The organism is Pseudomonas sp. TNT2022 ID1044, assembly GCF_028656895.1.
GTDB classification, from domain to species: domain Bacteria; phylum Pseudomonadota; class Gammaproteobacteria; order Pseudomonadales; family Pseudomonadaceae; genus Aquipseudomonas; species Aquipseudomonas reinekei.
Map to the genome: position 1 here is coordinate 170,842 of NZ_JAMDHB010000010.1, position 54,975 is coordinate 225,816.

Consider the following 54,975-nt stretch of genomic DNA (forward strand, 5'->3'; position numbering starts at 1 on the left):
GCTTTCAGGGCCTCGGCGCAGGTTACGCCGTTGTCCTGGCTGGGGAAGGGCAAGTGATACACCGGCCCGGGCAGCACGCCGACTTTCTGTTTGTAGGGCGCGACCTTGCCGTTGAGATTGAGGGTGGCCAGGGTGCGACCGTGGAAGGCGCCATCAAAGGCAATCACCGCGCTGCGGCCGGTGGCGCCACGGACGATCTTCAGCGCGTTCTCAGCGGCTTCGGCACCACTGTTGGTGAGCATGCCGCTGACCGGGTAATCGACCGGGATAAAGGCGCTGAGGCGCTCCATCAAGTCGATGTAGGGCCTGTGAGGCGCGGCATTGAATGCGTAGTGGGTCAGGCGGGTGGCTTGTTCGCGAATGGCCTCGACGATGCGCGGATGGCAATGGCCGAGGTTGAGCACGCCGATGCCACCGACAAAATCGATGTAGCGTTTGCCGTCGGTGTCCCAGACCTCGGCGTTTTTGCCGTGGCTGAGCGTGACGGGGTGGACGATGTTGATCGACTGGCTAATGGATTCACTGCGCATGGATGATCGACTCAGAAGAAGGGAGGCTTCTTTTATCTAAGCCGCGAGCAGCGGTACCGGGCAAACGAAATAAAGTGGCCGGATCAATCTTAAAAGTCAGGACATGGCACCCAACCCTGTAGGAGCCGGCAAGCCGGCTCCTACAAAGATTAGCGGCGAGTCAGGGGCTGCCGGGTGAATTTCACCCCGGCCAGACCCTGGGCAATCAGCGCGCGGATGTTGCCGTGATCGCTGCCTTCGGGCGTCGCCAGCACCGAGCGGTAATGCTCGCCGAATGCCAGCAGTGCTTCTTCATCGCTCAGGCCTTCCAGCAAAGCCAAGCCCAACGTCTTGCACGAACCTTCGTTCTGCCCGGCCGCGTTTTCCACGCCGCCATTGTTGAAGGCCTGAGGCTGGTAGTCGTAACCGGCAGCGATAAACGCCAGGGTGTCGGCGAAAGCGTGTTCACCGCTCTTGAGGCTGGCGCGCAGGGTGTTCAAATCACTCATTGGGTTTTCCTTTGGCGAACGCCGCTTGCTGTTCGGCGCTGGCTTCTTGCTGAAATTGGGCTTTCCATTGGGCATACGGCATGCCGTAAACCACTTCACGGGCGTCATCGAGGCTGACGTCGATCTGGCGTTCGTCGGCAGCGGCCTTGTACCACTTGGACAGGCAGTTGCGGCAGAAACCCGAGAGGTTCATCAGGTCAATGTTCTGCACATCCTTGCGGCTGTCCAGATGGGCCACCAGCCGGCGAAAGGCCGCGGCTTCGAGTTCGAGGCGTTGTTGATCGTTCATGGCGGTCTCTGCGAGACAGCTTCAAGCGACAAGCTTCAAGCTGCAAGTTGGGTTGCGGTGGCTGCCAGTTTACAGCCTGACGCTTGTGGCTTGTAGCTAGCGGCTCGCTGCAAGCGTAATCGACACCGACTCGGCGAATCGCAACGCGTGGGGTTTGTCGACTTCGACTTCGGCATACAGCACTGAAGCGTTGGCCATGACCAGATCGAGAATTTCCTGGGTCAGGCGTTCGAGCAGGGCAAAGCGATTGCCCTCCACGTGGGCGATGATCGCTTTGGTGATGGTGCGGTAGTTCAGCGCGTGATCGATGTCGTTGTCACGTACCGCTTCCTGGGCTGCATAGAGGATGGTCAGGTTGATCAACACATCCTGCTTGTTGAGGATTTCATCTTCGTTGATGCCGATGAAAGTGCGCAAACACAGGTCCTTGACCCGGATGCGTGCCATGCCTGGTTGAAGTTGTGGCATTACTACTTGCTCCGTCCAATCAATTGCAGGAACTCCTGACGGGTGTTGCTCGACTCGCGAAAGGCGCCGAGCATCACCGAGGTGTTCATGGTCGAATTCTGTTTCTCGACGCCGCGCATCATCATGCACATGTGCTGCGCCTCGATGACCACCGCGACGCCTGCCGCGCCGGTCACGGCTTGCACCGCGTCGGCGATTTGCCGGGTGAGGTTTTCCTGGATTTGCAGACGACGGGCGAACATGTCCACCAGCCGTGCAATCTTCGACAGGCCCAGCACCTTGCCCGTTGGAATATAAGCCACATGCGCCTTGCCAATGAAGGGCAGCATGTGATGTTCGCACAGTGAATAGAGCTCGATGTTGTCGACGATCACCATTTCATCGTTGTCGGACGCAAACAATGCGCCGTTGACGATTTGCTCGACACTCTGTTCATAACCATGACACAGGTACTGCATGGCTTTGGCCGCGCGCATCGGCGTGTCGCGCAAGCCTTCGCGGTCGGGATTTTCACCGAGGCCGATGAGGATCTCTCGAAAATTCTGAGGCAGGGATAACGTCATGGATGATCCTCGCGGGACACTTATTTGATGTGCCTTCCGCCATTGACGGTCAGGGTCGTGCCGGTGACATAAGGGTTGTCGAGCAAGTATCGCAGGCTCTGGTAGATCACTTCGCTGCCGGGTTCGATGCCCATCGCGGACTTGGCCAGTGCCTTGGCGCGGTAGGCCGCGTCGTCGTCAGGGTTGAACAGTAGCAGGGCGGGCGCTATCGCGTTGACCTTGATCTGCGGCGCGTACTTTGCGGCGAAGGACAGGGTCAGGTTTTCGAGCCCGGCTTTGCTGGCGCTGTAGCCGATGTGCTTGCTGCTGCCCTTGCGCGTCACGTCGTCGCTGATGTGCACGATGTCGGCGGGGCTCGAACGCTCGAGCAAGTCAGCGCAATGCAGGTTGATCAGGTAGGGCGCCAGCATGTGCACGCTGAACATGCGGGTGAAGGCGGCTGCGTCGGTGTCCGGGGTTTCGGCCAGCCATTCGGAGGCATTGTGGACAATTGCCCGCAGGCTGTCGGTATGGGTTTTCAGTTCGCTGATGAAGGCAAGGATTCCGGCCTCGCTGGCGAAGTCCGCGAACACCGCCGTCGCTCCCAGGTCGCGCAGGACCTGCACGCCGGGGCGTTCAGTGCGGTAGCTGACGATCACCTGATGACCGTCTTCGAGCAATCGCTGCGCACAATGCAGGCCGACACGCTGGCCGGCACCGGTAATGAGGATAGGGGCTGCGGAAGAGGTCATGAACGGCTCGCGTCGCGGTGAGAGCAAAACTATACCAGCGACGAGCCGTGCGATGCCTGCGATCTTTTAGCGGTTTTGTGTGGAGGGCTCGGTGGACAATCGTCGCGTCGGCGTGCTGTTGAGCCAGTTGGCCAGCAGTCGGGTCGACAGCGGAATAAAGAAATAAACCATCAACGGCGTCAGGCACAGGGTGCTGACAATGACCCGAGGCAGCAGGCTCATCTCATTCAACAGCGGCCCCAGGGCAAAGTTGAACAAAAGAGAAACCGGAAAAAACGCCAGCCAGATCGCCACCGCCTGTTTCCAGCGAGGCGGACGTTGTCCTGCCGCGCCGAACCAGCCCTCGATGCCACTGACCCGATGTTCTGTCGGGTGGGCGAACAAGTCGCTACCACGTGCCAGCCAGGCGGTGCGCGAGACCGAATGTTCCCAGGCGTGCAGGGTCTGTTCGTCGACAAAGCGGAAAATAATCTGGAATTCGTCATCTTCAGGCGGCGGAGCGAGCACGCCTGAGCCGAGATAACCGGGGAAGTCGGTGGCCAGTTGTTCGCCTTCGTGAAGCCAGGTGATGAGGTCCTGATAGCGCCCATTGGCAACGCGGCGCGCAACCATCAGCGTGACGGGGGAGGTCGACATTTTGTATCTCCGTATTTCGATTGCGACGCTCCGGATAGGAGTTTCGCCAGACGCAGCGCCGGGGTGATGGGCTGCGTCTCGGGACAAGCAAAGATTATTCCTGATTCTGCTCGAAGCGTCTGTGACAATTTTTGCTGCGTGCGGTATTGAATTTTTACGGAATCTTTATGGGGTGCGGGAGTTAGAATGGGCGCTCGAACGATACAAGGATGTTGATCCAGATGCCCGAAATCACTGACATCGCGTCGGATGCCAGCCAGTCCGTCGCACTTGAGCAGGATGAGCTTTTCCCCATTCGCGAGGTGTCACGCATGACCGGCGTCAACCCGGTGACCCTGCGTGCCTGGGAGCGCCGCTATGGGCTGATTGTGCCGACGCGCACCCAAAGTGGGCATCGTCTGTATTCGATGACCGATGTTGAGCGCGTTCGCAGCATTCTCGACTGGATCGAACGCGGCGTGGCGGTCAGCAAGATCGGCAAGATCCTGGCCAAGGCTGCGCCGCTTCAGGCTTTGTCGCACCTCATTCCCAATGACCTTGTGCAGGCCGACTACGCGCAATGGCAGCAACAGGTCGAGGCCGCTGTCGTGGCTTTCGACGAGGCGCGGCTGGATCAGGTCTACGGACAGATTTTTTCCACGTACTCGCAGCCGGTCGTGTTTCAGGACATCTTGCTGCCGCTCTGGAAACAGTTATTGCAACGCCAGGACACTTTTGGCCGGACCAGCGAGTGGCTTTTCCTTGATGGTTTTCTACGTTCGAGGGTGTTGCAGCGTTTACTGCTGATTCGCGATAAACAGCCAAGGCGAGTCATCGTCAGCGCCCTCGCGGGACAATGCCGTGAGCTTGAGCTGCTGATTGCTGCGCTGTTTCTTGGCTCCGGGCAAACGGGAGTGCGCGTGTTGACCATTGGCCAACCGTTTGATGAGTTGACCCTGGTGTGCGAGCGAATCAAGCCGCAGGCACTGGTGCTGTTCTCCAATTACGTACCCACAACCGAGCTGCCGCGGCGTTTGAATCGCTTGGCGATGAGCCTGGATTGTCCGGTGCTGTTGGCAGGCGATGCGTCGGATCTGGCGCAGGAAAGCCTGGCCGGATCGTCGATTGGCTGCCTGGGTAATGAGGGAACGGTAATGCGCCAGCGCCTGAATCAATTCCTGGCCGGCGGTCTGGATACCTGAACGTCAGAGATGCAGGGAGGGGTGGGTCAGGCGGTGCTGCTGCAGGATGTACTGGCGCAGACGCTCGGTTTCATCCTTGTCGTCCTGGCTCAGCTGATAGGCATAAAAGCCTTGTTCGGTTTCCTTCTCGAGCGTGCCACGCAAGGCGATCCGCTCATAGCCTGAGGGGCTGAACCACAGGGCGAAATGCTTCGGCGCCTTGGTTTTGTTGCGAACTTCCAGCAGTACACCCTTGAACGACACTTCATGCACCCACATCGTGCCGGGCTGGCCCTTGGCATTTTCAAGCGCTACCGGCTCGTCGAGCACCAGCCGCCACGGGCGGATCAAAGGACCGTCCTCGTAAATGCTGGGAACGCCGAGTCGCAGGTGCATTGCGTGAAACTCGTCTTCCACCAGGTGCAGGGGGAAGGTCATCTGCTGATTTTCGAAGTTGGCCTGGATGGTGACTTGCTCATGCGCGGCCAGGCGCGTAAGCAGGTCACGGATCTGCGAACCACCGTTGACGAGCAGACTCGACGTCGCATCCCGCACATTGAGTTGCGGGTTATGTTGCATGGTCTGGATAAAATCCAGTTCATCCTGGGTCAGGAGCGCGTCGCGTTGCATAGCAGACTCGAAAGATATAGTTACAAAGTCATTGGTGATTGTAGTTAATGACAATTAATTCGCTGATTTGTTTGCGCCGTTCGTCGCCTTCATTGCAGCAAGTTCGGCCTGGACTTGCGCCAATTGCGCTTCAAGCTGTGCAACCCGCTGTTGCGCCTTGACCTGAACGGTCACGTCTTTCTGCACGCCAATGAAGTAAACCTGCCCGTCATTCGGATTTTTCACCGTGGAAATCGACAGCTCGTTCCAGAAGGGCGTGCCGTCCTTGCGGTAGTTTCTGATGATTTCCCGGCAGGAGCCTTCGCTGCTCAAGGCGTCGCGGATCAGCGGGAGGGCCTGTTGGTCTCGGTCTCCGGACTGAAGAAAACGGCAATCCTGATAAAGGATTTCTTCGCTGGTGTATCCGGTCAGGCGTTCGAATGCGGGGTTAACGTAAATCAGGATCTTGTCTTGCTCGCCTTCCTTCTCGGCAATCACGATGCCGTCGTTGGAGGCGTTGATGGCCAGTTGCAGCAGCTTTGCGTTGATCATCGGAGAAACCCTTCCTTGTTGGTTGTCTGCGGCATTCTAAAAGAACAATGCACACCGTGCTGTTAATATCCCGCTCTTTCACTCAGCTTCAGGATCAGATTGATGAAAGTCGCCATCATTTCCGGCTCGGTCTACGGCACGGCTGAAGACGTCGCCCGTCACGCCGCGAACATTTTGAACGCCGCCGGTTTCGAAACTTCGTACAACCCGCGTGCAAGCCTTGCCGATATCCAGGCCTTCGGTCCGCAGGCTTTACTGGCCGTGACGTCGACCACAGGCATGGGTGAATTGCCGGACAATCTTCAACCGTTGTATTTCGCGATTCGCGACCAGTTGCCAGCCGCATGGCGTGGCTTGCCGGGCGCGGTCATCGGGCTGGGTGATGCGAGCTATGGCGATACCTTTTGCGGCGGTGGCGAATTGATGCGCGAACTTTTCGGTGAGTTGGGGGTTCGCGAAGTCCTGCCGATGCTGCGTCTGGACGCCAGTGAAAGTGTGACTCCGGAAACCGATGCCGAGCCCTGGCTGGCAGAACTGATCAGCACATTGCGCGGTTAATCGACAGTTTCAACGTTTGCTTCAAGGGCTCGTCACTGATCTGTCGAGGCTGCCTCAAAGGGGCGCCTCGGCTTACCTGGCGGCGGTACTTTGACAAGGATCCAGACTCTTTGAGCCACTGACTCGTTCGGCCATCAAGCTGGCTGCCAATGCAACTACGGGAACCCCGAAGGCTGACTAGACTCGGTAGTCATTGGAAACACTCCACAATAATAAAGCCGAGGTTCCTTGCCGTGAGCGTAGCCCCCGTCCAATCCTCACACAGCGTCAAAGACCTGGTCAGCGCAGCGGAATGGCAGGCCCGTGTCGACCTCGCTGCCTGTTATCGTCTGGTGGCCCTGCACGGCTGGGACGATCTGATTTTTACCCACATCTCCGCCAAAGTGCCTGGCACCGAAGACTTCCTGATCAACCCGTTCGGCTTGATGTTTCACGAGATCACCGCGTCGAGCCTGGTCAAGGTCGATCAGGCCGGTAACAAGCTGATGGACAGTCCCTACGAGATCAATCCCGCCGGCTACACCATCCACAGTGCCGTGCACGAAGTCCGCCACGATGTGGTCTGCGTGTTGCACACCCATACGGCGTCGGGTGTGGCGGTCTCGGCGCAGAAGCAAGGGATTTTGCCCATCAGCCAGCAGTCGCTGTTTGTCCTGTCGAGCCTCGCGTATCACGCCTATGAAGGCGTTGCGCTGAATCACGAGGAGAAGGCGCGATTGCAAGCCGACCTCGGCGAGAGCAATTTCCTGATGCTGCACAACCACGGTCTGTTGACCTGCGGCAGCACCATCGCCGATACCTTCCTGATGATGTTTACCTTTCAGCGCGCCTGCGACATTCAGGTCATGGCGCAGAACGGTGGTGCCGAGTTGATCGCCATCGAACCGCAGATTCTTGCCGGTGCCAAGGCGATGATCGCCGGGGTCACCAAAAGCTCCCAAGGAATGGGCGGAGCGCTGGCCTGGCCGGCGCTGCTGCGCAAACTCGATCAACAAGACCCGGGTTATAAACTCTAATGCCACTCACCGAGATCCCTCTGAGTGTCTGGCGCAAACGCGGCCAGACGTTCGAGTTCCATGGTCAGACCATCCATTACTGGACGGCAGGGCAGGGTGAGCCGCTGTTGCTCATCCACGGCTTCCCGACTGCCAGTTGGGACTGGCATTACCTCTGGCAACCGTTGTCTCAGCGCTACCGGGTGATTGCCTGCGACATGCTCGGCTTCGGCGACTCGGCCAAACCGGTGAACCACGAATACAGCCTGCTGGAGCAGGCCGATCTGCAGCAGGCGTTGCTGGCCCATTTGCATGTCGAGCAACCCGTGCACGTATTCGCCCATGATTATGGCGACAGCGTGGCCCAGGAACTGCTGGCCCGGCATTACGAAGCGCGCATCAACCTCGCCAGTTGTGTGTTCCTCAATGGCGGCTTGTTTCCAGAAACCCACCGTCCGGTCTTGATGCAAAAACTGCTGCTCAGCCCCTTGGGCTGGATGATTGGTCGCGCCTTCAGTCGCGATGGCCTGGTAAAAAGCTTCCGCCAGATTTTCGGCCCCCAGACCCGTCCCAGCGAAAGCGAGATGGATGATTTCTGGAGCCTGGTCGAAAGCAATCGCGGGCCACGGATCATGCACAAGTTGATCACCTACATTCCTGAGCGATGTGTGCAGCGCGATCGCTGGGTCAGTGCCATGCAGCGAAGTGACGTGCCGCTGCGGGTGATCGATGGCGCAGTCGATCCGATTTCCGGCGAGCACATGGTCACGCGTTATCGCGAGCTGATACCCGATGCGGACACCGTGCTGTTGACCGACATTGGTCACTACCCCCAGATCGAAGCACCGTGCCAGGTGCTCAAGCATTACCTGGCGTTTCGCGACCGGTTGGTGTTGCCGCCACTCAAAGTGGCGTGTTCCTGAAGGCTGGGGCTCATCATCCCCCAGCCTTATCGCACACCATTCAGCCTCCCCCCTGTTCATTGTGAGCCACAGCCCCGTGCCCGACACTCCAAGGCAATGTCCCTGGCCTGCTGGAGTTTCCCCACATGAATGAATCTGTGCGCTTCGAAGATAAAGTTGTGATCATCACCGGTGCAGGTGGCGGCCTGGGACGGGCGCATGCACTGCTGTTCGCCAAACAGGGCGCGAAAGTCCTGGTCAACGACCTCGGCGGCTCGGCCCAGGGCGAAGGCGCCAACGCTTCGGCGGCCGACCGCGTGGTGGCGGAAATCCGCGAGGCCGGCGGCACCGCCGAGGCCAACCACGACTCGGTCACCGACGGCGACAAACTGGTTCAGCACGCCCTCGATGCCTTCGGTCGGGTCGATGTGGTGGTCAACAATGCCGGTATTTTGCGTGACAAGACGTTCCACAAAATGGACGACGCTGACTGGGACCTGGTTTACCGCGTCCACGTCGAAGGCGCCTACAAAGTCACCCGCGCCGCCTGGCCGCACATGCGCGAGCAAAACTACGGCCGGGTGATCTTCACCGCGTCCACTTCGGGCATCTACGGCAACTTTGGCCAGTCCAACTACGGCATGGCCAAACTCGGCCTCTACGGCCTGACCCGCACCCTGGCCATCGAAGGCCGCAAGAACAACATCCTGGTCAACGCCATCGCCCCCACCGGCGGCACCCGCATGACCGAAGGCCTGATCCCGCCACAAGTGTTCGAACAACTCAAACCCGAACTCGTCAGCCCGTTGGTGGTGTACCTGGCCAGCGAAAACTGCCAGGAAACCTCCGGCCTGTTTGAAGTCGGTGGCGGCTGGATGGGCAAAGTCCGCTGGGAACGCAGCCTAGGTGCCGGGTTCGATCCACGAGTCGGATTCTCCCCGGAAGATGTCGCGGCGCATTGGCAGCAGATCTGTGATTTCGAAGGGGCTGCGCATCCGAAGGACAATATTGAGGCGTTGAAGGAGATGATGGGGAATTTGCAGAAGTATTCGTTGTAAGGGGAAGTGCGACACCCCAAGCCGTTAGTGGCGGCTTGGGGTATCAATTTTACTCGGCGTAACGTTTTTCTATGACGAACTGTGGTGCTTTCCAATTAGGGCCTTTCACAGGGACAGGGCCTTCACCATTAGCGAGTACGCCCTCCTGGAAAAGTTGTGCATAAATTTGCACCAGTTCCCCATTGGCAATTACTTCAAAACGATATCGGCTGAACATTCTATCCAGCGATGGGTATCCGAGGCTTACGCCGAACGCGGTCACGATATCCGCAATGGGTTCGTTTTTTACGATTTGCTCAATAGTGTTCATTGGGCGCCTCCTTTAAGAAGTTTTTCGTAGATTCGCTCGATTTGTTTATCCCCAGCGTCGATTGCGTCTGCGGAGTACAGCAGTGAGTCGCTGGCGCCAAGCTTAAAGTCTTCCAGTGTGGCTGTATGAGCGTTGTTCCATTCCGGGGAACCTTCTTCTGGCATAAAAGCATCACTCAATCCCATGGTTCTGAATCTTTCCAGTTCGCGGATTTCATGAGTGTAATAGCGGCGATCCGTATCAGTGAGAGCCATTTCGCCTTTCAGTATTTTTTCAAGTCGGCTGATCATAATGTCGTTGGCATCTGACTGATCGAGTCGCGCAGTATGCAGCTTTACCAAGTCAATTCCTTGCCGTGTAACAGTTGCTGTTCTCCAGTCCAACTCAAGTATCGGCCCGCCTGATTTTTCTGGATTGAATTTTCGACCACTGTACCTTCCCACTGCGGTGGCCCCCTCGTAGGGGGTGCTGAACACCACATACTGAGGCGGGATACCCGACTCGATCGGGAACACATAGATGAAACCACCAAAGCTGTAGAGATCCAGCGCGGGGGAGATATCGATCCGTCCTTCGAGGACTGTGAGTGTCGTGCCCTCGTAGGCGACAACATTTTGCTCGTGTACCGGCAGCGCTGTGGATGCACTTCCCGGCCTGACAATCGGCGTCCACGTCATGCCAATGCCTGACGCTCCGGGATGATGGGCGCTGTAAACGTTTAGAACTGGATCATAGGTGGTGAGCCGAACCGGTACTTTGTCGGGCACCGTGGTGCCATTTGCAGCGGCAACAACGAACTCCGTGGTGTTCTCTGTAGTTTTGGAGCCCAGCGCAACCGTCAGTTCGATTTCCCCATTGGCCTCGGCAATGGCATACAAGCCATCGGCGTCGTATGTCGTGAGATCCGAGAGTGGGACGCTCAAAGCGTGCGGTTCTTGCTTATCCCGTAGCGCGTAATAAACCAGCGCTGCGACACCAACAACAATCACAGCACCTGAGGCTGTTCCGACGACTGCTGCCAGAGCCGAAACTGCGGCAACTGCTGCCGAGCGCAGAGCCGTCCTGATCGCAAGAGTGGTTGCTGCTTCAACCACCAGCGTTCCTGCTCCAACGGTAAGCACTGGGCCACTTGCTGCCGCCGAACCCGATACGGGAAAGGGCCGAATACCGGCGACCTCGTTCAGCGACGCCATAGCTTTGAGTTTTGCTTCCTCCTCGGCTTGTCGTTGAGCCTCAGCTTCGGCTTGAAGGCGATCCTGCTCGGCTTGCGCGTCGATACGTGCTTGCTCGGCAGCAACGCGTTGCGCCTCTTGCTGCGCCGCTAAACGCGCCTGTTCGGCAGCCCTTTGTTCTTGCAGCAGAGCACCGGCAAGAAGGTTCTGTATGTGTATTTGTTGATTATTTAAAAGCTGAACTTGCTCTGCCAGCAGCTGTGCTGAATAAGCAGCTTTATAGGAAGCAACCCATTTTGAGTAAGCGGGTCCATACGGCGTGACAGCCCTGTCCAGAGCTTGAGCTCTGGCAAAATAATCACTAATCGTTAAATTGATGGGGGTGTGCCCGTAGAAACTATTAGCCAACACTGTAGTGGAGTGAAGTTCAGTAGTTCTTTGCTGGATTAACACGTTTCTAACATTTAATTCATGCTGATAGGCCTGCGCCGGTGAAACAGTTGGCGCCGGGTATTGTGCTCTCACATTGGCGAGATCAATCTCCGTGGACCTTGGCAAATCCTGGGATCTAGCAGCGTATTCATTCTTGACAGCCGTCTCTATCGCTTTGATGTTGTCTCGTGTTTCGCGTCTTAGCCCTTCGGCGTTTGTTATGCCCGATCCCATACCTCCTGGACGCGTTGGCGGAACTCGAAAGCCGCCACCAATAGCGTCCTTTCCTGGTTTAGGTTGTTTTCCTATATAAGTTGCTGGCAGCTCAATACGGCCATGTTCTCCGACAACATGAGTTGCCGGTATATGATGCGGGGGACCTTGTTTTTCTGACATCGCTTTATCTTCCATGAGCTTTATTAATCTATGGTGCCGAATCAGATTAAGTCATGGGGGCTGAAACTGGGTCCGAGAAGGTCGTAGGGGATTTCTTTTCAAAATGTGCGAAGTTTTGCACTGTTTTATATGTTGAGGGATTGTTCCTAACTTCGTATAAGAACGTTCTCTAATATTTTTATCAGAACTTGTCAGAAGGAAAGTTGAAAATCATCAGGAAAAACGTGCCCATAAAAAAGGCCGCTGCAAACGCAGCGGCCAAAGCAAGACGTTGGATCCAGGAGCTACAAATCAACGTCGGTGTACACGGGGCGATGGTTCGAAACGTTCAAATCATCTGAAATCTGTTGCGAGCTACGGGGCGGGATCGCTTGTCGTTGCTTCGCGCTTTCCGGCTGTTTTGCGTGAAAGCCCGGCAAGAATAAGTCTTCGCCGGCAACGGAAAAACAGCGATTACGGACATGCACCGTTACCGAGTGCGTAACAGTTAGCCTGCTTGCAGCGTAGTCGATGAATTCGACTGATGCCGCCACATCGCGTCCATTTATACCCCGCGCAATCTCACGTTCCACACCGCCAGTCATCCTTTAGAGGTACACCACGAATACCTCCTTGGTGCGCTTATCGCACTTGGCGGGCGGCAGTAGGGTGAGGCCTTCTGTCACTCACCGGGGAAGACGCATGACAAAAACAACAATGCGCGCCATCTTCACACCGCAGGCTCTGGCCGCTGCGGTTGCCTTGGGCTGCTGTGCCCAGGCGCAGGCTGTTTCATTCAACATCGGGGAAATCGAAGGCACGTTCGACTCTTCGCTGTCGGTCGGCGCGAGTTGGGGCATGCGCGATGCAGACGATGCCCTGGTGGGCACGGTCAATGGCGGTAGCGGGCAGGCGTCGACCGGTGATGACGGGCGGCAGAATTTCAAGAAGGGCGATACCTTCTCGAAGATCTTCAAGGGCATTCACGACCTTGAATTGAAGTACGGTGATACCGGCGTGTTCGTCCGCGGCAAGTACTGGTACGACTTCGAGCTCAAGGACGAAGACCGGCCGTTCAAGCCGATCAGCGATCACAATCGCAAAGAGGGTTCCAAGTCTTCCGGTGCGCAGATCCTCGACGCCTTCGTCTATCACAACTATTCCATCGCCGACCTGCCAGGGACCGTTCGTGCCGGTAAACAGGTCGTGAGCTGGGGCGAAAGTACCTTCATCGGTAACTCGATCAACAGCATCAACCCGGTCGACGTTTCCGCGTTCCGCCGACCTGGTGCCGAGATCAAGGAAGGGCTGATTCCGGTCAACATGTTGTTTGCCTCCCAGGGCCTGACGGACAAGTTGACCGTCGAAGGCTTCTATCAACTGGAGTGGGACCAGACCGTTGTCGACAACTGCGGCACTTTCTTCGGGGTCGACGTGGTGGCGGACGGGTGTGACAAGGGGTACACGGTTGCCAACCCGGCCATTGCGCCGTTGCAACCGGTTGCTGCCGCGTTTGGCCAGGGCTTCGAGGTGACCAGCGAAGGCGTAGTCGTCCCCCGTGGTGGCGACCGCGATGCCCGGGATTCGGGGCAGTGGGGGACTGCGCTGCGTTGGCTGGGAGACGATACCGAGTACGGTCTGTATTTCATGAACTACCACAGCCGTACGCCGACGGTCGGCACCACCACTGCCGGCCTCAGTACGCTGGCAAGCATTCCGGGAATCATCACCACGGCCAACCGCATTGCGCCGGGTAGCGGTGCGGGTCTGGCGCAAAGTGTGATGCTCGGGCGTGGTCAGTATTACCTCGAATACCCCGAAGACATTCGCCTCTACGGTGCGAGTTTTTCCACGACGTTGCCCACCGGTACGGCGTGGACCGGCGAGATCAGCTATCGCCCCAACGCGCCGGTGCAGATCAACACCAACGACCTGACGCTGGCGTTGCTCAACCCCATCGCCGGGGGCGCGGCTTCACCGATTGCGACCTCGCCGGGCGCTGACAACAAAGGCTATCGCCGCAAGGAAGTGACGCAAATCCAGAGCACCCTGACGCACTTCATCGATCAGATCGCCGGTGCAGATCGCCTGACCTTGGTGGGCGAAGCGGCGGTGGTGCATGTCGGTGGCCTGGAGTCGCGCAGCGACCTGCGCTACGGCCGCGACTCGGTGTACGGCCAGTATGGTTTCGGTGGCGACACCGACGGTTTCGTGACCTCGACCTCGTGGGGTTATCGGGCCCGGGCGATCCTCGATTACAACAACGTGATCGCCGGGATCAACTTCAAACCCAACCTGTCGTGGTCCCACGACGTCGCCGGTTACGGCCCCAACGGGTTGTTCAACGAAGGTGCCAAGGCCGTCAGCCTCGGTGTTGATGCGGACTACCGCAACACCTACACCGCAAGCCTCAGTTACACGGACTTTTTCGGTGGTGACTACAACGTGCTCGAAGACCGCGACTTCGTTGCGTTGAGCTTTGGCGTGAACTTCTGATCTGGCTGAAAGGATGAATTCAATGCGCAAGATGATTCTGCAATTCGGTTCCGCACTGGCCCTGAGTCTGCTGGCCGTCAACGTGATGGCCGCGGTATCGGCGGAAGAAGCCAACAAGCTCGGCACCACGCTCACGCCGCTCGGTGCCGAGAAGGCCGGCAATGCTGACGGCTCGATTCCGCCGTGGACCGGTGGTATTCCGAAAAATGCCGGTGCGGTGGACAGCAAGGGTTTCCTGGCCGATCCGTTCGGCAAGGAAAAGCCGCTGTTCATCATTACCGCGGCCACCGTCGACCAGTACAAGGACAAGTTGTCTGACGGGCAGGTCGCGATGTTCAAGCGCTACCCCGAAACCTACAAAATCCCGGTCTACCCGAGCCACCGCACCGCGGCCCTGCCGCCGGAAGTCTATGAAGCGGCCAAACGCAGCGCGTTGAACGTGACACCGACCAACGATGGCAACGGTCTGGCCAATTTCACCGGAAATCGCTACTACGCTTTTCCGATTCCGAAGAACGGGGTCGAGGTGATCTGGAACCACATCACCCGTTATCACGGCGGTAACCTGCGTCGCACCATTACCCAGGCAACGCCGCAGTCCAACGGCGATTTCACCGTCATCCGATTCAAGGACGAAGTGGCCGTTCCATCGCTGCTGGGTGATTTGAAACCGGGCAGCGATGAGAACGTACTCAACTATTTCAAACAGGAAGTGACCGCGCCGGCACGGTTGGCAGGCAACGTGTTGCTGGTTCACGAGACGCTCGACCAGGTCCAGGAACCGCGCAAGGCCTGGATCTACAACGCCGGCCAGCGACGTGTGCGGCGCGCGCCACAAGTGGCGTATGACGGTGTGGGGACTTCGTCCGATGGGCTGCGCACCACCGACAACTTCGACATGTTTTCCGGCGCGCCGGATCGCTATGACTGGAAGCTGGTCGGCAAGAAGGAAATGTACATCCCGTACAACAGCTACAAACTCGACTCGCCTGACCTTAAATACACAGACGTGATCAAGGCCGGCCACATCAACCAGGACCTGACCCGCTATGAGCTGCACCGGGTCTGGGAGGTGGTGGCCACGGTCAAGCCTAACGAACGGCATGTCTACGCCAAACGCCATATGTACATCGACGAAGACACCTGGCAAGTGGCGCTGGCGGACCACTACGACGGTCGCGGCCAGTTGTGGCGAGTGGCCGAAGGGCATGCGCAGTTCTACTACGATCATCAGGTGCCGGCCTATACCGTCGAAGCGCTGTATGACTTGATTGCCGGTCGCTACATTGCTTTGGGGATGAAGAACGAGGAGAAGCGCAGCTTCGAATTCAACATCGCGGCAAAAGCTGGGGACTACACACCGGCAGCGCTCAGGAGTACAGGTGTGAGGTAATCTTCCTACAGCCTCCTACACAAAAAGGTGACCTCGCAGTCACCTTTTTTATGGCTGCAAATCAGTGTGCTGAATACTTCTTCAATAAGCGCTCGGGAGGGGGCTAGGGTGGCGCCATAACTATAAAAGGCGCACTACTATGACTGCCATGACGTTGTGTCTGGACCGTCCTGGATTTCTGCCTCGCTTGTCCTCCCATCACCTGACTCGTGAGCGTTTGGTCGAGCCGTTGCTGGCTTCGACGGCTCGAGTGAAGTTGCTCTGCGCACCCGCCGGCAGCGGCAAGAGTGCGCTGCTCACCGAGTGCCTGTTGCGCGCGCCGGTGGACTGTCGGCTGTGTTGGTTGCCGATGGCCGGGGAGTCCCTGGATGTCGGCGCTTTTCAGCAACGCCTGGCGCAAGCGCTGGGTTTGGGTTCGTTGGACGAGCCTGAGTTGCTGGATTACCTGACCCATTTACAGACGCCGACCTGGTTGTTCATTGACGATTATTGCCGGGTTTCCAACCCGGAACTCGATCGCTTTCTGGATCGGTTACTGGCGGTCAGAAGCCCCGGGTTGAATTGGTGGCTGGCCTCGCGCCGACGTCCACAATGCAACTGGCCCCGGCTGATGCTCGACGATGAGTTGTACGAGTGCGAGGCGCGTGCGCTGGCGTTCACCGAGTGTGAAGTCCAGCATTTTCTGAGCCATGTCGAGCCGGTACTCGCCACCCATACCGCCCGCAGAATTATCCAGCGCAGTGGCGGCTGGTGTGCCGGTGTACGTATTGCCTTGCTTGGCGGCTGCCAGTGGGCCGCCGAGCAGGACAAACAGGAACGCTCGGCGACACTGCTCGACTATCTGCACCACGAACTGTTCAGCACGCTGGCGCCGGAACTGATTGAAGCGTGGCAGGTACTGGCGCATTTTCCGCGATTCAATGCCAGTCTCTGTGAGCATCTTTTCGGTGCCGGCGAAGGTGCGCAGTGGCTGCATGCCCTGCAGGACATGGGTTGTTTTATCGAACCGTGGGAGGACTCCGCCGAATGGCTGCGGGTGTTTGTGCCTCTGGCCAGGGCCATGGGGGACGAGCGCGGTTCGGCGGGGCGGGCCTGGCATCGGCGCGCATGCCAGTGGTTTTGCGCCGAGGAGGACTGGCAGGGGGCGTTCGAACACGCGCTGCTGGCGCAAGAGTTCGAGGTCGCCGTCAGTCTGCTGCAGCACTTCAGCCTTGAGCATTTATTCCGTCGAGAAAACGTGCGCTTGTTGTTGAATCTGCATGAGCGTCAGGGCGAAGGGTTGACCCTCGGCTCACCGCAGTTGGTCGGTCTGATCACGGCGGCGTTGTTGTTCGCCGGACGCTTCGACCAGGCGGCCGAGTGCATTGCGCAACTGGCCCGGTTCGCACCGCAACCGAGCGCCACGCTGCAGCGGCAACTGCTGGCACGCTGGCAGGCACAACAAGGTTGGCTTTTGCATCTGTTGGGGCGCGTGGACGCGGCACGTGCGCACTTTATCGATGCATTGGATGAATTGTCTCCGGATGCCTGGCCTGCGCGTCTATTGTGCCTGTCCGGGTTGACCCAACAGGCCTTGCTCAACGCCGAACTTGACGCTGCGCAGGCCTTCAATCGTGAGGCGTTGTGCCTGGCCCGTGCGCAGGGTTCGTTGCTGTTTGAAGGCCTGCTTGAACTGGATCATGCACAATTGCTGGAGCTGCGAGGCGCTCCCCGACGAGCCGAAAGTTTGTTGGCCGATATCCATGAAATGTTGAGTCGACAGGCTGATCGCCCGACGCCGTTGCTGGGAAGAATTGCCTTGCAGCGCGGGCGGCTGGCGCTTTGTCAGGGGCAGGATGCAGTGGCCGCCGAATTCTTCCAGTCCGGTTTACAGGACTGTCTGCACTGTCAGGACAAGCGTGCGCTGTATGGTTTTCTCGGGCAGGCGCAACTAGCCGCCAATCAGCGCGATTACGCCCACGCGTTCGATCGCTTGCGCGAAGCCGAGCGCCTGATGCAGCAGCGGCAAATTCCCGATACGGTTTATCGGGGTGTGTTGCTGCAGATCAGCAGTCATTTCTGGTTGCAACAGGGGCGCCCGCAATTGGCGCGCGAAGCGTTGACCCGGGTGCTGCGTCACTACCGCGGGCCGCATGCCCGTCAGGCACCTCCAGCGACGTTCATGCTGATTGCCCGAGTCGAGTATCTACTGGTGCTTGCCCAAACCCGATTGCAAGAGGCGCAACAGCCGCTCGAACGGCTCAAAACCTTGCTCGATCACGCACAGCAACACGCAATGCTGGCGCTGGAAACGGAATTGCAGTTGGCTATCTGCGAAGTGGCGGACCTGATCGGCGAGACCGAACTGGCAACCTCGGCATTGCAGGCGGGCCTGAAGTTGGCAGGGCGCTGCCAACAGCAACAGGCCGTGTGTGAACTGCGACTGCGTCAACCGACCTTGCTCAGCCGTTACGGCGTCGACGACGAGTCTGCGGCAACAATGGACAGCAACCCGTTGAGCGGTCGGGAACTGGAGGTACTTGGCCTGATTGCCCAAGGCAACTCCAATCAGCAAATCGCCGAACAGTTGTTCATCTCATTGCATACAGTGAAAACCCATGCACGGCGAATTCATAGCAAGTTAGGTGTGGAGCGTCGCACGCAAGCGGTGGCAATAGCGAAAAAGTTGGGCCTGATTTCCCGGGAGTAATGCCGGCACAACCCTTTTCAGGCGTTGGCTGGCGTTGCCTGATAACCCATTCGCCAACTGACGGCGCGCGTCGCGGCCAGCAAGCGCTGTGCTGCCGGGCCATTCTCGTCGGCATGAAACAGCGAAGTCGGACCGACCACTGTCAACACGGCCACGACATTGCCCATTGCGTTCAATACCGGTGCCGACAAGGCATCCACGCCGGGCATCAACAAGCCATGCACATGATGCAGGCCACGCGCGCGAATCTGCTCGCACATCAGCGCATAAGCCTGTTCATCTTCCAGTGCGTGATTGGGATGCTCCTGCAACTCCCGGTCGCGCAGTTCCACGGTTTCGCGCTTTGGCAGGTAGGCGCCAAAGACCAGGCCAGTGGAAGAACTGAGCAAAGGCAACACCGAGCCCAGTTGCGTCACCACCGTGACCGCACGCACGGCGGGTTCGATGCGTACCACGGTCGCGCCCTGATTGCCCCATACCGCCAAAAAGCAGGTTTCGTTCAAGTCATCGCGTAATTCAGCCAGGGGCAGGGCGGCGACATTCAGTACATCCATGCTGTTGAGGGCTGCAAGGCCAACGCGCAAGGCTTCACGGCCCAGGCCGTAATGGTTGGTCGCCGCATTCTGCTCGGCAAAACCGCTGGCGATCAGCGCCTGCAAATAGCGGTGAACCTTGCTCGCGGGCATCTGCACATGTTCGGCCAGACGCGAGAGTGACGTCGAAGGCGACAACTCGGCCAACGCCTTGAGGATATCGGTCCCCACCTCGGCGGAGCGGACTTTCTGTTTACCGTTGCTGTCGCTGCTGGGCTTTTCCATGGTGGTGCTGTGATCCCGGGACGAATGGGCGTCTTTATAGCTTGACGGTCAATACCAATCAAATTACGTTATGCGTAATTGAATTACGATAAAAATAACCCAGACGTGCCATCAGCCCTGCAACAGAGCGATCGGTCACCGTCGACTCCCTGTTCAGGAGGTTCCATGAACCCCGATTCAACCGCCCCGGCGTTGGCTTATCAGTCAGGCTTCGGCAACGAATTCAGCAGCGAAGCGCTACCCGGTGCATTACCGGTCGGTCAGAACTCCCCGCAAAAAGCCCCTTACGGCCTCTATACCGAACTGTTCTCCGGCACCGCTTTCACCATGGCTCGCAGCGAAGCGCGGCGGACCTGGATGTATCGCATCCAGCCATCAGCCAATCACCCGCCCTTCGTCAAACTCGATCGGCAACTGGCCGGCGGCCCATTGGGTGAAGTGACCCCCAATCGCCTGCGCTGGAACCCGCTGGAGATTCCCGCTGAACCGACGGATTTCATCGATGGCCTGGTGAGCATGGCGGCCAATTGCGCGGCTGAAAAACCGGCCGGCATCAGCCTCTACAACTACCTCGCCAATCGTTCCATGGAGCGGGTGTTCTTCAATGCCGACGGCGAAATGCTGTTGGTTCCGCAACAGGGACGACTGCGCATCGCCACCGAACTCGGCGTGCTGGAGGTGGCGCCGCTGGAAATCGCCGTGCTGCCACGGGGCTTGAAATTCCGTGTCGAGCTGCTGGACCCACAGGCCCGCGGCTACATCGCCGAGAACCATGGTGCGCCCCTGCGTCTGCCGGACCTGGGGCCGATTGGCAGCAATGGCCTGGCCAATCCACGGGACTTCCTGACACCGGTCGCGGCTTACGAACACCTCGCGCAACCGACCACCCTCGTGCAGAAATTCCTCGGCCAGTTGTGGGGCTGTGAGCTTAATCATTCGCCTCTCAACGTCGTCGCCTGGCATGGCAACAATGTGCCGTACAAGTACGACCTGCGCCGTTTCAACACCATCGGCACCGTCAGCTTCGATCACCCGGACCCGTCGATCTTCACCGTGCTGACCTCGCCGACCAGCGTCCACGGCCTGGCCAACCTCGATTTCGTGATATTCCCGCCGCGCTGGATGGTCGCCGAGAACACCTTCCGTCCACCGTGGTTCCACCGCAACCTGATGAATGAGTTCATGGGCCTGATCCAGGGCGAGTACGACGCCAAGGCCGAAGGCTTCCTGCCCGGTGGCGCCTCGTTGCACAGCTGCATGAGCGCCCACGGTCCGGATGGCGAAACCTGCACCAAAGCGATCAACGCTGAGCTCAAACCGGCGAAAATCGATAACACCATGGCGTTCATGTTCGAGACCAGCCAGGTGCTGCGCCCGAGCCGCTTCGCCCTTGAATGCCCGCAACTGCAAAACGCTTACGACGCCTGCTGGGCCACGCTGCCAGCCACTTTCGACCCGACCCGGAGATAACCCATGACGCAGACTTCCATCACTCGCAGCTGGGTTACGTCCGCCAACGGCCATGCTGACTTCCCCCTGCAAAACCTGCCGCTGGGCGTGTTCAGCGTGAAGGGCTCGGCGCCACGCAGTGGCGTGGCCATTGGCGAGCATATTTTCGATCTGCAAGCCGCGCTCGATGCCGGCCTGTTCGACGGCGCCGCGAAAGCGGCCGTCGAAGCCACCCGTGGCGGTCAGTTGAATGCGTTCTTCGAATTGGGTAGCGCCGCTCGTGTGGCCTTGCGCGAACGCTTGCTGGAACTGTTGAGCGAAGGCAGCACCCTGCACGGCAAGATCGAAGCCCAGGGCGCAAAACTGCTGCCGCTGGCGGCGGATTGCGAGATGCACCTGCCGGCGAAAATCAACGACTACACCGACTTTTACGTCGGCATCGAGCATGCGCAGAACGTCGGCAAACTGTTCCGTCCCGACAATCCGTTGCTGCCGAACTACAAATACGTGCCGATCGGTTATCACGGCCGCGCCTCGACGATTCGTCCCTCCGGCACCGACGTGCGTCGCCCGAAAGGCCAGACTCTGCCGGCCGGTCAGACCGAGCCAACCTTCGGCCCGTGCGCCCGTCTGGACTACGAACTGGAGCTGGGCATCTGGATTGGCCGGGGCAACGAGATGGGCGACTCGATCGCCATCGGTGACGCTGCCGACCACATCGCCGGTTTCTGCCTGCTCAATGACTGGTCGGCGCGGGACATCCAGGCCTGGGAATACCAGCCGTTGGGGCCGTTCCTGTCGAAGAGTTTTATCACCAGCATTTCGCCGTGGGTCGTGACCGCTGAAGCGCTGGAGCCGTTCCGTCGTGCCCAGCCTGCGCGCCCGGAAGGTGATCCGCAGCCACTGCCGTACCTGTTCGACAAACGCGATCAGGCGGCTGGCGGCTTCGACATCGAACTGGAAGTGTTGCTACTCACTGAAGCCATGCGCGAGCAGAACCTGCCGGCCCATCGCCTGACCCTGAGCAACTCGAAACACATGTACTGGACCGTGGCGCAAATGGTCGCGCATCACAGCGTCAACGGCTGCCAGTTGCAGGCCGGTGACCTGTTCGGTTCGGGCACGTTGTCGGGGCCGGAGAACGGTCAGTTCGGCAGCCTGCTGGAAATCACCGAGGGCGGCAAAAAGCCGATCGAGCTGGCATCGGGCGAGGTGCGCAAGTTCCTTGAAGACGGCGACGAGATCATCCTGCGTGGCCGTTGCAGTCGCGAAGGTTTTGCCTCCATCGGCTTTGGCGAATGTCGCGGCAAAGTGCTGCCGGCGCGCTAAGGGGAACGGGTCATGGAACTCTATACCTACTACCGTTCGACCTCGTCCTACCGGGTGCGCATCGCGTTGGCTCTCAAGGGGCTGGACTATCAGGCGCTGCCGATCAACCTGATCGCGCCGCCCGGTGGCGAGCACCGTCAGCCGCCGTATCTGGCCATCAACCCTCAAGGTCGCGTGCCGGCCTTGCGTACCGATGAAGGCGCGTTGCTGATTCAGTCGCCGGCGATCATCGAGTATCTGGAAGAACGTTATCCACAGGTGCCGCTGCTGTCCAAAGACCTCGCCTCGCGGGCCCATGAACGCGGCGTGGCCGCCGTGATTGGCTGCGACGTTCATCCGTTGCACAACGTCAGCGTGCTCAACCGGCTGCGGCAATCGGGTCACGATGAACCGCAGGTGGTGGAGTGGATCGGGCACTGGATCAGCCAGGGATTGGCAGCGGTGGAGCAGTTGATCGGTGATGAGGGTTACTGCTTTGGCAAGCAGCCGGGACTAGCGGATGTGTACCTGATCCCTCAGTTGTATGCCGCTGAGCGTTTCAACATTTCCCTTGAAGATTTTCCGCGGATTCGTCGAGTGGCGGCACTGGCGGCGGCTCATCCGGCGTTCATCAAGGCGCATCCGGCGAATCAACCGGACACCCCTTGAATCAGAAGCAAGATCAAATGATCGCAACCTTCGGCAGCCCCTGCACAAATCCAGGGAGACGCCGAAAGCTGCGATCTTTTGCTTTTAATGGACAATTGAATTGGGCGGCAAATGCCCCAGGCGTTCGGTGAGGCGAATCCGCTGGATCGGGTCATCGCTGAGCAGCAAGGCATGTTCGAGGTCAAAACGCTCGGCGTTGGGGCAGTCCAGCCGTTGGTAAAGACTGGCCCGGGCCAGGTAATCGGCGGCATTGGCGTTACCCAATTCCAGCACGCGCTCGGCGTCGATCAGGGCACCGATAAAATCGTCGTGGGAAAGGTGCAACTGGCGCAGGTTGCGCGACAGGCGTTGCAGCATCTGCACGGGTTCGGCATTCACCAGGTGTTCGGCATTGAGCTTCAAGTTCGGGCCGTACTGGCGGTGCAGCAGTTCCCGGCAATCGTTGGGGTAGAGGCGGCGACCGCCACAGGGATCGAGCAAGTGATCGGCGCCGGGCACACGCAGAAGAAAATGCCCGGGGAAATTGACCCCGACCAAGGGAATTTCCAGGCCTCTGGCCAGTTCCAGCGCAATCAGCCCCAAGGCCAATGGTTGCCCGCGTCGACGTTCCAGCACTTTGTTGACTAACGCCGCTTGCGGACGCAAGGGGGTGGCATCGTCCTGCGCAAAGCCCAGATCATTCATTCGCCGCAACAACGGCTGCGCCAGTTCGCTCACCGGCAGCATCGGCAAGCCGCCACTGACCCGCTGTTGCAGCTCTCGCACATTTGCCAGCACCGCCTCGGGGTCCACCTCACTGTCATGCTCGGCGCAAATCCACAGCGCCGCCTCGAACAGCGCAGGCGGTGAACGTTGCAGGCAAGCGAAAAACGATTGGCGCGGCGTCATTGAAATCTCCCGGCAATGCCTCGTTTTAGCCCCGTCTCCTGTATTCGTCCAGTGCCTTACACGGGCTGCAACAGGTTATTTCCGAAAGACTGTATGGCCGCGTCGCTTATTCCGGTGCGCTTCTGCAATTTTTGAGCGCAAGCCTATACTGGCGACTACAAGAAGTGATTCGGGAGCCTTACGATGTTCGCTCTCATGCAAAGCACTCGCCTTGAATCGCTGCATCTGAGCGTCGACCCGGTCACCGGGTTGAAGGCGGTCATTGCCATTCATAACAGCCGACTGGGGCCTGCCCTGGGGGGTTGTCGTTACCTTGCCTACCCCAGCGACGAATCCGCGGTCGAGGATGCCATACGCCTTGCTCAAGGCATGAGTTACAAGGCTGCACTGGCCGGCCTGGCCCAGGGCGGTGGGGTGGCGGTGATTATCCGGCCTGCCCATGTTGCCAACCGCGCAGCGCTGTTCGAAGCGTTCGGGCGTTGTATCGATCAGCTCGACGGTCGCTACATCACGGCTATCGACAGCGGTACCTCGGTGGCGGACATGGATTGCATCGCGCAACAGACCCAGCACGTCACCAGCACCACCTCGGCGGGTGACCCGGCGCCGCATGCGGCAATGGGCGTGTTCGCCGGCATTCGCGCCACCGCCATGGCCCGCCTGGGCAGCGATAATCTCGAAGGCTTGCGCGTGGCCATCCAGGGCCTGGGCAATGTCGGCTTTGCCCTCGCGGAACAACTGCATGCCGCCGGTGCCGAGCTGTTGGTCAGCGACATCGATCACGGCAAGGTGCAACTGGCCATGGAGCAGCTTGGCGCACATCCCATTGCCAACGATGCGTTGCTCAGCACACCTTGCGACATCCTCGCGCCGTGCGGCCTGGGCGGGGTGCTCAACAGCCATAGCGTGACGCAGTTACGCTGCTCAGCGGTGGCCGGGTCGGCGAACAACCAGCTGACGCATTTGGACGTGGCTGATCAACTGGAACGGCGAGGCATTCTTTACGCACCGGATTACGTGATCAATGCCGGTGGGTTGATCTATGTTTCGCTCAAACATCGTGGTGAAGAATTGGGGACCATTACCGCGCACTTGTCGAAAATCAGTTCGCGACTGACCGAAGTGTTTGCTCATGCCCAGGCGGAGAAGCGCTCGCCGGCGCGGGTAGCCGATGAGTTGGCGGAGAAAGTGTTGTATCGATAACAAGGTCCTGCCAATGAAAAAGGCCCTGACTCCATCGGACTCAGGGCCTATTCAATTCTGACATTGCTTACTTGGCGGCTTTCGCGGCCTTGGCTGGCTTGGCCGGGGCGATCGGCTCAGCGCTCACCTCTTCGGCAGGTGCCGCTACTTGAGCCGGTTCTGGCGCTTCGACAGGTGCGCTGAGCAATTCGGACAGGGCGTCCGGCTGGCTCTTGAACGCCTTGGCGAACACATCGCGATTCTTCGCCATGTAGATCCCGGCTTCTTCCACTTGCTGCTCGCTCAGGGACGGAACGGCTTTTTGCAACACTTCAGCCAGCAACTCGGCCAGTTCGAGCATTTTGTCATGACGGTCAGCTTCGGCTTTATCCATGAACAAGCGCTCCAGATCTCGGCTGCTGCGGTATACCACTTCGACGGCCATTCACCACCTCACATGCCTTCACATTGGTTGTCGGTTTCGACTACTGTATCTATATACAGCGAAAAGGATAAGCGAATCCCTTTGCTTTGGGTAGTGGCTTTTCAATGTAGTCCGGATTCAGGGTTTGTCAGGTCAGCCCGCACGAGGTGCGACCAAACGCCACGGCGCGTTATCGAGGGCCGCTCGCCATCATGGAGTGGCCTTTTTTCTGCATGCAGATAAACGTCACGTCCAACCCGCATTATCCGGTCGAGTCGACCTAAGGAAGCATCATCGTGAAAATCAACTGGGCCGAAAAGCTGCGGCAGAACGTGCATGAACTGGCTGAGTCCCTGGGCAACCTGTTCGTCGAGACCTTTCACTACCTGGCGCTGTTCGCCATCGGTGCCGTGACTGCGTGGGCGGCGGTGATGGAGTTTCTCGGGATGCTCGAAAAGGGCCACATCAAGATCGACGACATCTTGCTGCTGTTCATCTACCTGGAACTGGGGGCGATGGTCGGGATTTATTTCAAGACCAACCACATGCCCGTGCGCTTCCTGATTTACGTGGCGATCACTGCACTGACGCGGCTGCTCATTTCCAACGTGTCGCACCACAATCCACCGGACCTGGGGATCATCTACCTGTGCGGCGGGATTCTGCTGCTGGCGTTTGCGATTCTGGTGGTGCGGTACGCGTCGTCGCAGTTTCCATCGGTGAAGATAGAAAACCCGCACCGTAAAACCGGCGCGGGCTCCAGTGAACATCCGGAAGTGGAGAAGGGCGAGCTTTAGAGCCCCATGGAGGGACGCGGGCGCCCTTTGGCTTGTGGTGGCGGCAGGCTGCGCGTGCCGCCATCGGTCATGGATTCAAGGATGGCCACGGCGCTGTGGCCTTGTTCGATGGCGATGCCGAACTGAATGCTTTGTACCAGTCGTATGAGGCGTTCGGGGTCATTGCGCTGCTCGGCACTGATCATGCGCTTGGCAACGACCCGACCGCTGTTGGAGAGTGTCAGCATGATGCTGCCGTCCAGACCCTGAATGCTCAGGTTGATCTGATAATCCGCTGCAAAGGCATCGGTAATGAGCTGAAAAGGGTTGTCCATGATGCGTCACCGCCTGATTGAACGTGCAGTTGTTGACCGGCCATGATCGGGTTGGTTCGCAATGCCGGACCACCGGCATTTCAAGGCCATATCGCCATCATTGTTCCAACAGGGATGTAGCAAGGGGCATGCCGTAAAGATTGTCGGACAATCAGCCGCGTGAAATTACCCCTGTAGGAGCCGGCTTGCTGGCGATGACGATTAATAAACCGCCATCGCCAGCAAGCCGGCTCCTACAGATTTTGCCCGAACGAGGGCAATTCGCCTGGGCGTGCCTCCAAACCGGTCAGCATTCCACCCAGTTCACCGCCAGGCCGCCGCGTGATGTCTCTTTGTATTTGTCGTGCATGTCAGCGCCGGTGTCGCGCATGGTGCGGATCACCCGGTCCAGGGAGATGAAGTGCTTGCCATCACCGCGCAGGGCCATTTGCGTGGCATTGATCGCCTTCACGGCGGCAATCGCATTGCGCTCGATGCACGGCACTTGCACCAGCCCGCCCACCGGGTCGCAGGTCAGGCCGAGGTTGTGTTCGAGGCCGATTTCCGCGGCGTTTTCCAGTTGTTCCGGCGTGGCGCCCAACACCTCCGCCAGCCCGGCAGCCGCCATGGCGCAGGCCGAGCCGACTTCGCCCTGGCAACCGACTTCGGCACCGGAGATCGAGGCGTTTTTCTTGCACAGAATGCCGACCGCCGCCGCCCCTAGAAAGAAGGCGACAACGTCGTCGTCCGACGCGTCCGGGTTGAATTTCATGTAGTAGTGCAAGACCGCCGGAATGATGCCCGCCGCGCCGTTGGTCGGTGCAGTGACCATGCGTCCGCCGGCGGCGTTTTCTTCGTTCACGGCGAGGGCAAACAGGTTCACCCATTCCATGGCCGAGAGGGTCGAGGTGATGACATTCGGCTTGCCGATTTCCATCAGGCTACGGTGAAGTTTCGCCGCACGACGAGGCACATTCAGACCGCCCGGAAGGATGCCTTCGTGGCTCAGGCCCTGCTCGACGCATTCGCGCATCACCGACCAGATGTGCAGCAGGCCCTGACGGATCTCGGCGTCACTGCGCCAGGCCCGTTCGTTGGCCATCATCAATTCTGAAATCCGCAGACCGTGTTGGTTGCAAAGCTGGAGCAATTCCACAGCGCTGGAAAAATCGTACGGCAACACCACGTCGCTAGTGGGTGCAACGCCGGATTCGGCTTCAGCCGCTTCGATGATGAAGCCACCGCCAACGGAGTAATACGTGTGCTCGAGCAGCTCGCCGGTTTCACCGAAGGCTGTCAGGGACATGGCGTTGGGGTGGTAGGGCAGGCTTTCGTCGAGCAGCACCAGGTCGCGTGCCCAGTCGAAGGCGATGGTCACTTGGCCTGCCAGGCACAGTTCGCCGGTTTCGCGCAGGGTGTGGATGCGGCTGTCGATGGTGGTGGGGTCGATGCTGTCCGGCCATTCGCCCATCAGGCCCATGACGCAGGCGCGGTCGGTGGCGTGACCAACGCCGGTGGCTGACAGGGAGCCGTAGAGGCGGATCTCCACCCGTCGCACATCCCTCAGTAAAGCCTGATCGATCAGCGCTTGGGCAAAAGTCGCCGCCGCGCGCATCGGACCAACGGTATGGGAGCTGGACGGACCGATGCCGACTTTGAAGAGATCGAAAACACTGATAGCCATGCTAAAGCCTATTCCTGAAATGGAAGATGAATCGCTGCCATTTTTGTAGGACAAGCGCACTTTCAGCGATACTGCCTGCCACGGTCCTACGTGACCAACGAAACTTCCTAAGACAGCCTTTAGCAGGACTAAACGATGAGCCGTCAATTGCACGCCCAGACTTACGTGTGGCTGCAGGTGTTTTCCTGTGCCGCTCGGCACTTGTCGTTCACCCGGTGCGCAGAAGAACTGCACATCACGCCGGGCGCGGTCAGCCAGCAGATCCGCCAACTGGAAGAGCGCCTGGGTTTTCGCCTGTTTCATCGGCGTGCACGGGGTGTGGAGTTGAGTGCCGAAGGGCAGCGACTGGCCATCACGGTCAACGAGGCCTACGGCAGCATTGATGCGGAATTGCGTCGCCTGGACGCCGGCATGATCAGCGGCACCTTGCGGGTGCGTTCGATTCCGTCGTTCCTGAGCAAGTGGCTGACCCCGCGTTTGCCGCGTTTGCAACAGCGGTTCCCGGACATCCAGTTGCGCCTGGTGGCCGAGGACAGCAGCGTGCCGTTGCATGAGGGCGATTTCGACCTGGCCATCGACCTGAACGACGGCAGCTATCCGGGGCTGTTATCCACAGCCTTGCTCGATGAACAGATTTTTCCGGTGTGCGCGCCGAGCCTGTTGCGTGGCCGCCCGCCGTTGCATGGCCCGGCGGACCTGATGCACTTTGCGTTACTGCACGACATCACCGCCTGGCGTGGCAGCTACGAATACGCGGAATGGGAGTTCTATCTCAACGCCATCGGCTTCGAAGGCGCGGATGTGCGGCGCGGCCACACGTTCAATCGCAACCACCTGACCATCGAAGCCGCTATCGCCGGGATGGGGGTCGCCATTGCCCGGCGCACGCTGCTCAACGACGAGTTGGAACGCGGGGCGTTAATCGTGCCGTTTGGTCTGACGGTGCCCAATCACAAACGCTACATGGTGCTCTATGCGCCGGGTGCGCTGAGCCATCCGGGTGTGCGTGCGGTGCATGACTGGCTGGTGGAAGAGGCGGGGATTTTTCGCGGCTTGCATCCGCTGGGGGAGCGGCAAATGTGAGCAATTATTACGCGAGGGCAGGGCGACTCGACTCCCGACATTAACAGCGCTTTTGCCGGTTGTCCGGCTTTATTTGCGATTAAAAATTTATCTTTTTTTAGGGGTTGAATTGTTCATCGTACAGACCGATTGTGTAAGTAAGAGGTCACGGTGATGACGCCCAAGGGCTTAGCTGACCGGCCTCTCGCGAGCTAGCTGAAATAAGGGATGAACTATGCAAATCCAAGTCAACAGCGATAACCATATTCAAGGCAGTAAACGACTGGAGGAGTGGGTACGTACTACCATTGAGAGCACGCTCGAACGCTACGAAGAGGACCTGACACGCGTCGAGGTTCACCTGCGGGACGAGAACGGCGACAAGCCTGGTCCCCACGATTTGCGCTGCCAACTGGAGGCGCGGCCAAAAGGCCATCAACCGATTTCTGTCACCCATAAAGCTGCCAGCCTGGAACTGGCGATCGATGGAGCCGCTGAAAAACTCGAACACGCGCTGGAACATCTGTTCGGCAAATTGCGAGGCAAACCACGCGCTGCCGTGGTGCCGTTCGAGCGCAGGGCTCACGCCGATGTGCTATTGGAAGAAGAGTTTCTTGAAAACGAACAGGCTGCGCAAAACGGCTGAAGCCTGATTCACTTTTTACCTTGTCACTGATACGGGCCTGCATTGCAGGCCCGTTTTATTTGTGGGCCAGGACTCACCGATCAAGTGGCCATTGCTTTACTTCTTTTGCGTATAAGAATCTTTATCATTAGTATTGCGCCTTGCTGGCTCCGTGACATTCACGCCGCCTCACCTGTTTCCAAGGTCGCAACATGAAAGCCAACAGCAAGACACTCCCCGTTTCCTATCGACTGGCGGTTACTTCGCGAGTGCTTGCCGCTGTGTTCGGCGGTTATGGGGTCACGGCACTGGCCAGTGTCTGCCTGACGCTGTGGGTGCCCATGGCACGCGCCGAGGCGGTCGTGACCGGGATGATCAGTTCGTTCCTGGTCTATCTGCTGGCGGTGATCTGGTGCTTTGCCTGTCGAACCGCGTGGCGGGCCTGGTCCGGATTGATCCTGTCGAGTCTACTGCTGGCGGCGTTGGCAGGACTGGCTTACTGGATGGCGCGGTCATGAAAGAGGGTTTTCGTCAGGCCATGGCCTGGTTGCACACCTGGGCCGGTTTGATTTTCGGCTGGTTGCTGTTTGCGATTTTCCTCACGGGCACACTGGCCTATTTCAAGGACGAGACCAGCCACTGGATGCAGCCGGAAATTCCCGCGCGCCCGGTGTCCTCCGAATCGAGTCTGTCCCTGGCGCAGGCGTATCTACAGCAACAGGCTCCCGGCGCTTCTCGCTGGATCATCGAATTGCCCAACGCCCGCGAGCCCGCACTGTCGGTGCGTTGGCAGCAGACGCCGGCCAAACCCGGTGAACGCGGCCAACTCACGGCAAAATTGCTCGATCCGCAAACCGGCCGTGAAGTGCAGGCCCGGGACACCCAGGGCGGCGAGTTTTTCTATCGCTTCCACTTCCAGCTGCAAATGCCTTATCCGTGGGGGCGCTGGCTGTCGACCATCGCGGCCATGGTGATGTTCGTCGGGTTGATCAGCGGGATCATCACCCACAAGAAAATCTTCAAGGACTTTTTCACCTTCCGCCCGCGCAAGGGCCAGCGCTCCTGGCTCGACGGACATAACGCGGTGGGTGTGCTGGTATTGCCGTTTCACCTGATGATCACCTATAGCAGCCTGGTGATTTTCATGAGCATGGTGATGCCGGCGAGCATCCTGGCCGCCTACAACGGCGATACCAGAGCTTTTTTCAGTGACGTCTTTCCGGCAACCAATACCTTGAATGCCACGGGTCAACCTGCACCGTTGCCGCCGTTGGCGCCGATGCTGGAAAAGGCCCGGGAGCAATGGTCGGGTGGACAGGTCGGGCGTTTGACGGTGAATAATCCGGGTGATGCGAACGCCACTGTGGTGTTGGCTCGCAGTGGTGCAGACCGCGTGGTTCACGACTTCGGCAGCGCGGTGACGTTCAGCGGCGTGACCGGACAACTGCTCGCCGCGACCCCGGCGCAACCGCTGCCAATGGCCATCGCCGGCACTTTCTACGGTTTGCACATGGGCTATTTCGCCGGCCCGCTGTTGCGCTGGCTGTACTTTGTCTGCGGGCTGGCAAGCACGGCGATGATCGGCACCGGTTTGGTGATCTGGCTCGGCAAACGCCAACTCAAACATGCCAAGAGCGGCGTAATGCCCTTCGAACTGCGGCTGGTGGAAGTGCTGAATATTGCCAGCATGTCGGGCTTGGTCGTGGCGGTGGCGGCGTTCTTCTGGGCCAACCGTTTGTTGCCGATCGGCATGGCCGAGCGGGCCGGTTGGGAGGTCAACAGTTTCTTCATCGTCTGGGGGCTGAGTCTGCTGCATGCCATGGTCCGCCGGGGTCGCGTGGCGTGGGTCGAGCAGTTGGCACTGGCCGCGCTGTTGTTCAGCGCCGTGCCAATGCTCAATGCACTGACCACGCCGTATCCCTTGGGCGCCTCCTTGAAAGCAGGTGATTGGGCCATGGCCGGGTTCGATCTGGCTTGCCTGGTCAGCGGGTTGTTTCTCGCCTGGGCCGCCTGGAAAATGCAGCGCGCCGGGAAGACCGAACGCGTGCGCCGACGTGCCCAGTCGATCACCCTTGAGCAAGAGGCGAACTGAATGTTGCTGGCCTGCTTGCTGTGTTACGGCGGTTTTACCGCGCTTTGTTTGTCCATGGAGCGTCACCACGCCGAGTTGCTGGGGCGCATGCCAACGCTGGTCATGCGTCGTCGATTGAAGCTTGCGGGAGGGTTATTGCTGGCCGTATCGCTGTGGGCGGCGGTGTCGACGACCGACTGGGCGCTGGGGTTGGTGGATTGGTTTGCGGTGTTGATGCTCAGTGCCTTGCTGCTGGTGTTGCTGATGCCTTATCGCCCGCGCCTGGCCCTGGCGCTGGCCGGAGCGGGCCTGCTGGCCAGCCCGATTGTCATGTTCGTGCCGTCGTGAATTGATGATCAGCCACCCTCCCGAGTCCGGTGAAATCGAGCGCGATGGACAGCCCGGCGACCGCGCACATTTTCTTCAGGTGTTCCTGTCGCAACGTTCGCAAATGGAGGCGTTGGTCAGCCGTCGCGTCGGTTGCCAGGCAACTGCGGCCGATTTGGTGCAGGACCTGTTCCTGCGTTTCTGGCGCCGGCCGCTGGTGCAGGTCGAGGAGCTGAGCACCTATCTGCTTCGATGCGCCGGCAACATTGCCATCGACCATTTGCGCAGTGAAGGCACTCGGGTGCGTGCCAGCGAAGGCTTGATGGCGCAGCCGTCGGACAGTGTGGGTGGCGAACCGCAAGCCGCGCTGGAGGCGGGCAATGATTTGCGCCATGTCGAAGCGGCGTTGCGTGCGTTGCCCGAGCGTACGCGACAGATTTTTTTGCTCAATCGCATTCATGGCCGCAAATACGCCGAGATCGCCAAGGCCATGGGCTTGTCCCAAAGTGCGGTGGAAAAACATATGATGCGCGCGCTCGAAGCTTGCAAGGCAAGCTTGAGGGAGCCCGAACCGCGCACGCCAGGGAAAGCACTGTGAAGACCATCGAACGCATCCTGCCCACGCCTGCCCAGGAACAGCAAGCGCTGGCCTGGCTGAGCGTGTTGCACGACCAGCCGAGCAGTGGCGACCAGGCCGCTTTCAGCCAGTGGCTGAAGGCTGACCCTGCGCACGGCGAAGCCTATGCCCGTGCGCAAGTGCTGTGGGAACTGAGTGAATTGCCGGCGCGCACCTTGGCCGACGAAGACGCCTTTGCCCTGCAGGGATATCTCAATGCCATGAACCGTTCGCGGCGCAGCAGTGTTCGGCGTTGGTCCGGTGCGCTGGCGATGGCGGCTTGCCTGTTGCTGATGATCAGCCTCGGCAGTGGGTGGCAGCCGTCGCGCTGGGTCGATGATCTGGGGGCCGATTATGTCTCGGCACCGGGAGAAATCCGTACCGTCACCCTGGCCGATCAATCGCAAGTCACCCTGGATGCCGACAGCGCCATCGCCGTGGATTTCAGTGGCGGTGAACGGCATGTGCAGGTGCGGCGCGGTGCCGGTTTCTTCCGTGTAACCCACACTGGCGAACCGTTTGTGGTCGATGCCGAAAAGGGCCAGGCGCGGGTGTTGGGCACGCAGTTTGAAGTACGCCTGCAACCCCATGGCGCGCAGGTCACCGTGTTGTCCGGGCGGGTAGGTGTGACGGCGGACAAGAACGCCGAGCAGCAAATTCTCACGGCGGGCCAGCAAGTGGCGTACGGCAATGGCTCGGCGGAAAAACGCCATGCAGTGGACAGCGAAGCGCAGTTGGCCTGGCGTCAGGGTTGGCTCAATTACTACAAGGCGACGCTGGCCGATGTGGTGGAGGATTTACGCCGCTATCACCCGGGGCGGATCGTGCTGCTTGACGATGAACTGGCCAAGCGCCGGGTCAGTGGCAGCTTTCCGAGCAAGGACCCGCAAGCGGTGCTGAATTCTTTGCAGGGCGTTTTGGGGTTTGAGCAGCATCAGGTGTTGGGGCGCCTGATTATTTTGCGTTGACTCGACGTCAAAAAATATTTTCAACTTTCTGCTGAGGTAAAACCGAACGCCATCCGTGTAGTGACTGAAACTGCGAGTCATTCGCATCCGTTGCGGTTCTACACAGGTCATGAGTCATGAAGTCCAGGGCAAAATCGGGTTCGGTCAAACAATGGTTGGGTGTTACGGCGCTGGGTTTCTCGGCGTTGGCGTTGCTGCCGCTGAGCGTGGCGGTGGCCGCGCAGGCCGGTGCGCAGCAACAGACGCAGTTCAGCTTTTCGCTGACCGCCAAACCGCTGCCCCAGGCCCTGAGCGATTTCAGCCGGGTGACGGGCATCAGCGTCGTCTATACCGATGAAGCGCCTTACAGCCTCAATGCCCCGGCAGTCAGTGGCCAGATGAGCGCCGAACAGGCCCTGCAGCAATTGCTCAGCGGATCGGGCTTCACCTTCCGGCGCACCGACGGCCATACCATGGCCCTGGAACCGCTGCCTGCCGAAGGCGCGCTGAACCTGGGCGCCACCACCATCACTTCGGTGATGGACCCGTCCACCAGCTACCAGCCGCCCCCTGTCAGTTCGGTGATGCGAACTTCGGCGCCGCTTCAGGAAATTCCGCAGACCGTCAACGTGGTCGCAGCCCAGGTCATTCGCGATCAGGCACCGCGCAATCTGGATGATGCGCTGGCCAATGTCAGCGGCATCACCCAGGGCAACACGCTGGGCAGTACCCAGGATTCGGTGATGACCCGCGGCTTCGGCGACAACCGCAACGGTTCGATCATGCGCGACGGCATGCCGATCGTGCAGGGCCGTGGCATGAACGCCACCGTGGATCGGGTCGAAGTGCTCAAGGGCCCGGCCTCGCTGCTATACGGCATTCAGGACCCGGGTGGCGTGGTCAATATGGTCAGCAAGAAGCCGGAGCTTGAGCAATACAACGCATTGACCGTGCGTGGCTCGACCTATGGCGAAGGCAAGAATGGCAGCGGCGGCACGTTCGACAGCACTGGAGCGTTGGGTGATACCGGGCTGGCGTATCGCATGGTGCTGGACCACGAAGACGAAGATTACTGGCGCAACTACGGCGTGCATCGCGAGACTTTGGTCGCGCCATCGCTGGCCTGGTTCGGTGAAAACACCCAGTTGTTGTTCGCCTACGAACACCGCGAGTTCCTCACCCCGTTCGACCGTGGCACGGTGATCGACCCGCGTGATAACCACCCGTTGGACATCCCCCGGGATCGCCGTCTCGACGAACCGTTCAACGACATGGAAGGGCGCTCGGACCTCTATCACTTCGAGGCCGACCACGAGCTCAACGACAACTGGAAAGCCCACTTCGGCTACAGCTGGAACCGCGAAACCTACGATGCCAGCCAGGTGCGCGTTACCGCTATCGACACCCGAAAAGGCACGCTGACCCGCAGCATGGACGGCACGCAGAATGCGCTCAGTACCGACCGCTTCACCACGGCAAGCCTGGAAGGCAACGTTGATGTCGCGGGCATGCGCCATGACCTGGTGTTCGGCATCGATGACGAGTACCGCAAAATCTACCGTGCCGACCTGATCCGGCAGAAAAGCCTGACCACTTTCAGCTACCTCAACCCGGTGTACGGTCGTGAAGTCGAAGGCACCACGGTCAGCCCGGCCGACAGCGCCCAGACCGATATCCTGCGCAGCGATTCGGTGTTTTTACAGGATTCGATTCACCTCACCGATCAATGGATTCTGGTGGCTGGCGGGCGTTTCCAGGAGTACGACCAGTACGCTGGCAAAGGTGTGCCGTTCAAGGCCAATACCGACAGCAACGGGCAGAAATGGGTGCCGCGCGCTGGCCTCGTTTATCGCTACACCGATGAGCTGTCGTTCTACGGCAGCTATACCGAGTCGTTCAAACCCAACTCGACCATCGCCCCGCTGAGCGGCAGCAGCACTGTGCTCGATGGCAGCATCGCGCCGGAAGAAGCGAAATCCTGGGAAGTCGGTGCCCGGCTCGACATGCCGGGGCGCGTCACCGGCAACATCGCACTGTTCGACATCAAGAAACGCAACGTGCTGGTGGCCAACGCCGAAGGCCCGGTGACGCTCTACAGCGCCGCGGGTGAGGTACGTTCCCGTGGTCTGGAAGTGGATTTGAGCGGTCAGTTGAGTGACCGCTGGAGCATGATCGGCAGCTACGCCTACACCGACGCCGAAGTGACCGAAGACCCGGACTACAAAGGCAAGAAACTGCAAAACGTGGCCAGGAACAGTGGCTCGCTGTCAGCGGTCTACGATTTCGGGCGGGTCATTGGCGGCGATCAGCTGCGGGTCGGCGCGGGCGCGCGTTACGTCGGGGAACGGGCAGGCAACGCCGTGAATGATTTCGAACTGCCGAGCTACACCGTCGCCGATGCGTTCGCCACCTACGACACCCGGCTTGATGGGCAGAAGGTCAAGTTTCAGCTCAACGTGAAGAACCTGTTTGACCGCACGTACTACACCTCGTCGGCGAGCCGGTTCTTTGTGTCGATGGGGGATTCGCGGCAGGTGACGTTGTCGAGCACGTTGGAGTTCTGATCGGCCACCGTGTCATCGTTCATCGCTGGCAGGCCAGCGCCCACAGTTGATCTCCTTCTCATGAAAGGACGCGGTCCCTGTGGGAGCGAGCCTGCTCGCGATGACGGCGGCACAGTCAGCGCAAAAACGCCTGCCGATATTCGCCTGGCGCCGCACCCAACGCCTGCCGAAACCGATTGGTAAAGTGACTGGCACTGGCAAATCCGCACGCCAACGCAATCTCGCCCAACGGCTGCGAAGTCGAACGCAACAATTCCCGCGCCCGGTGCAGGCGTCGCGCCAATACATATTGATGCGGTGGCAGACCGAAGCTTTCACGGAACATCCGCGCAAAGTGGTATTCCGACAACGCGCACAACGCTGCCAACTGGCCCAGGCTGATGGCCTGGTCCAGATGACTGTCGATGTACTCCACCAACAGCCGCCGTTGACGGGCTGCCAAACCACCCTTGAGGCGCAACCCCGAACGCGCGCTGACCTGGCTGAGCAAGGCATGGCTGAGAATCTCGTGGGCCAGGCTGCTGGTGAGCAGGCGTTCGCCCGGTTCGTCCCAGTTGAGGGTGATCAACTGGCGAAAACGCGCGGCCTGCTGCGGGTCATCGAGAAACGTCTGCTCGCGCAGCTGCAACTCCCGTGGTTCACGGTCAAGCAGGGTGACGCAGCCGAGGGCAAATTGTTCGGGGCTGAAATACAGGTGGGCCAGGCGAATGTCGCCGTTGATCACCCAGCCTGACTGATGGTCGGCGGGCAGGATGCACAACTTGTCCGGACCGCCCTTGTTGCCGGGCCGGTCGCGGCGGAAAGTACCGGTGCCGCCGGCGATGTAGCACGACAGCGTGTGATGACTCGGCGCTTCGTAATCCTGGGCGTCGTGGTGATTGCTCCACAAGGCGGCGGACAAGCCGTCACCGAGCTCGGCGCTGTGCTCAAGGCGAGCATTCGGCGAGCGGTTGAGGGCTTGAAAGACTTGTAGGGTATCCAGTGCGGCCATGATCGGTTCTCTCTGACGCCTTGCATCCTACTCCGTAGACCTGCGCCTGCCAGCCCGTCGTACGACAAAAGCGCAAGTTTATGCAAGTGCGCCAAGGCACCGCGCAAGACACTGGGCACCTATCGAGGAGCCTGTGCCATGAACCTGTCGTTATACCTGTTGACCGTGCTGATCTGGGGCACCACCTGGATTGCCCTGAAATGGCAGCTGGGCGTGGTGGCGATTCCCGTGTCGATCGTCTATCGCTTCGGCCTTGCCGCGCTGATCCTGTTCGTCATGTTGTTGCTCAGCCGCAAGCTGCAAGTGATGAACCGCCGTGGACATCTGATCTGCCTGGCGCAAGGGCTGTGCCTGTTTTGCATCAACTTCATGTGCTTCCTGACGGCGAGTCAGTGGATTCCCAGCGGCCTGGTGGCCGTGGTGTTTTCCACCGCGACCCTGTGGAACGCCCTCAATGCGCGGGTGTTCTTCAGCCAGAAAATCGCCCGCAATGTGCTGATGGGCGGTGCGTTGGGCTTGCTCGGGCTGGGCCTGTTGTTCTGGCCGGAACTCGCGGGCCACACCGCCAGCCCGCAGACCTTGCTCGGGTTGGGCCTGGCGTTGCTCGGCACCTTGTGTTTCTCGGCGGGCAACATGCTCTCGAGCCTGCAACAGAAAGCCGGGCTCAGGCCATTGACCACCAATGCCTGGGGCATGGCTTACGGGGCGGCGATGTTGTCGGTGTGGTGCCTGGTCAACGGCATTCCGTTCGACATGGAATGGAATGCGCGCTACATCGGTTCGTTGCTGTATCTGGTGATACCAGGCTCGGTGATCGGTTTTACCGCGTACCTGACGCTGGTCGGTCGCATGGGGCCGGAACGCGCGGCTTATTGCACCGTGCTGTTCCCGGTGGTGGCGCTGAATGTCTCGGCGTTTGCCGAGGGCTATCAGTGGACCGCGCCGGCACTCGCCGGGCTGGTGATGGTGATGCTGGGGAACGTGCTGGTGTTCCGTAAACCCAAGGCACCCATGATGCAGGGCACTGGCAAGTTGGCGTGAAGCCACCGGAGGATTAACGGGCAGGCGTGTCTGGCGCCTGCCCGTTTTGCTTTAGCCCTTCCAGACTTGTGGGTTCACCAGGTCCTGCGGCCGTTCACCGAGCAGGGCACTGCGCAGGTTGGCCAGGGCGCGGTTGGCCATCGCTTCGCGAGTCTCGTGCGTGGCGGAGCCGATGTGCGGCAAGGTCACTGCGTTTTTCAGCTGGAACAGCGGCGATTCGGCCAGCGGTTCCTTTTCGTAGACATCCAGCCCGGCGCCACGAATGCGGCTGGTTTGCAGCGCTTCGATCAGCGCTGGCTCGTCCACCACCGGCCCACGGGAAATGTTCACCAGAATGGCGCTTGGCTTCATCAGCGCCAGTTCGCGATGGCTGATCAAGTGTTTGGTTTTTTCGCTCAGCGGCACCACCAGGCACACGAAGTCGGCTTCGGCCAGCAGCTGATCCAGGCTGCGGAACTGCGCGCCGAGTTCCTGTTCCAGCGCGGTCTTGCGGCTGTTACCGCTGTAGAGGATCGGCATGTTGAAACCCAGGCGACCGCGGCGGGCGATGGCCGCGCCGATGTTGCCCATGCCGACGATGCCCAGGGTCTTGCCATGCACATCGCAACCGAACAGCTGCGCGCCGACGGTGGCCTGCCATTGGCCAGCCTTGGTCCAGGCGTCCAGTTCGGCGACGCGGCGGGCGCTGCTCATCAGCAGGGCGAAGGCCAGGTCGGCGGTACTTTCGGTGAGCACGTCCGGGGTGTTGGTCAGCATGATCCCGCGTTCGCTCAGGTACGCCACATCATAGTTGTCGTAGCCCACCGAGACGCTGGACACCACTTCCAGTTTCGCGGCGTTCTCCAGTTGCGCACGCCCGAGCTTGCGGCCGACGCCGATCAGGCCGTGGGCGTGGGGCAGGGCTTCATTGAATTGGGCATTGATGTCGCCGTTTTTCGGGTTCGGCACGATGACATCGAAGTCTTGTTGCAGGCGTTCGACCATCTCAGGCGTGACGCGGCTGAAGGCGAGGACGGTTTTTTTCATGGAGGCGGGCTCGTCGGGCGGGAATGCTTAGCAAGCTACAAGTTTCAGCCGTTCAGCCGCAAGTCCAAAAGGCGCTACCGTGGTTTTTAACTTGTGGTTTGCAGCTTGAAGCTTCTAGCTGCCCTTCCGCTATACTGGCGCCTTTCGCGGCTCGCTGACCGGGCCCGACACTTTGCGCAGCACCCCGGAGCTTTCATGACTTCCCCGAAACAACCGCCGGTCGACGACGTCCCGAGCGAAAGCCTCGACACCCGCGTCGAGAGCGAAACCAAAGCCGAAATCCCGGCGTTCAAGTTCCCGTTCAAACCGGGTGAACTGGCGTCCGCCAAGGGCTCCAACCAGCCGTGGTACAAAAACGGCGCCAAGAACGGCCACACTAAAACCCCAGGCATGGCGCCTCCGGGGACTCGGCGTTCGATGGGTAAGCGCTAAGCTCCAGAACTTGCGTCGCTCAATCTGCCGCCATCGCGAGCAAGCTCGCTTCCACATGTGATCGCATTCTCATGAAAGAACGCGTCACCCTGTGGGAGCGAGCTTGCTCGCGATGAGGCCATCACTGGCGCAGAATCTTTCGGATCAAGCCGCCCGCAATGAAATAAACGCATAGTTCGCTGGCGCATCCGTCGCCACCTGCGCTCCGGCTGCAACGACCTGCCCGGCAATATCCTCTCCCGAGACATGGAACTGCCACTCGCTGCTCCACTCTGGCAACGTCTGCCCGGTCAGTTCGTCGATGATCGTGGCGAACTCGTTCATGTCCGGCAGGAAAGCGGTGAATCCATCGCCCTTTAGCGCGGCGGTGCGAAACCCCAGCAGCGCACAAATAGCGTCTTTCATCTGGATATCATCGCGATCCGCCTGACGGGACCGCAGGATCAACTCCGACAGTTCCCGGTCGACGAGTTCGCCGCCGACGATCAGGTCCGGGCCTTTTTGCCACGACTCGGGTGGGCATTCCTTCACGGCGGTGTTCAGTGGAATGTGCGGATTGATCTCCATCGGATAAATGCGGCACACCAACGGCCGACGCTCATAGATGCGGCAGAGGTTGTCTTCGTCAAGATTCCGGCAGGGGCCGACGTTGTAGGCGGCAAAGGTGATGGCGACGTAAGCCTCGGCGTCGGCGCTGCGAACCAGCGCCGAACGGCGTTCGGCGTGTTCACGCTGTTGCGCCGGCAAGCCCAGGCCACCGCTGAGAAAGGCCTCCGCCAGCACAATCACCTGACCCCCGTCGGCCGCCCACATGCGGGCTTCGGGCAGGGTCAGGGGCACATGGTGGTCATTGCAGCATTTGCCGCAGCCTACGCAGGAAAACGTCGTATTCATTGAGCGGTCAGTCGCATCCGAGGGTATGAATCGGCGACAGAATGCCGCCGTACAAACCGCTATCGAAGCAAGTTATGCGCCACTCACTGCGCCTTGGCGGCCGGGCGGATGGAGTCCCACTCGGTGACGTAGGCGGTTTTGCTTTTCTTGTTGTACAGGCACAGCTCGGTGCCTTGTGCGCCTTTCATGTGTTTTTGCGGGTACTGGCCTTGCAGCAGCAGCGCGGTGTAGCCCACACGATCATCGAATTGCGCTGCGTTGCCGACGGCTTTGGCCTCTTTCAGGCCGCTGGCCTTGGTGCAGCTGGCGAGTACGGTTTTGTCGTAGGCGGCCCAGGCATCCGGACTGGAGGCGTGGGCCTGGGCGGCGAGGGCGGTGAGGCAGAGGAATGCCAGGGTAGCGGTTCTCATTGTTCAGGGATCCTTGGGCAGTTGAAGGCCAAGGTGTGAGTATGTCAGAGCGGAACCGGTTCCCGGCGGACCTCGAACATCCCGACACTTTCATACAGCCGCCGCGCCCGCCGGTTGTCTTCCAGCACTTTCAAATCCACAAAACCCTCGTGTCTTTGCTGAAACACCTTGAAGGCATGCAGCAACAGTAAGCGCCCCAGCCCTCGGCGTTGCGCCCGTGGATGCACCACCAGATTCTTGATGTAGGCGCTGGTCCAGCACTGGCACACGGCAACCACGCCTTCACGATCCAGTGCAACGAAGCACAGCGCGGGATCGTATTCGGGGTCGGTTTCGAACCGCTGCTGCCAAGGCATCAGCGCGGGCACCCGACCACCGCCGTCGCGGTAGCCCAGATCCATCAAGCGATGCACCGCTTCGGCAAGCTCGGGATGGTAGTCGCGCAATTGAATGTCTGCGGGCCAGTCGAAGGCCGGCACAACCTCGGCGAGGTCGCGCCGCATCAACCAGCAATAGTCCTCGGCCACGCCTCAGTGACCCTGTTCGGCCACGGCCTTGGCCGCGTCGATCAGGCATTTGGTCAGTTCCGGCGAGGAGAACTTGGTCAGCACCGCGTTCGCTCCGGCCAATCGCGCCTTTTCGCTGTTCATCGCGCTGTCCAGCGAGGTGTGCAGCAGCACGTAGAGGTGCGCGAAGTCCGGGGTTTCGCGCAGGGTGCGGGTGAAGGCGTAGCCGTCCATCTCGGACATTTCGATGTCGGAGACAATCAGGTTGATCTGCTGTGCGGTGCCTTGCAGGTCCAGCAGGCAATCGATGGCTTCCTTGGCGCTGCGTGCGGTGTGACATTGCAGGCCGAGGTTGCGCAGGGTGTGCACCGATTGCTGCAGGGCGACCTGGCTGTCATCGACCACCAGAATCCGCGCGCTGCCCAATACTTCGGCGTCTTCCATGCTGAGCTCGGTCGGCGCCTGTTCGATCTGCACCGGGGCGATACCGTGGATGACTTTTTCGATGTCCAGCACCTGCACCAGCGTGCCGTCGACCGAGGTCACCCCGGTGATGTACGAGCGCCCGCCGCCCGAGCCGAAGGGCGGCGGGCGGATGTCAGTGGTCAGGCAATGGACGATCTTGCTCACCGCCTGAACGTGCAGGCCCTGCTTGGAACGACTGACATCGGTGACGATCAGGCAACCACCGTTCGGATCTTCCAGCGGACGTTCGCCGATGGCGCGGCTGAGGTCGATCACCGACAGCGAGGCACCGCGCAAGGTGGCGATACCCTTCACATGCGGGTGCGACTCCGGCAGCTTGGTCAGCGGCGGGCAGGGAATGATCTCGCTGACTTTGAGCAGGTTGATCGCCATCAACTTGCCGCTGCGCAAGGTAAACAGCAGAAGCGAAAGTGAGTCTGCGCGGGCTTTGGTGGAGGACATAAGAACCTTCTGTGGAAAAAGGTGACGGGCGACCGCGAGGATCGCCAACAGCTATCGATGCCGGGTTATCGACTTGTCGGGGGCAGGCTTTAGGTTAATTGCCGGCCGCCAGTCAATTGGTCGCCACAATGGGGTTACTTCATGCCCAACCTTTTGGCCATGCGCCCAAGATTCGCCCGATCCAGGCCTAGCTCTCGGGCGGCACTGGCCCAATTGTTGTTGTGCCGCTCCAGGCACGCGCCGATCAACTGGCGTTGATAATTCTCTGTCGCTTCGCGCAAATCACCCGTCACCAACGCCATCGCGGCGGCCGCCGGTTGCTCGGTGGGGGCTTCGATGCTGCCGTTGGGCAGGTCCAGATCAGCCGCGCTCAAGCTGAGAATCTTCGGCCGCTCCTTGCAGTTACCCAGGGCCTTCAGCGCGCTGCGGCCGATCAGGTGTTCCAGTTCCCGCACGTTGCCGGGCCAGTCGTAGGCGAGCAACGCGGCTTGGGCATCGCTATTGAGGCGCAGGCTGTTGAGGCCCATGCGCGAACGGTTCTGCTCCAGAAAGTAACCGCTGAGCAGCAGCACATCGCGGCCACGGTCACGCAACGCCGGCACTAATAAAGGATAAACACTGAGGCGGTGATAGAAGTCGGCGCGATAGCGGCCGCTGCGCACTTCTTCGGCCAGGTCGCGGTTGGTCGCGGCGATCAGTCGTACGTCGACCTGATGTTCCTTGTCCGAGCCCAGGCGCTGCAACTGGCCGCTTTGCAACACGCGCAGCAGTTTGGCCTGTACCGTCAACGACAGCTCACCGACTTCATCGAGAAACAACGTGCCGCCATTGGCCAGCTCGAACTTGCCCCGTCGATCATTCATCGCCCCGGTGAAGGCGCCGCGCACGTGGCCGAACAACTCACTTTCCACCAGCGTATCGGGCAACGCAGCGCAATTGAGGCTGATGATCGGCTTGTCGGCGCGCGGGGAGGCGGCATGGATGGCCTGTGCCACCAGCTCCTTGCCGACCCCGGTTTCCCCGGTGATAAGCACCGTCAGGTCGCTGCCGCCCACCAGATTGATTTCCTCTACCAGCCGCTTGAGCGCTTTGCTCTGGCCGATCATTTCGCGGTTTTGCTGGCCGCTGGCCTGACGGTAAACCTCGGCGCGCTGGTGTTCATCTTCGACGCGATTGTTCAGGCGTTCGATGCGCTCGACGGCGTTGACCGTCGCGGCGGCGAGGCTGGCGAATGCTTCGAGGGCGTCCAGCTCGATCGGTTCGAATTGCTCCGGGTCGAGGGCGTCGAGGGTCAGCAAGCCCCATGGCCGCTCGTCGATAAGCAACGGGCAACCCATGCAATCGTGGACTTCCAGATGTTCATCGAGGCCATCGACCAGGCCGTCGTACGGATCGGGCATGTCGCTGTCGGCAGCAAAGCGGGTGGGGCCGGGGCTGCTGAGCAACGCTTCGAAGCGCGGGTGTTCGCTGACCTTGAAGCGTCGGCCGAGGGTGTCGGTGCTCAAGCCGTCGACGGCCAGCGGCACCAGCCATTCGCCATCAAGGCGCAGCAGGGCAGCGGCATCGCAGGGCAGGAGGGCGCGCATGGCTTCGAGCAGGCGTCGATAGCGCTCGCCTTCCGGCAGTTCGCGAGACAGGTCCGAGACCAGGGGCAGTAGGGCGGTGAGCAAAGATTTCGCAGTCATAGTGACTCCATGTAGTCGGTGTGACTATAAGTCAGGCTGTGTCGTTATGACTATCTTGTTTTTAAGTTGTTGATTTATATGGTTTTAATTGTTGGCACGGAACCTGATAAGCATAGGGCAATAGTTCAGAAACCCTCGTTGCTCAGGAGTCACTTTATGCTTAGCGTCCAAGACCGTGCCATCGTTAAATCCACTGTGCCGCTGCTGGAAAGCGGTGGCGAAGCCCTGATCACCCACTTCTACCGCATGATGCTGTCCGAGTACCCGCAAGTCCGCCCGCTGTTCAACCAGGCCCACCAGGCCACGGGTGACCAGCCGCGTGCACTGGCCAACGGTGTGCTGATGTACGCACGCCATATCGACCAGCTCGACCAGTTGGGCGACCTGGTGGCGAAGATCATCAACAAGCACGTGGCCCTGCAGATTCTCCCGGAGCACTACCCGATTGTAGGCACCTGCCTGCTGCGTGCGATCGCCGAAGTGCTCGGCGAAGAAATCGCCACACCGGAAGTGATCGCAGCGTGGGGCGCGGCTTACGGTCAGCTGGCTGACATCCTGATCGGCGCTGAAACCAGCATCTATGACCAGAAAGAACAGGCACCGGGCGGCTGGCGCGGGGCGCGGGAATTCATCGTCGCGGCCAAGATCGAAGAAAGCGCGGAAATCACCTCGTTCTACTTCGAACCGGTGGACAAAGGTTTGATTCTGGCGGCTGAACCGGGTCAGTACATCGGCATGAAACTGATCCTCGATGGCGAAGAAATCCGTCGCAACTACTCGCTGTCGGCCCTGGCGAACAAAGGCCAGTACCGCATCAGCGTCAAGCGCGAGGCCGGTGGCCGCGCCTCCAACTTCCTGCATGATCAATTGCACGTGGGGTCGACCATCGAGCTGTTCCCGCCATCGGGCGAGTTCACCCTGACCGCCAGTGACAAACCGCTGGTGCTGATCAGCGGCGGTGTCGGCATCACCCCGACCCTGGCGATGCTCGAAGCGGCGCTGCAGACCGAGCGGCCGGTGCACTTCATCCACTGCGCGCGCAATGGCAGCGTTCACGCCTTCCGCGACTGGATCGATGGATTGGCCGAGCGTCATCCGCAGCTCAAGCGCTTCTACTGCTATGCCGAAGATGACGGCGTGAGCCCGGCGGCGCACAAGGTCGGGCTGTTGAGCCAGGAGCAACTGGGCGAATGGCTGCCGCAAGAGCGCGACGTGGACGCTTATTTCCTCGGGCCGAAAGGCTTCATGGCAGCGATCAAGCGTCACCTCAAAGCCTTGGGTGTGCCGGAGAAGCAAAGCCGCTATGAGTTCTTCGGCCCGGCTTCGGCGCTGGAGTAACCGGTTTGCCGCGGAGCGTCACGCTCACCGCGGCACCTTTATCGCGAGCAAGCTCGCTCCTGCTGGGGTCGCGTCGTAATCAAACCCAGTGGGAGCTTGCTCGCGATGGCTTCACCTCGGTTTCATTTCTTGAAACCTTCAAAAGTTAATCCCTTCTTAACCCGTTTATCGTCTATTCCCCCGACATCCCCCGGCACGCGCCCAGCGTGTAGACTGGCGGGCATTCGATACCTTGAAGGGAAACGCGATGAGCGAGGAAACAATGCGGTTGGGCCGTGAACGGCGCTATCTGGTGTTGCTGGGCATCATCTGCCTGGCACTGATCGGCGGCGCGCTGTACATGCAAATCGTACTGGGCGAGGCGCCATGCCCGCTGTGCATCCTGCAGCGTTACGCGTTGCTGTTGATCGCCATCTTCGCCTTTATCGGCGCGGCCATGCGCAATCGTCGCAGCATCACGATTTTTGAAACCCTGGTGGTGATTTGCGCCCTGGCCGGCGTCGGCGTCGCGGGGCATCACGTCTATACGCAGTTCTACCCGGCCGTCAGCTGTGGCATCGACGTGTTGCAGCCAATTGTCGACGGTTTGCCGCTGGCGAAGATATTCCCGCTGGGCTTCCAGGTCGACGGTTTCTGCTCCACGCCGTACCCGCCGATTCTCGGTTTGTCGCTGGCGCAGTGGGCCTTGGTTGCCTTTGTGCTGGTGGTGATTCTGGTGCCGCTGCTGACCCTGCGTAACCGCAAGGCGCTGCACTGAGATTCGCCGTCACATGGTTTTGTAGAACAAAAAACGCCCCGGTCCTCGCAGAGAGGGCCGGGGCGTTTTTGTGTTTCAAAGGTCAGCTAAAAAGACCCTGACGGGCGGCAACCAGAGGTGCGACAGGTGTGCGACACGTTGTCACATCTTGAGTGGCGCAGTGGCGCTCAAGGCAGCGGATTGGCATGCGATGTTGCAATGGAATCGGACTGTTTCTCGGTATGTCGACTGGGCCCTTTACCCGTCTGGAGCAGGCAGTTTTAACAAGGTCTGGCGATTTGCCAGAGCCCTTGTCATATGGGGGCTTGCGCCAGGTGGAGTGTCGTCGCCAAGGCGTTGATACTGTCTGAATCGCCTGTGGTAGACCTACATTTTTTGGTGTTTTTGTTGAGAATTAATTTCGATAAGATGCGCCGCTTTTACGCGTTCGGCGAAGCATTGTTGCGACTCGGGATATAAATTATTTCGGGATGAGACATGGTTTAAAAAACGCTACATAACTACAATCGCCCGCACTGAATTCCCGGCGCTGCTCACCCCTGAAGGTGTTTGAGCAGAATCAGGGTGTCGAGAGGCCGGGCGGCTTCATGCGACTCCCAGGTGTCGGTGCCTCCAACTATCCGCACCAAATGGAATTGGTCTGTAACAAGGCCTTTGACCACGAATTCGAATAAGAACTCACCGCTGGCCCAGGATTTGTCGAAACGCGTCTGACGCTCGACGGGCAGCCCTTATTCAATCCAAAGAAAATGCCAACCCTTGGCAGGGTGAAGTGTTGGCGATCAAAACCCAACTGCATTGCGCAAGCTGCTTTAGAGGTCGTGAGATGAGTAAAAACAGGTACCCCAGACTACTAGGCTTATTGCCGCTGCTCGGCACGTTGTTGCTGGGAGGCTGCAACATGACCTTGCTCAATCCCACGGGCCAGGTTGGCCTGGAACAGAAAAACCTGATCATCACCGCAACGCTGCTGATGCTGTTGGTCGTGGTTCCGGTCATCGTCATGACCTTCCTGTTCGCCTGGAAATACCGCGCGTCCAACACCAAGGCGACCTACACGCCCAAGTGGAACCACTCCACCAAGATCGAGATCGCGGTGTGGACTGTTCCGGTGTTGATCATCATTGCCCTGGGTTACATCACCTACAAGTCGACCCACGAGCTGGACCCATACCGTCCGATCGAATCCGACGTGAAGCCGGTGACCATCGAAGTGGTCGCGCTGGACTGGAAGTGGCTGTTCATCTACCCGGAACAAGGCATTGCCACGGTCAACAAGATCGTGTTCCCGGCGCACACGCCAATCAACTTCAAGATCACCTCCGACGCCGTGATGAACTCGTTCTTCATCCCGGGCCTGGGTGGCCAGATCTACGCGATGGCGGGCATGCAGACCAAGCTGCACCTGATCGCTGACCGCAACGCTGAAATGGAAGGCATCTCCGCCAACTACAGCGGTGCCGGTTTCACCGGTATGAAATTCAAGGCTATCGCAACTTCCCAGGAAGATTTCGACGCCTGGGTAAGTGAAGTCAAAAAGGCACCTAAACAGCTTGAACAAGCTGAATACGCAGCCCTTTCCAAGCAGAGCCAGAACAACCCAGTCGAGCTCTACTCCTCGGTGACGCCGAACCTGTTCCAGATCATCGTCGACAAGTACGAAGGCATGAAACCGGGCCCTAAGGTGAAGCACGAGAAGAAAGAGAAAGAAGTGGCCGCTACGGACATGAACTCGCATTCAGCTGCCGGGGCAGAGGAGTAAACGATGTTTGGTAAATTAAGTTGGGAAGCGGTCCCGTTCCACGAGCCGATCGTAATGGTGACCATCGCCATGATCGCGCTCGGCGGTCTGGCACTGTTCGCTGCAATCACCTACTTCAAGAAGTGGACCTACCTGTGGACCGAGTGGCTGACGTCGGTCGACCACAAGAAAATCGGCGTGATGTACATCATCGTCGCCATGGTCATGCTGCTGCGCGGCTTTGCCGACGCCATCATGATGCGTACCCAGCTGGCCATGGCCACCGAGGGTTCGCCTGGCTACCTGCCACCTGAACACTATGACCAGATCTTCACCGCTCACGGTGTGATCATGATCATCTTCATGGCGATGCCATTCTTCACCGGCCTGATGAACCTTGCAGTGCCGCTGCAGATCGGCGCGCGTGACGTTGCCTTCCCGTTCCTGAACTCCCTGAGCTTCTGGCTGCTGGTTTCCGGCGTCGTGCTGATCAACCTGTCCCTGGGCGTCGGCGAATTCGCCAAGACCGGTTGGGTTGCCTATCCGCCGCTGTCGGGCCTGCAATACAGTCCTGGCGTGGGGATGGATTACTACATCTGGGCGCTACAGCTATCCGGGTTAGGTACGACGCTGACGGGGGTTAACTTCCTGGCCACCGTGCTGAAAATGCGTACCCCTGGCATGAAGCTGATGGACATGCCGATCTTCACCTGGACCTGCACCTGGGCCAACGTCCTGATCGTGGCTTCGTTCCCGATCCTGACCGCTACCCTGGCACTGTTGACGCTTGACCGTTACATGGATTTCCACATTTTCACCAATGAACTTGGTGGCAATCCAATGATGTACGTCAACCTGTTCTGGGCGTGGGGTCACCCTGAGGTGTACATCCTGATCCTGCCGGCATTCGGCATTTTCTCGGAAGTCATCTCCGCCTTCACCGGCAAGAAACTGTTCGGCCACCACTCGATGATCTACGCCTCGGGCGCGATCTCGGTACTGGGCTTCATGGTTTGGCTGCACCACTTCTTCACCATGGGTTCGGGTGCAAGCGTCAACGCCTTCTTCGGTCTGGCGACGATGCTGATTTCCATCCCGACGGGCGTGAAGCTATTCAACTGGCTGTTCACCATCTACCAGGGCCGTCTGCGTTTCACCAGCCAGGTGCTGTGGACCCTGGGCTTCATGGTGACCTTCGCCATCGGCGGCATGACCGGCGTACTGCTGGCCATCCCGGGTGCTGACTTCGTTCTGCACAACAGCCTGTTCGTGATCGCGCACTTCCACAACGTGATCATCGGCGGTGCGGTATTCGGTTACATCGCAGGTTTCGCGTTCTACTTCCCGAAAGCGTTCGGCTTCAAGCTGCACGAAGGCTGGGGTAAAGCAGCGTTCTGGTTCTGGATCTCGGGCTTCTTCGTCGCCTTCATGCCGCTCTATGCACTGGGCTTCATGGGCATGACCCGTCGTCTGAACGCCACCACCAACCCTGAGTGGGTGCCGTACCTGTACGTCGCCATGTTCGGTGCGGTGATGATCGCCTTCGGTATCGCCTGCCAACTGATCCAGCTGTACGTCAGTGTGCGTGACCGCAACAAGCCAGAAAACATGTGCGAACACGGTGACCCGTGGAATGCCCACACTCTGGAATGGTCGACCTCGTCGCCACCACCGTTCTACAACTTCGCTGTGCTGCCTAAGGCCGACTGCATCGACCCGTTCACCGAAGCCAAGGAAGACGGTACCGCGTACCAGCGTCCGGCCAAGTACGAGCCGATCCACATGCCGAACAACACCGCCACTGGCGTTGTGATGGGCGCGCTGTTGACCGTCTTCGGTTTTGCCATGATCTGGCACATCTGGTGGCTGGCCATCGCGAGCCTGGTAGGCACTGTCGTCTACTTCGTGATTCACGCTGCACGTGACGACCAGGGCTATATGGTCCCGGTTGAAACGATCGAGCGCATCGAAGCCGAGCAGCACAAGCGTCTGGTCGCGGCAGGGAAAATCCCGGCCACCGCCACCCGTGTTGAAACCTCGTTGGAACAGGCTTAAACCATGTCGAACTTAGTGACCAATGTTGGACACGCCCATGGTGACCATGGGCACGATGACCACCACCACGACTCGGGCGAGATGACCGTATACGGTTTCTGGCTCTACCTGATGACCGACTGCATTCTGTTTGCGTCGATCTTCGCGGTATACGCGGTACTGGTTAACAACGTAGCGGGTGGCCCGTCGGGCCACGACATCTTCGAACTGCCATACGTGCTGGGCGAAACCGCTCTGCTGTTGTTCAGTTCGATCACCTACGGCTTCGCCATGCTGGCGTTGTACAAGGGCAACAAGAAAGCGGTGCTGACCTGGCTGGGCATGACCTTCCTGTTGGGCGCAGGCTTTATCGCGATGGAGATCAACGAGTTCCATATCTTGATCGCCGAAGGCTACGGCCCTAGCCGTTCAGGCTTCCTGTCCGCGTTCTTCACCCTGGTCGGTACTCACGGTCTGCACGTTTCGGCCGGTCTGATCTGGATGGCGATCATGATGTATCAGGTGCAGAAAAAGGGCCTGACGTCGACCAACAAGACTCGCCTGAGCTGCCTGAGCCTGTTCTGGCACTTCCTGGACGTGGTCTGGATCTGCGTCTTCACCGTTGTCTATCTGATGGGGACCCTGTAATGGCTAATGCACACTCCCATGACAGCCATGATGCTGGCCACGGCAGCGTAAAGTCGTACGCCATCGGCTTCATCCTTTCGGTGATCCTGACCGTCATCCCGTTCGGTCTGGTGATGTACCCGAGCCTGCCGAAGGCCACCACGCTGGCAATCGTTCTGCTGTTCGCAGTGATCCAGGTGATCGTTCACCTGTATTACTTCCTGCACCTGGACCGTTCCATCGCTCAGCGTAACAACGTGATCGCGTTCGTCTTTACGGCCATCGTGATCGTGCTGCTGGTTGGCTTGTCGCTGTGGATCATGTTCAGCATCCACACGTACATGATGGCGAAGTGAGGTAGACCCGATGTCGCTCAAGCACTTTATCCAAATCACCAAACCGGGGATCATTTTCGGTAACGTGCTTTCTGTGGCAGGCGGGTTCTTCCTGGCCTCGAAAGGGCATGTCGATCTGGCCGTGTTTCTGGCCGCCATGATCGGCACTTCCCTGGTCGTCGCCTCCGGTTGCGTGTTCAACAACTGCATCGACCGCGACATCGACATCAAGATGGAGCGCACCAAGAACCGTGTGCTGGTCCAGGGCCTCATCTCCCTGAAACTGGCCCTGATCTATGCGACCGTCCTGGGTGTTCTCGGCGTTGCGTTGTTGTACAAGGTGGCCAACCCGTTGGCCGCTTTGTTCGCCGTGATCGGCTTCGTGATCTACGTCGGCTTCTACAGCCTGTACCTCAAGCGCAAGTCGGTTCACGGCACGCTGGTGGGCAGTCTGTCGGGCGCCATGCCGCCGGTGATCGGTTATGTCGCGGTGAGCAACACCTTCGACATGGCCGCACTGACCCTGTTGGTGATGTTCAGCCTGTGGCAGATGCCGCATTCCTACGCCATCGCGATCTTCCGCTTCAACGATTACCTGGCCGCATCGATTCCGGTGCTGCCAGTGAAGCGCGGGATTCAAGTGGCCAAGAAGCACATCCTGCTCTACATCCTGGCCTTCCTCGTGGCGACCTTGATGCTGACCTTCAGCGGCTACGCCGGCATGAGCTACCTCGCCGTCGCCGCGGCCATGGGCATGTACTGGTTGTACATGGCCTGGACCGGCTACAAGGCAGTGGATGACACGGTCTGGGCACGCAAGCTGTTCGTGTTCTCGATCTTCACCATTACCGCGTTGAGCGTGATGATGTCCCTGGACTTCAAAGTGCCGGCCGAGCTGTTGCTGACGTACGCGCCTTAAGCTTCAAAGCTGCACCGAAAAGCCCCGCCTTCGAGAGAAGAGCGGGGCTTTTTGTTGGGGCTAATCGCTAGGGTGGTTCGTCAGGAAATTGATTTGTAGATTGCGCGACTATAAGCAATTTGCCTATAGTTTGCCGATGCGAACCGTATTCTTCGAAACAACCACCTTCACTGCCGCCGTTGGAAATTATCTGAAGGACGATGAGTATCGTGCCCTGCAATCGTACATGCAGATGAACCCGCAAGCGGGGGATGTCATGCCTCGAACCGGTGGCTTTCGAAAGCTTCGATGGGCGGATGGACGCCGAGGGAAAGGCAGACGAGGTGGCTTGCGAGTTATCTATTATTGGCTTATGAATGATGGTCAGTTCTGGATGTTTGCAATTTATGACAAGGATGAGCTTCAGAATTTGACCGCCGACCAAGAAAAGGCGCTCAAGAAAGCGATAGAAACAGAGCTAAAAAAACGAGGTACCCCATGAAAAAACGCGACCTGTTTGCAGAATTGATGCAGGGCGTTGATGAGATGGCGGCTCAGCGCGAAGGCAAAATTACGCTGCGCAATACGTCCATCGAGGACATTCCGGCTCCTGAAGTCGGGGCGCAAGAAATCGTTGCGCTACGGGAAAAGCTGCACATGTCTCAAGCGGTTTTTGCCAAACGTATTCGAACCAGCCCCAGCACCTTGAGAAACTGGGAGCAGGAAAAGTCAAAGCCCAACGCTCAGGCTGCCTTGTTAATCAGGCTGGTGGAGAAGTTCCCGGATATGGTGGATCGACTGGCAGTGGTTTGATTGAGTCAGCGAACACCTGAAAAGCCCCGCCTTCGAGAGAAGAGCGGGGCTTTTTCATTCACGTGCGATTGTTACACGGTGCATCGAGCACCTTCACCACGTCGTCGATGATGGCTTTGCTCATGTCCTGCAAAAAATGCGAGGTCCAATTCTTGTGCTGGCCGGGCTCGGATTGGGTGCCGCAAATCCTGTGGGAGCGAGCAGGCTCGGTCCCACAGGGATAGGGGGTTGTCAGTTATTTGTGTGGTTTGTCCAGCAACCGGAAAAACCGTTCCCGCACCTGCACATGATCACTGTGCGCCACGTTGAAACGCAGGAACCGATTGCCATCCGGCCCTTTGCTGAGCAAGGTGCCCGGCGCCAATACCAGGTCGATTTCCAGGCCCTTGATGGCCAGGGTTTCGGCGTTGTATTCATCGGGCAATCGCGTCCAGATGTACAACCCTTCCCCTGGCAGCGAAGACACCGAACACCCGGCTTCGCCCAGCCACGCCGCCACCCGGCTGTTCGACTCATAGAGCCGGTCCACGGTGCGGCGCATGTGTTTGGCATAGCTGCCGTCGCTGAGCATGGTGCAGATGATCTGCTCGGCCATTTCCGAGGTCATGCCGCCGCAGGCCATTTTCAGCGTCACCATCCGCGCCGCGAGTTGCGGTGACAGCACCGCGAAGCTGACGCGGCTGTTGGCGGTCAGGGTCTTGGAGAACCCGGAGACGTAAGACACCGTGTCCAGCCCGCTCGCGGCCAGGCGCGGCGTTCGGCGTTGCTGCATGTCGCAGTACAAGTCGTCTTCGAGGATGTGGAAATTGTAGCGATGGCTCAACTCGAGCAGGCGATAAACCTGCGCCGAAGTGAACGAGTGCCCGGTCGGGTTGTGCAGGGCGTTGTTGGTCATGTACAGCACGGGGCGGTGGGCGATCAGCAGTCGCTCCAACGCGTCGAGGTCCATGCCGTCGCACTCGCGGCGAATGGTGATGACCTTCGCCCCGTGCCAGGCCAGATTGGTGTGCATTGTGAAATAGCACGGGTCATCGAGCAGCACTGTGTCGCCGGGTTTGACCAGCAGGCGCATCAGCATGTCGATGGCTTGTACGGTGTTGGCGGTGGTGATGATCTGCTCCACCGGCACTTCGATGCCCAAGGTCGCCATCTTGACCCGCAAGGCCTGGCGCAGTGGCAGGTAACCGCTGGCATCACCGTACTCACCCATGCGCAGGGTGGTCGCGCGAAGTGTGCCGCGCACGGCTTTGAGCAATTCTTCGGCAGGCAGCCAGGAGGAGGGCAGAAAACCGGCCCCCGGTCGCAGAGCGCCGTTGTCCAGCAGCACGGCGCGGCGGACCACGCTGAGAGTGTCTTGCGGCAGCAGGTCCGGCCCGGCGTTGGCCGGCAGGGTGCTGCTGGAACGGTGCACGTAGTGCCCCGAGCCCTGACGTGAAACCACCAGACCTTTGGCCCGCAAGCGGTCGAGGGCGTCGACCACCGTGGACTTGCCTACGTGCATCAAGTCGGAGAGTTCGCGAATCGGCGGCAGCCTGGAGCCGTGGGGCAGGCCGCCCTGGCTGATCGCTACGGTCAATTGATCGACGATCTGCTGCACCAGCGGTACACCCGGCTGGAACTCGATGGCGGCGATCACTGCGCGCTGAGCCTGCATTTTACTGGTCTCTCCGGCAGTAAAGTTCGTTTGATTCTATACGAACTTGCTCTGATCAAGACAAGCATCTCTTTTTACTATGACTTTGGAGTGTTTTCGGATTGTCGACCTTTTGCCGGTCGTTCAGTCACCAAGGTTCAAGAGGTGCTGCATGAGTGTAGAAACAACCGCCGTCGTGGCGAAACCGGTGATCAACCTGCGGTTGTTCACCATTCGAATCATCACGGCCGTGGCGCTGTTCGCGGTGTTGGGCAAGGCCAACGTCTGGCTCGACACCGCCACCAACAGCATTCTTGCGCTCGGTTATCGGGCCTTGTTACTGCTTTTGCCATTGACGTTGCTGGTGCTCGGTCGCCGCTCCCTGAGCGTGACATTGCTGTGCGCGGCCGCCGGCCTGGTGCTGCTGGCCATCACCCATAACCAGGGCGTTGTCATGTTTGCCGCGGCGTTGTTTGCCTACGGCATTGCGATTGCCGGTTACCTGATCAAGAGCGAAGCGGCGCAGACCAAGGAAGGTGCAGCGTATAACCGCGTGGCCATGAACATGGGCAGTCTGCTGGCCGGCCTGATCCTGCTGTCGCCGCTACTGACGCCCACCATGTTTTTCCTCGGCGCTGCCAGTTTCGTCCTGCTGTGCCTGCCCATCGCCATGGGCGCGACGTTCACCACCGAAGCCGCGGTGGCGCGTCCGGCCAGCAAGGACGGCAGCGGTTGGGCCAACAAACTGCCGTGGGTC

Annotated in this window: 57 protein-coding genes and 1 pseudogene (2 of these 58 cut by a window edge); 33 read left to right on the plus strand and 25 right to left on the minus strand. The window is 59.5% G+C overall.

Features of this window, described 5'->3' with window-relative positions; translation table 11 throughout:
* The 7 genes from M5G20_RS15635 to M5G20_RS15665 all read right to left on the minus strand — a co-directional run.
* Window positions 1–530 carry the start of a 2-aminoadipate transaminase gene (locus M5G20_RS15635; protein WP_273919808.1) on the minus strand. It extends 721 nt beyond the left edge of the window, so the window shows 530 of its 1,251 coding nt (coding positions 1–530); the start codon lies at window positions 528–530; its stop codon lies off the left edge, out of view.
* A 149-nt stretch (window positions 531–679) separates the two neighbouring features.
* On the minus strand, window positions 680–1,018 hold the full coding sequence (locus M5G20_RS15640; protein ID WP_273919809.1) for a HopJ type III effector protein: 339 nt from the start codon (window positions 1,016–1,018) through the stop codon (window positions 680–682).
* The gene (locus tag M5G20_RS15645) at window positions 1,011–1,307 is read right to left on the minus strand and encodes a DUF1244 domain-containing protein (protein ID WP_273919811.1); all 297 of its coding nucleotides are present in this window, start codon (window positions 1,305–1,307) and stop codon (window positions 1,011–1,013) included. Before M5G20_RS15645 ends, M5G20_RS15640 begins: the two co-directional genes overlap by 8 nt.
* Window positions 1,308–1,403: 96 nt before the next feature.
* Window positions 1,404–1,775 (minus strand): dihydroneopterin triphosphate 2'-epimerase, encoded by a 372-nt coding sequence (gene folX / locus M5G20_RS15650; RefSeq protein WP_007970304.1) that lies wholly within the window; start codon window positions 1,773–1,775, stop codon window positions 1,404–1,406.
* A 2-nt stretch (window positions 1,776–1,777) separates the two neighbouring features.
* Complete coding sequence (folE, locus tag M5G20_RS15655) at window positions 1,778–2,338, minus strand: GTP cyclohydrolase I FolE (RefSeq protein WP_273919812.1); 561 nt, start codon at window positions 2,336–2,338, stop codon at window positions 1,778–1,780.
* Between the two features lie 20 nt (window positions 2,339–2,358).
* Window positions 2,359–3,069 carry a dihydromonapterin reductase gene (folM, locus tag M5G20_RS15660; protein ID WP_273919813.1) on the minus strand — a complete coding sequence of 237 codons (711 nt, stop codon included), beginning with the start codon at window positions 3,067–3,069 and terminating at the stop codon, window positions 2,359–2,361.
* 66 nt (window positions 3,070–3,135) lie between these two features.
* Window positions 3,136–3,705, minus strand: a complete 570-nt coding sequence (locus tag M5G20_RS15665) for an antibiotic biosynthesis monooxygenase (RefSeq protein WP_273919814.1) — start codon at window positions 3,703–3,705, stop codon at window positions 3,136–3,138.
* Between the two features lie 221 nt (window positions 3,706–3,926).
* Here M5G20_RS15665 and M5G20_RS15670 point away from each other — a divergent pair, with 221 nt between their 5' ends.
* Complete coding sequence (locus M5G20_RS15670; RefSeq protein WP_273919815.1) at window positions 3,927–4,886, plus strand: MerR family transcriptional regulator; 960 nt, start codon at window positions 3,927–3,929, stop codon at window positions 4,884–4,886.
* Between the two features lie 3 nt (window positions 4,887–4,889).
* Here M5G20_RS15670 and M5G20_RS15675 read toward each other — a convergent pair whose 3' ends face one another.
* Both M5G20_RS15675 and M5G20_RS15680 read right to left on the minus strand, forming a co-directional pair.
* Window positions 4,890–5,495, minus strand: coding sequence for a hypothetical protein (locus M5G20_RS15675; RefSeq protein WP_273919816.1), 606 nt, complete (start codon window positions 5,493–5,495; stop codon window positions 4,890–4,892).
* Window positions 5,496–5,549: 54 nt separating this feature from the next.
* Window positions 5,550–6,026, minus strand: a complete 477-nt coding sequence (locus tag M5G20_RS15680; protein WP_273919817.1) for a PAS domain-containing protein — start codon at window positions 6,024–6,026, stop codon at window positions 5,550–5,552.
* 102 nt (window positions 6,027–6,128) lie between these two features.
* Here M5G20_RS15680 and M5G20_RS15685 point away from each other — a divergent pair, with 102 nt between their 5' ends.
* From M5G20_RS15685 to M5G20_RS15700, 4 genes are all read left to right on the plus strand, one after another.
* The gene (locus M5G20_RS15685; RefSeq protein ID WP_273919818.1) at window positions 6,129–6,584 is read left to right on the plus strand and encodes a flavodoxin; all 456 of its coding nucleotides are present in this window, start codon (window positions 6,129–6,131) and stop codon (window positions 6,582–6,584) included.
* A gap of 233 nt (window positions 6,585–6,817) precedes the next feature.
* Window positions 6,818–7,600, plus strand: a complete 783-nt coding sequence (locus M5G20_RS15690) for a class II aldolase/adducin family protein (RefSeq protein WP_273919819.1) — start codon at window positions 6,818–6,820, stop codon at window positions 7,598–7,600.
* Window positions 7,600–8,502 carry an alpha/beta fold hydrolase gene (locus tag M5G20_RS15695; RefSeq protein WP_273919820.1) on the plus strand — a complete coding sequence of 301 codons (903 nt, stop codon included), beginning with the start codon at window positions 7,600–7,602 and terminating at the stop codon, window positions 8,500–8,502. The genes M5G20_RS15690 and M5G20_RS15695 overlap by 1 nt, the downstream gene beginning before the upstream one ends.
* A 125-nt stretch (window positions 8,503–8,627) precedes the next feature.
* Entirely contained in the window at window positions 8,628–9,539 is a 912-nt protein-coding gene (locus tag M5G20_RS15700; protein ID WP_130905180.1) for an SDR family oxidoreductase, read from the plus strand.
* Between the two features lie 49 nt (window positions 9,540–9,588).
* Here the strand turns inward: M5G20_RS15700 and M5G20_RS15705 are convergent, their stop codons facing one another.
* Together M5G20_RS15705 and M5G20_RS15710 are read right to left on the minus strand one after the other, a co-directional pair.
* The gene (locus tag M5G20_RS15705) at window positions 9,589–9,849 is read right to left on the minus strand and encodes an immunity protein (protein ID WP_273919821.1); all 261 of its coding nucleotides are present in this window, start codon (window positions 9,847–9,849) and stop codon (window positions 9,589–9,591) included.
* Entirely contained in the window at window positions 9,846–11,864 is a 2,019-nt protein-coding gene (locus M5G20_RS15710) for an S-type pyocin domain-containing protein (protein ID WP_273919823.1), read from the minus strand. The genes M5G20_RS15705 and M5G20_RS15710 overlap by 4 nt, the downstream gene beginning before the upstream one ends.
* 666 nt (window positions 11,865–12,530) lie before the next feature.
* On the opposite strand from M5G20_RS15710, the gene M5G20_RS15715 reads away from it, so the two are divergent.
* The 3 genes from M5G20_RS15715 (at window position 12,531) to M5G20_RS15725 (ending at window position 18,406) form a co-directional block, all read left to right on the plus strand.
* Window positions 12,531–14,324, plus strand: coding sequence for a DUF1302 domain-containing protein (locus tag M5G20_RS15715; RefSeq protein ID WP_075947578.1), 1,794 nt, complete (start codon window positions 12,531–12,533; stop codon window positions 14,322–14,324).
* A 22-nt stretch (window positions 14,325–14,346) separates the two neighbouring features.
* Entirely contained in the window at window positions 14,347–15,717 is a 1,371-nt protein-coding gene (locus tag M5G20_RS15720; protein ID WP_273919825.1) for a DUF1329 domain-containing protein, read from the plus strand.
* 139 nt (window positions 15,718–15,856) lie between these two features.
* Entirely contained in the window at window positions 15,857–18,406 is a 2,550-nt protein-coding gene (locus M5G20_RS15725; RefSeq protein WP_273919826.1) for a LuxR C-terminal-related transcriptional regulator, read from the plus strand.
* A gap of 17 nt (window positions 18,407–18,423) precedes the next feature.
* Here M5G20_RS15725 and M5G20_RS15730 read toward each other — a convergent pair whose 3' ends face one another.
* Window positions 18,424–19,224 carry an IclR family transcriptional regulator gene (locus M5G20_RS15730; protein WP_273919827.1) on the minus strand — a complete coding sequence of 267 codons (801 nt, stop codon included), beginning with the start codon at window positions 19,222–19,224 and terminating at the stop codon, window positions 18,424–18,426.
* A 165-nt stretch (window positions 19,225–19,389) separates the two neighbouring features.
* Between M5G20_RS15730 and hmgA the strand changes: the two genes are divergently transcribed.
* Genes hmgA through maiA form a run of 3 tightly spaced genes read left to right on the plus strand, consistent with a single transcriptional unit; the run spans window position 19,390 to window position 22,650 of the window.
* On the plus strand, window positions 19,390–20,694 hold the full coding sequence (gene hmgA / locus M5G20_RS15735; RefSeq protein WP_273919828.1) for a homogentisate 1,2-dioxygenase: 1,305 nt from the start codon (window positions 19,390–19,392) through the stop codon (window positions 20,692–20,694).
* 3 nt (window positions 20,695–20,697) lie between these two features.
* The gene (gene fahA, locus M5G20_RS15740) at window positions 20,698–22,002 is read left to right on the plus strand and encodes a fumarylacetoacetase (protein WP_150731868.1); all 1,305 of its coding nucleotides are present in this window, start codon (window positions 20,698–20,700) and stop codon (window positions 22,000–22,002) included.
* Window positions 22,003–22,014: 12 nt separating this feature from the next.
* Window positions 22,015–22,650, plus strand: coding sequence for a maleylacetoacetate isomerase (gene maiA, locus M5G20_RS15745; protein ID WP_273919829.1), 636 nt, complete (start codon window positions 22,015–22,017; stop codon window positions 22,648–22,650).
* A gap of 84 nt (window positions 22,651–22,734) precedes the next feature.
* Here maiA and M5G20_RS15750 read toward each other — a convergent pair whose 3' ends face one another.
* Window positions 22,735–23,538 carry a SirB1 family protein gene (locus M5G20_RS15750; RefSeq protein ID WP_273919830.1) on the minus strand — a complete coding sequence of 268 codons (804 nt, stop codon included), beginning with the start codon at window positions 23,536–23,538 and terminating at the stop codon, window positions 22,735–22,737.
* Between the two features lie 183 nt (window positions 23,539–23,721).
* On the opposite strand from M5G20_RS15750, the gene M5G20_RS15755 reads away from it, so the two are divergent.
* Window positions 23,722–24,741: a Glu/Leu/Phe/Val dehydrogenase family protein gene (locus tag M5G20_RS15755; protein WP_150731871.1), complete on the plus strand. Its 1,020-nt coding sequence runs from the start codon at window positions 23,722–23,724 to the stop codon at window positions 24,739–24,741.
* A gap of 184 nt (window positions 24,742–24,925) precedes the next feature.
* Here M5G20_RS15755 and M5G20_RS15760 read toward each other — a convergent pair.
* Window positions 24,926–25,165, minus strand: a pseudogene (locus tag M5G20_RS15760) (YebG family protein); the annotation flags it as partial.
* Between the two features lie 275 nt (window positions 25,166–25,440).
* Between M5G20_RS15760 and M5G20_RS15765 the strand changes: the two are divergent.
* Entirely contained in the window at window positions 25,441–25,941 is a 501-nt protein-coding gene (locus tag M5G20_RS15765) for a phosphate-starvation-inducible protein PsiE (protein ID WP_075947567.1), read from the plus strand.
* Here the strand turns inward: M5G20_RS15765 and M5G20_RS15770 are convergent.
* Together M5G20_RS15770 and M5G20_RS15775 are read right to left on the minus strand one after the other, a co-directional pair.
* Window positions 25,938–26,255, minus strand: a complete 318-nt coding sequence (locus M5G20_RS15770) for a DUF3509 domain-containing protein (protein ID WP_273919831.1) — start codon at window positions 26,253–26,255, stop codon at window positions 25,938–25,940. The genes M5G20_RS15765 and M5G20_RS15770 overlap by 4 nt on opposite strands.
* A gap of 286 nt (window positions 26,256–26,541) precedes the next feature.
* Complete coding sequence (locus tag M5G20_RS15775) at window positions 26,542–27,918, minus strand: L-serine ammonia-lyase (RefSeq protein ID WP_273919832.1); 1,377 nt, start codon at window positions 27,916–27,918, stop codon at window positions 26,542–26,544.
* A gap of 135 nt (window positions 27,919–28,053) precedes the next feature.
* Here M5G20_RS15775 and M5G20_RS15780 point away from each other — a divergent pair, with 135 nt between their 5' ends.
* From M5G20_RS15780 to M5G20_RS15815, 8 genes are all read left to right on the plus strand, one after another.
* A complete protein-coding gene (locus M5G20_RS15780) occupies window positions 28,054–29,001 on the plus strand; it encodes a LysR substrate-binding domain-containing protein (protein ID WP_075947564.1) in 948 nt (315 codons plus the stop codon).
* 214 nt (window positions 29,002–29,215) lie between these two features.
* Complete coding sequence (locus M5G20_RS15785; protein ID WP_056855085.1) at window positions 29,216–29,626, plus strand: HPF/RaiA family ribosome-associated protein; 411 nt, start codon at window positions 29,216–29,218, stop codon at window positions 29,624–29,626.
* A 191-nt stretch (window positions 29,627–29,817) separates the two neighbouring features.
* Window positions 29,818–30,123 (plus strand): DUF3649 domain-containing protein, encoded by a 306-nt coding sequence (locus M5G20_RS15790; RefSeq protein ID WP_273919833.1) that lies wholly within the window; start codon window positions 29,818–29,820, stop codon window positions 30,121–30,123.
* On the plus strand, window positions 30,120–31,697 hold the full coding sequence (locus M5G20_RS15795) for a PepSY-associated TM helix domain-containing protein (protein ID WP_273919834.1): 1,578 nt from the start codon (window positions 30,120–30,122) through the stop codon (window positions 31,695–31,697). The genes M5G20_RS15790 and M5G20_RS15795 overlap by 4 nt, the downstream gene beginning before the upstream one ends.
* Window positions 31,698–32,024, plus strand: coding sequence for a DUF3325 domain-containing protein (locus tag M5G20_RS15800; protein WP_273919835.1), 327 nt, complete (start codon window positions 31,698–31,700; stop codon window positions 32,022–32,024).
* Between the two features lie 4 nt (window positions 32,025–32,028).
* Window positions 32,029–32,601 (plus strand): RNA polymerase sigma factor, encoded by a 573-nt coding sequence (locus tag M5G20_RS15805; protein WP_273919836.1) that lies wholly within the window; start codon window positions 32,029–32,031, stop codon window positions 32,599–32,601.
* Entirely contained in the window at window positions 32,598–33,587 is a 990-nt protein-coding gene (locus M5G20_RS15810) for a FecR family protein (protein ID WP_273919837.1), read from the plus strand. Before M5G20_RS15805 ends, M5G20_RS15810 begins: the two co-directional genes overlap by 4 nt.
* Window positions 33,588–33,703: 116 nt before the next feature.
* On the plus strand, window positions 33,704–36,130 hold the full coding sequence (locus M5G20_RS15815) for a TonB-dependent siderophore receptor (RefSeq protein ID WP_273919838.1): 2,427 nt from the start codon (window positions 33,704–33,706) through the stop codon (window positions 36,128–36,130).
* Window positions 36,131–36,245: 115 nt separating this feature from the next.
* Here the strand turns inward: M5G20_RS15815 and M5G20_RS15820 are convergent, their stop codons facing one another.
* Window positions 36,246–37,121 (minus strand): AraC family transcriptional regulator, encoded by an 876-nt coding sequence (locus M5G20_RS15820; RefSeq protein WP_273919840.1) that lies wholly within the window; start codon window positions 37,119–37,121, stop codon window positions 36,246–36,248.
* A gap of 138 nt (window positions 37,122–37,259) precedes the next feature.
* Between M5G20_RS15820 and M5G20_RS15825 the strand changes: the two genes are divergently transcribed.
* Window positions 37,260–38,162 (plus strand): DMT family transporter, encoded by a 903-nt coding sequence (locus tag M5G20_RS15825; RefSeq protein ID WP_273919841.1) that lies wholly within the window; start codon window positions 37,260–37,262, stop codon window positions 38,160–38,162.
* A gap of 51 nt (window positions 38,163–38,213) precedes the next feature.
* Here the strand turns inward: M5G20_RS15825 and M5G20_RS15830 are convergent, their stop codons facing one another.
* Window positions 38,214–39,188: a 2-hydroxyacid dehydrogenase gene (locus M5G20_RS15830; protein ID WP_273919842.1), complete on the minus strand. Its 975-nt coding sequence runs from the start codon at window positions 39,186–39,188 to the stop codon at window positions 38,214–38,216.
* Window positions 39,189–39,383: 195 nt separating this feature from the next.
* Here M5G20_RS15830 and M5G20_RS15835 point away from each other — a divergent pair, with 195 nt between their 5' ends.
* The gene (locus tag M5G20_RS15835) at window positions 39,384–39,620 is read left to right on the plus strand and encodes a hypothetical protein (RefSeq protein WP_273919843.1); all 237 of its coding nucleotides are present in this window, start codon (window positions 39,384–39,386) and stop codon (window positions 39,618–39,620) included.
* Window positions 39,621–39,764: 144 nt separating this feature from the next.
* On the opposite strand, the gene M5G20_RS15840 is transcribed toward M5G20_RS15835, so the two are convergent.
* From M5G20_RS15840 to norR, 5 genes are all read right to left on the minus strand, one after another.
* Complete coding sequence (locus tag M5G20_RS15840; RefSeq protein ID WP_273919844.1) at window positions 39,765–40,514, minus strand: YkgJ family cysteine cluster protein; 750 nt, start codon at window positions 40,512–40,514, stop codon at window positions 39,765–39,767.
* An 83-nt stretch (window positions 40,515–40,597) separates the two neighbouring features.
* A complete protein-coding gene (locus tag M5G20_RS15845; RefSeq protein ID WP_273919845.1) occupies window positions 40,598–40,924 on the minus strand; it encodes a hypothetical protein in 327 nt (108 codons plus the stop codon).
* A 44-nt stretch (window positions 40,925–40,968) separates the two neighbouring features.
* Entirely contained in the window at window positions 40,969–41,427 is a 459-nt protein-coding gene (locus tag M5G20_RS15850; RefSeq protein WP_273919985.1) for a GNAT family N-acetyltransferase, read from the minus strand.
* Window positions 41,428–41,454: 27 nt separating this feature from the next.
* Window positions 41,455–42,357, minus strand: a complete 903-nt coding sequence (locus M5G20_RS15855; RefSeq protein WP_273919846.1) for a chemotaxis protein CheV — start codon at window positions 42,355–42,357, stop codon at window positions 41,455–41,457.
* Window positions 42,358–42,491: 134 nt separating this feature from the next.
* Entirely contained in the window at window positions 42,492–44,042 is a 1,551-nt protein-coding gene (gene norR, locus M5G20_RS15860; protein WP_150731889.1) for a nitric oxide reductase transcriptional regulator NorR, read from the minus strand.
* Window positions 44,043–44,198: 156 nt separating this feature from the next.
* Between norR and hmpA the strand changes: the two genes are divergently transcribed.
* From hmpA to M5G20_RS15905, 9 genes are all read left to right on the plus strand, one after another.
* Complete coding sequence (gene hmpA / locus M5G20_RS15865) at window positions 44,199–45,380, plus strand: NO-inducible flavohemoprotein (protein WP_273919848.1); 1,182 nt, start codon at window positions 44,199–44,201, stop codon at window positions 45,378–45,380.
* A gap of 247 nt (window positions 45,381–45,627) precedes the next feature.
* Window positions 45,628–46,137, plus strand: coding sequence for a disulfide bond formation protein B (locus M5G20_RS15870; protein ID WP_273919850.1), 510 nt, complete (start codon window positions 45,628–45,630; stop codon window positions 46,135–46,137).
* 826 nt (window positions 46,138–46,963) lie between these two features.
* Entirely contained in the window at window positions 46,964–47,899 is a 936-nt protein-coding gene (gene cyoA, locus M5G20_RS15875) for a ubiquinol oxidase subunit II (protein WP_150731892.1), read from the plus strand.
* A 3-nt stretch (window positions 47,900–47,902) separates the two neighbouring features.
* Window positions 47,903–49,933, plus strand: coding sequence for a cytochrome o ubiquinol oxidase subunit I (gene cyoB / locus M5G20_RS15880; RefSeq protein ID WP_150731893.1), 2,031 nt, complete (start codon window positions 47,903–47,905; stop codon window positions 49,931–49,933).
* Between the two features lie 3 nt (window positions 49,934–49,936).
* The gene (locus M5G20_RS15885) at window positions 49,937–50,560 is read left to right on the plus strand and encodes a cytochrome o ubiquinol oxidase subunit III (RefSeq protein ID WP_046820450.1); all 624 of its coding nucleotides are present in this window, start codon (window positions 49,937–49,939) and stop codon (window positions 50,558–50,560) included.
* On the plus strand, window positions 50,560–50,895 hold the full coding sequence (gene cyoD, locus M5G20_RS15890) for a cytochrome o ubiquinol oxidase subunit IV (RefSeq protein ID WP_007916940.1): 336 nt from the start codon (window positions 50,560–50,562) through the stop codon (window positions 50,893–50,895). Before M5G20_RS15885 ends, cyoD begins: the two co-directional genes overlap by 1 nt.
* A gap of 10 nt (window positions 50,896–50,905) precedes the next feature.
* Window positions 50,906–51,793, plus strand: coding sequence for a heme o synthase (gene cyoE / locus M5G20_RS15895; protein ID WP_150703705.1), 888 nt, complete (start codon window positions 50,906–50,908; stop codon window positions 51,791–51,793).
* 136 nt (window positions 51,794–51,929) lie between these two features.
* Window positions 51,930–52,274 carry a toxin gene (locus tag M5G20_RS15900; RefSeq protein WP_273919986.1) on the plus strand — a complete coding sequence of 115 codons (345 nt, stop codon included), beginning with the start codon at window positions 51,930–51,932 and terminating at the stop codon, window positions 52,272–52,274.
* Window positions 52,271–52,585 carry a helix-turn-helix domain-containing protein gene (locus M5G20_RS15905; RefSeq protein ID WP_075946541.1) on the plus strand — a complete coding sequence of 105 codons (315 nt, stop codon included), beginning with the start codon at window positions 52,271–52,273 and terminating at the stop codon, window positions 52,583–52,585. The genes M5G20_RS15900 and M5G20_RS15905 overlap by 4 nt, the downstream gene beginning before the upstream one ends.
* A gap of 58 nt (window positions 52,586–52,643) precedes the next feature.
* On the opposite strand, the gene M5G20_RS15910 is transcribed toward M5G20_RS15905, so the two are convergent.
* Both M5G20_RS15910 and M5G20_RS15915 read right to left on the minus strand, forming a co-directional pair.
* The gene (locus M5G20_RS15910; RefSeq protein ID WP_443218306.1) at window positions 52,644–52,772 is read right to left on the minus strand and encodes a DUF3077 domain-containing protein; all 129 of its coding nucleotides are present in this window, start codon (window positions 52,770–52,772) and stop codon (window positions 52,644–52,646) included.
* A gap of 48 nt (window positions 52,773–52,820) precedes the next feature.
* Complete coding sequence (locus M5G20_RS15915; RefSeq protein WP_273919852.1) at window positions 52,821–54,239, minus strand: aminotransferase-like domain-containing protein; 1,419 nt, start codon at window positions 54,237–54,239, stop codon at window positions 52,821–52,823.
* A gap of 151 nt (window positions 54,240–54,390) precedes the next feature.
* Here M5G20_RS15915 and M5G20_RS15920 point away from each other — a divergent pair, with 151 nt between their 5' ends.
* On the plus strand, window positions 54,391–54,975 hold the 5' portion of the coding sequence (locus M5G20_RS15920; RefSeq protein ID WP_273919853.1) for a hypothetical protein. 516 nt of this gene lie beyond the right edge of the window; 585 of the gene's 1,101 nt are visible here — the first part of the coding sequence; the start codon lies at window positions 54,391–54,393; its stop codon lies beyond the right edge, outside the window.

What these genes read in the sequence shown, in the direction of transcription:
- M5G20_RS15640 (WP_273919809.1), bottom strand. Translation starts at nt 1,018, where the DNA reads ATGAGTGATTTGAACACCCTGCGCGCCAGCCTCAAGAGCGGTGAACAC.
- M5G20_RS15645 (WP_273919811.1), bottom strand. Translation starts at nt 1,307, where the DNA reads ATGAACGATCAACAACGCCTCGAACTCGAAGCCGCGGCCTTTCGCCGG.
- folX (WP_007970304.1), bottom strand. Translation starts at nt 1,775, where the DNA reads ATGCCACAACTTCAACCAGGCATGGCACGCATCCGGGTCAAGGACCTG.
- folE (WP_273919812.1), bottom strand. Translation starts at nt 2,338, where the DNA reads ATGACGTTATCCCTGCCTCAGAATTTTCGAGAGATCCTCATCGGCCTC.
- folM (WP_273919813.1), bottom strand. Translation starts at nt 3,069, where the DNA reads ATGACCTCTTCCGCAGCCCCTATCCTCATTACCGGTGCCGGCCAGCGT.
- M5G20_RS15665 (WP_273919814.1), bottom strand. Translation starts at nt 3,705, where the DNA reads ATGTCGACCTCCCCCGTCACGCTGATGGTTGCGCGCCGCGTTGCCAAT.
- M5G20_RS15670 (WP_273919815.1), top strand. Translation starts at nt 3,927, where the DNA reads ATGCCCGAAATCACTGACATCGCGTCGGATGCCAGCCAGTCCGTCGCA.
- M5G20_RS15675 (WP_273919816.1), bottom strand. Translation starts at nt 5,495, where the DNA reads ATGCAACGCGACGCGCTCCTGACCCAGGATGAACTGGATTTTATCCAG.
- M5G20_RS15680 (WP_273919817.1), bottom strand. Translation starts at nt 6,026, where the DNA reads ATGATCAACGCAAAGCTGCTGCAACTGGCCATCAACGCCTCCAACGAC.
- M5G20_RS15685 (WP_273919818.1), top strand. Translation starts at nt 6,129, where the DNA reads ATGAAAGTCGCCATCATTTCCGGCTCGGTCTACGGCACGGCTGAAGAC.
- M5G20_RS15695 (WP_273919820.1), top strand. Translation starts at nt 7,600, where the DNA reads ATGCCACTCACCGAGATCCCTCTGAGTGTCTGGCGCAAACGCGGCCAG.
- M5G20_RS15700 (WP_130905180.1), top strand. Translation starts at nt 8,628, where the DNA reads ATGAATGAATCTGTGCGCTTCGAAGATAAAGTTGTGATCATCACCGGT.
- M5G20_RS15705 (WP_273919821.1), bottom strand. Translation starts at nt 9,849, where the DNA reads ATGAACACTATTGAGCAAATCGTAAAAAACGAACCCATTGCGGATATC.
- M5G20_RS15710 (WP_273919823.1), bottom strand. Translation starts at nt 11,864, where the DNA reads ATGGAAGATAAAGCGATGTCAGAAAAACAAGGTCCCCCGCATCATATA.
- M5G20_RS15715 (WP_075947578.1), top strand. Translation starts at nt 12,531, where the DNA reads ATGACAAAAACAACAATGCGCGCCATCTTCACACCGCAGGCTCTGGCC.
- M5G20_RS15720 (WP_273919825.1), top strand. Translation starts at nt 14,347, where the DNA reads ATGCGCAAGATGATTCTGCAATTCGGTTCCGCACTGGCCCTGAGTCTG.
- M5G20_RS15725 (WP_273919826.1), top strand. Translation starts at nt 15,857, where the DNA reads ATGACTGCCATGACGTTGTGTCTGGACCGTCCTGGATTTCTGCCTCGC.
- M5G20_RS15730 (WP_273919827.1), bottom strand. Translation starts at nt 19,224, where the DNA reads ATGGAAAAGCCCAGCAGCGACAGCAACGGTAAACAGAAAGTCCGCTCC.
- hmgA (WP_273919828.1), top strand. Translation starts at nt 19,390, where the DNA reads ATGAACCCCGATTCAACCGCCCCGGCGTTGGCTTATCAGTCAGGCTTC.
- fahA (WP_150731868.1), top strand. Translation starts at nt 20,698, where the DNA reads ATGACGCAGACTTCCATCACTCGCAGCTGGGTTACGTCCGCCAACGGC.
- maiA (WP_273919829.1), top strand. Translation starts at nt 22,015, where the DNA reads ATGGAACTCTATACCTACTACCGTTCGACCTCGTCCTACCGGGTGCGC.
- M5G20_RS15750 (WP_273919830.1), bottom strand. Translation starts at nt 23,538, where the DNA reads ATGACGCCGCGCCAATCGTTTTTCGCTTGCCTGCAACGTTCACCGCCT.
- M5G20_RS15755 (WP_150731871.1), top strand. Translation starts at nt 23,722, where the DNA reads ATGTTCGCTCTCATGCAAAGCACTCGCCTTGAATCGCTGCATCTGAGC.
- M5G20_RS15770 (WP_273919831.1), bottom strand. Translation starts at nt 26,255, where the DNA reads ATGGACAACCCTTTTCAGCTCATTACCGATGCCTTTGCAGCGGATTAT.
- M5G20_RS15775 (WP_273919832.1), bottom strand. Translation starts at nt 27,918, where the DNA reads ATGGCTATCAGTGTTTTCGATCTCTTCAAAGTCGGCATCGGTCCGTCC.
- M5G20_RS15780 (WP_075947564.1), top strand. Translation starts at nt 28,054, where the DNA reads ATGAGCCGTCAATTGCACGCCCAGACTTACGTGTGGCTGCAGGTGTTT.
- M5G20_RS15785 (WP_056855085.1), top strand. Translation starts at nt 29,216, where the DNA reads ATGCAAATCCAAGTCAACAGCGATAACCATATTCAAGGCAGTAAACGA.
- M5G20_RS15790 (WP_273919833.1), top strand. Translation starts at nt 29,818, where the DNA reads ATGAAAGCCAACAGCAAGACACTCCCCGTTTCCTATCGACTGGCGGTT.
- M5G20_RS15795 (WP_273919834.1), top strand. Translation starts at nt 30,120, where the DNA reads ATGAAAGAGGGTTTTCGTCAGGCCATGGCCTGGTTGCACACCTGGGCC.
- M5G20_RS15800 (WP_273919835.1), top strand. Translation starts at nt 31,698, where the DNA reads ATGTTGCTGGCCTGCTTGCTGTGTTACGGCGGTTTTACCGCGCTTTGT.
- M5G20_RS15805 (WP_273919836.1), top strand. Translation starts at nt 32,029, where the DNA reads ATGATCAGCCACCCTCCCGAGTCCGGTGAAATCGAGCGCGATGGACAG.
- M5G20_RS15815 (WP_273919838.1), top strand. Translation starts at nt 33,704, where the DNA reads ATGAAGTCCAGGGCAAAATCGGGTTCGGTCAAACAATGGTTGGGTGTT.
- M5G20_RS15820 (WP_273919840.1), bottom strand. Translation starts at nt 37,121, where the DNA reads ATGGCCGCACTGGATACCCTACAAGTCTTTCAAGCCCTCAACCGCTCG.
- M5G20_RS15825 (WP_273919841.1), top strand. Translation starts at nt 37,260, where the DNA reads ATGAACCTGTCGTTATACCTGTTGACCGTGCTGATCTGGGGCACCACC.
- M5G20_RS15830 (WP_273919842.1), bottom strand. Translation starts at nt 39,188, where the DNA reads ATGAAAAAAACCGTCCTCGCCTTCAGCCGCGTCACGCCTGAGATGGTC.
- M5G20_RS15835 (WP_273919843.1), top strand. Translation starts at nt 39,384, where the DNA reads ATGACTTCCCCGAAACAACCGCCGGTCGACGACGTCCCGAGCGAAAGC.
- M5G20_RS15840 (WP_273919844.1), bottom strand. Translation starts at nt 40,514, where the DNA reads ATGAATACGACGTTTTCCTGCGTAGGCTGCGGCAAATGCTGCAATGAC.
- M5G20_RS15845 (WP_273919845.1), bottom strand. Translation starts at nt 40,924, where the DNA reads ATGAGAACCGCTACCCTGGCATTCCTCTGCCTCACCGCCCTCGCCGCC.
- M5G20_RS15850 (WP_273919985.1), bottom strand. Translation starts at nt 41,427, where the DNA reads ATGCGGCGCGACCTCGCCGAGGTTGTGCCGGCCTTCGACTGGCCCGCA.
- M5G20_RS15855 (WP_273919846.1), bottom strand. Translation starts at nt 42,357, where the DNA reads ATGTCCTCCACCAAAGCCCGCGCAGACTCACTTTCGCTTCTGCTGTTT.
- norR (WP_150731889.1), bottom strand. Translation starts at nt 44,042, where the DNA reads ATGACTGCGAAATCTTTGCTCACCGCCCTACTGCCCCTGGTCTCGGAC.
- hmpA (WP_273919848.1), top strand. Translation starts at nt 44,199, where the DNA reads ATGCTTAGCGTCCAAGACCGTGCCATCGTTAAATCCACTGTGCCGCTG.
- M5G20_RS15870 (WP_273919850.1), top strand. Translation starts at nt 45,628, where the DNA reads ATGAGCGAGGAAACAATGCGGTTGGGCCGTGAACGGCGCTATCTGGTG.
- cyoA (WP_150731892.1), top strand. Translation starts at nt 46,964, where the DNA reads ATGAGTAAAAACAGGTACCCCAGACTACTAGGCTTATTGCCGCTGCTC.
- cyoB (WP_150731893.1), top strand. Translation starts at nt 47,903, where the DNA reads ATGTTTGGTAAATTAAGTTGGGAAGCGGTCCCGTTCCACGAGCCGATC.
- M5G20_RS15885 (WP_046820450.1), top strand. Translation starts at nt 49,937, where the DNA reads ATGTCGAACTTAGTGACCAATGTTGGACACGCCCATGGTGACCATGGG.
- cyoD (WP_007916940.1), top strand. Translation starts at nt 50,560, where the DNA reads ATGGCTAATGCACACTCCCATGACAGCCATGATGCTGGCCACGGCAGC.
- cyoE (WP_150703705.1), top strand. Translation starts at nt 50,906, where the DNA reads ATGTCGCTCAAGCACTTTATCCAAATCACCAAACCGGGGATCATTTTC.
- M5G20_RS15900 (WP_273919986.1), top strand. Translation starts at nt 51,930, where the DNA reads ATGCGAACCGTATTCTTCGAAACAACCACCTTCACTGCCGCCGTTGGA.
- M5G20_RS15905 (WP_075946541.1), top strand. Translation starts at nt 52,271, where the DNA reads ATGAAAAAACGCGACCTGTTTGCAGAATTGATGCAGGGCGTTGATGAG.
- M5G20_RS15915 (WP_273919852.1), bottom strand. Translation starts at nt 54,239, where the DNA reads ATGCAGGCTCAGCGCGCAGTGATCGCCGCCATCGAGTTCCAGCCGGGT.